The organism is Glycomyces sp. YM15 (assembly GCF_016918015.1).
In the GTDB taxonomy this organism is placed as follows: Bacteria; Actinomycetota; Actinomycetes; order Mycobacteriales; family Micromonosporaceae; genus Glycomyces.
The window spans coordinates 91,957-148,778 of sequence record NZ_JAERMK010000014.1; the positions used below are offsets into that span (position 1 = coordinate 91,957).

At 69.8% G+C, this 56,822-nt stretch carries 49 protein-coding genes and 2 tRNA genes (1 of these 51 running past the window's edge); 23 read left to right on the forward strand and 28 right to left on the reverse strand.

The genetic code is table 11. From position 1 onward, the window contains the following. Nucleotides 1-349: 349 nt before the first annotated feature. Nucleotides 350-1,069, forward strand: a complete 720-nt coding sequence (locus tag JHY01_RS16415) for a DUF6338 family protein (RefSeq protein ID WP_205326737.1) — start codon at nucleotides 350-352, stop codon at nucleotides 1,067-1,069. A 130-nt stretch (nucleotides 1,070-1,199) separates the two neighbouring features. Here the strand turns inward: JHY01_RS16415 and JHY01_RS16420 are convergent, their stop codons facing one another. The 4 genes from JHY01_RS16420 to JHY01_RS16435 all read right to left on the reverse strand — a co-directional run bounded on the left by JHY01_RS16420 (nucleotide 1,200) and on the right by JHY01_RS16435 (nucleotide 5,316). Next, the gene (locus JHY01_RS16420; RefSeq protein WP_205326738.1) at nucleotides 1,200-1,367 is read right to left on the reverse strand and encodes a hypothetical protein; all 168 of its coding nucleotides are present in this window, start codon (nucleotides 1,365-1,367) and stop codon (nucleotides 1,200-1,202) included. A 57-nt stretch (nucleotides 1,368-1,424) separates the two neighbouring features. Further along, nucleotides 1,425-2,072, reverse strand: a complete 648-nt coding sequence (locus JHY01_RS16425) for a hypothetical protein (protein ID WP_205326739.1) — start codon at nucleotides 2,070-2,072, stop codon at nucleotides 1,425-1,427. After that, the gene (locus JHY01_RS16430; RefSeq protein ID WP_205326740.1) at nucleotides 2,069-3,520 is read right to left on the reverse strand and encodes a tyrosine-type recombinase/integrase; all 1,452 of its coding nucleotides are present in this window, start codon (nucleotides 3,518-3,520) and stop codon (nucleotides 2,069-2,071) included. The genes JHY01_RS16425 and JHY01_RS16430 overlap by 4 nt, the downstream gene beginning before the upstream one ends. A gap of 524 nt (nucleotides 3,521-4,044) precedes the next feature. After that, nucleotides 4,045-5,316, reverse strand: a complete 1,272-nt coding sequence (locus JHY01_RS16435; RefSeq protein ID WP_205326741.1) for an MFS transporter — start codon at nucleotides 5,314-5,316, stop codon at nucleotides 4,045-4,047. Nucleotides 5,317-5,453: 137 nt separating this feature from the next. Here JHY01_RS16435 and JHY01_RS16440 point away from each other — a divergent pair, with 137 nt between their 5' ends. Both JHY01_RS16440 and JHY01_RS16445 read left to right on the forward strand, forming a co-directional pair. Further along, entirely contained in the window at nucleotides 5,454-5,822 is a 369-nt protein-coding gene (locus JHY01_RS16440; protein ID WP_205326742.1) for a YciI family protein, read from the forward strand. Continuing rightward, nucleotides 5,819-7,009 (forward strand): RNA polymerase sigma factor, encoded by a 1,191-nt coding sequence (locus JHY01_RS16445; protein WP_205326743.1) that lies wholly within the window; start codon nucleotides 5,819-5,821, stop codon nucleotides 7,007-7,009. The genes JHY01_RS16440 and JHY01_RS16445 overlap by 4 nt, the downstream gene beginning before the upstream one ends. Nucleotides 7,010-7,094: 85 nt before the next feature. Here JHY01_RS16445 and JHY01_RS16450 read toward each other — a convergent pair whose 3' ends face one another. Together JHY01_RS16450 and JHY01_RS16455 are read right to left on the reverse strand one after the other, a co-directional pair. Beyond that, entirely contained in the window at nucleotides 7,095-7,319 is a 225-nt protein-coding gene (locus JHY01_RS16450; RefSeq protein ID WP_205326744.1) for a sigma factor-like helix-turn-helix DNA-binding protein, read from the reverse strand. A 65-nt stretch (nucleotides 7,320-7,384) separates the two neighbouring features. Next, on the reverse strand, nucleotides 7,385-8,782 hold the full coding sequence (locus JHY01_RS16455) for an FAD-binding oxidoreductase (protein WP_205326745.1): 1,398 nt from the start codon (nucleotides 8,780-8,782) through the stop codon (nucleotides 7,385-7,387). A 437-nt stretch (nucleotides 8,783-9,219) separates the two neighbouring features. On the opposite strand from JHY01_RS16455, the gene JHY01_RS16460 reads away from it, so the two are divergent. The 7 genes from JHY01_RS16460 to JHY01_RS16490 all read left to right on the forward strand — a co-directional run bounded on the left by JHY01_RS16460 (nucleotide 9,220) and on the right by JHY01_RS16490 (nucleotide 15,560). Continuing rightward, nucleotides 9,220-10,548, forward strand: a complete 1,329-nt coding sequence (locus tag JHY01_RS16460; RefSeq protein WP_374199541.1) for a lectin — start codon at nucleotides 9,220-9,222, stop codon at nucleotides 10,546-10,548. Between the two features lie 197 nt (nucleotides 10,549-10,745). Beyond that, entirely contained in the window at nucleotides 10,746-11,351 is a 606-nt protein-coding gene (locus JHY01_RS16465; protein ID WP_307814472.1) for an excalibur calcium-binding domain-containing protein, read from the forward strand. Nucleotides 11,352-11,430: 79 nt separating this feature from the next. Further along, complete coding sequence (locus JHY01_RS16470; protein WP_205326747.1) at nucleotides 11,431-12,690, forward strand: sensor histidine kinase; 1,260 nt, start codon at nucleotides 11,431-11,433, stop codon at nucleotides 12,688-12,690. Beyond that, nucleotides 12,678-13,337, forward strand: coding sequence for a response regulator transcription factor (locus tag JHY01_RS16475; RefSeq protein ID WP_205326748.1), 660 nt, complete (start codon nucleotides 12,678-12,680; stop codon nucleotides 13,335-13,337). Before JHY01_RS16470 ends, JHY01_RS16475 begins: the two co-directional genes overlap by 13 nt. After that, nucleotides 13,334-14,128 (forward strand): DUF4097 family beta strand repeat-containing protein, encoded by a 795-nt coding sequence (locus JHY01_RS16480; protein WP_205326749.1) that lies wholly within the window; start codon nucleotides 13,334-13,336, stop codon nucleotides 14,126-14,128. Before JHY01_RS16475 ends, JHY01_RS16480 begins: the two co-directional genes overlap by 4 nt. 596 nt (nucleotides 14,129-14,724) lie before the next feature. Beyond that, on the forward strand, nucleotides 14,725-15,078 hold the full coding sequence (locus JHY01_RS16485; RefSeq protein WP_205326750.1) for a hypothetical protein: 354 nt from the start codon (nucleotides 14,725-14,727) through the stop codon (nucleotides 15,076-15,078). A gap of 155 nt (nucleotides 15,079-15,233) precedes the next feature. Continuing rightward, entirely contained in the window at nucleotides 15,234-15,560 is a 327-nt protein-coding gene (locus JHY01_RS16490; protein WP_205326751.1) for a hypothetical protein, read from the forward strand. Between the two features lie 153 nt (nucleotides 15,561-15,713). Here the strand turns inward: JHY01_RS16490 and JHY01_RS16495 are convergent, their stop codons facing one another. Together JHY01_RS16495 and JHY01_RS16500 are read right to left on the reverse strand one after the other, a co-directional pair. Continuing rightward, on the reverse strand, nucleotides 15,714-16,355 hold the full coding sequence (locus JHY01_RS16495) for a pentapeptide repeat-containing protein (RefSeq protein WP_205326752.1): 642 nt from the start codon (nucleotides 16,353-16,355) through the stop codon (nucleotides 15,714-15,716). A 188-nt stretch (nucleotides 16,356-16,543) separates the two neighbouring features. Continuing rightward, entirely contained in the window at nucleotides 16,544-17,431 is an 888-nt protein-coding gene (locus tag JHY01_RS16500) for a transglycosylase SLT domain-containing protein (protein ID WP_205326753.1), read from the reverse strand. A gap of 181 nt (nucleotides 17,432-17,612) precedes the next feature. On the opposite strand from JHY01_RS16500, the gene JHY01_RS16505 reads away from it, so the two are divergent. After that, a complete protein-coding gene (locus JHY01_RS16505; RefSeq protein WP_205326754.1) occupies nucleotides 17,613-18,614 on the forward strand; it encodes a TIGR01777 family oxidoreductase in 1,002 nt (333 codons plus the stop codon). 220 nt (nucleotides 18,615-18,834) lie between these two features. Here JHY01_RS16505 and JHY01_RS16510 read toward each other — a convergent pair whose 3' ends face one another. The 5 genes from JHY01_RS16510 to pheA form a co-directional block, all read right to left on the reverse strand. Beyond that, a complete protein-coding gene (locus JHY01_RS16510) occupies nucleotides 18,835-19,500 on the reverse strand; it encodes a DUF1275 family protein (RefSeq protein WP_205326755.1) in 666 nt (221 codons plus the stop codon). Between the two features lie 797 nt (nucleotides 19,501-20,297). Then, entirely contained in the window at nucleotides 20,298-21,563 is a 1,266-nt protein-coding gene (locus JHY01_RS16515; RefSeq protein WP_205326756.1) for an MFS transporter, read from the reverse strand. Between the two features lie 104 nt (nucleotides 21,564-21,667). Beyond that, on the reverse strand, nucleotides 21,668-22,372 hold the full coding sequence (locus JHY01_RS16520) for a metalloregulator ArsR/SmtB family transcription factor (RefSeq protein ID WP_205326757.1): 705 nt from the start codon (nucleotides 22,370-22,372) through the stop codon (nucleotides 21,668-21,670). 51 nt (nucleotides 22,373-22,423) lie between these two features. Continuing rightward, on the reverse strand, nucleotides 22,424-23,047 hold the full coding sequence (locus JHY01_RS16525; protein ID WP_205326758.1) for a GPP34 family phosphoprotein: 624 nt from the start codon (nucleotides 23,045-23,047) through the stop codon (nucleotides 22,424-22,426). A gap of 36 nt (nucleotides 23,048-23,083) precedes the next feature. After that, nucleotides 23,084-24,001, reverse strand: a complete 918-nt coding sequence (gene pheA / locus JHY01_RS16530; RefSeq protein WP_205326759.1) for a prephenate dehydratase — start codon at nucleotides 23,999-24,001, stop codon at nucleotides 23,084-23,086. A 218-nt stretch (nucleotides 24,002-24,219) separates the two neighbouring features. Between pheA and JHY01_RS16535 the strand changes: the two genes are divergently transcribed. Together JHY01_RS16535 and JHY01_RS16540 are read left to right on the forward strand one after the other, a co-directional pair. Then, nucleotides 24,220-24,292: transfer RNA gene (locus tag JHY01_RS16535), tRNA-Glu, on the forward strand. Nucleotides 24,293-24,382: 90 nt separating this feature from the next. Continuing rightward, nucleotides 24,383-24,457 (forward strand) — tRNA-Asp (locus tag JHY01_RS16540). 63 nt (nucleotides 24,458-24,520) lie between these two features. Here the strand turns inward: JHY01_RS16540 and JHY01_RS16545 are convergent. Then, a complete protein-coding gene (locus JHY01_RS16545; protein ID WP_205326760.1) occupies nucleotides 24,521-24,853 on the reverse strand; it encodes a hypothetical protein in 333 nt (110 codons plus the stop codon). A gap of 313 nt (nucleotides 24,854-25,166) precedes the next feature. On the opposite strand from JHY01_RS16545, the gene JHY01_RS16550 reads away from it, so the two are divergent. From JHY01_RS16550 to JHY01_RS16565, 4 genes are all read left to right on the forward strand, one after another. Beyond that, the gene (locus JHY01_RS16550; protein WP_205326761.1) at nucleotides 25,167-27,215 is read left to right on the forward strand and encodes an RNA degradosome polyphosphate kinase; all 2,049 of its coding nucleotides are present in this window, start codon (nucleotides 25,167-25,169) and stop codon (nucleotides 27,213-27,215) included. Beyond that, the gene (locus JHY01_RS16555; protein ID WP_205326762.1) at nucleotides 27,212-28,093 is read left to right on the forward strand and encodes an NUDIX hydrolase; all 882 of its coding nucleotides are present in this window, start codon (nucleotides 27,212-27,214) and stop codon (nucleotides 28,091-28,093) included. Before JHY01_RS16550 ends, JHY01_RS16555 begins: the two co-directional genes overlap by 4 nt. A gap of 377 nt (nucleotides 28,094-28,470) precedes the next feature. Further along, nucleotides 28,471-28,830, forward strand: coding sequence for a hypothetical protein (locus JHY01_RS16560; RefSeq protein WP_205326763.1), 360 nt, complete (start codon nucleotides 28,471-28,473; stop codon nucleotides 28,828-28,830). 4 nt (nucleotides 28,831-28,834) lie between these two features. Continuing rightward, nucleotides 28,835-29,044: a hypothetical protein gene (locus JHY01_RS16565; protein ID WP_205326764.1), complete on the forward strand. Its 210-nt coding sequence runs from the start codon at nucleotides 28,835-28,837 to the stop codon at nucleotides 29,042-29,044. A 164-nt stretch (nucleotides 29,045-29,208) separates the two neighbouring features. Here JHY01_RS16565 and JHY01_RS16570 read toward each other — a convergent pair whose 3' ends face one another. Continuing rightward, nucleotides 29,209-32,286, reverse strand: a complete 3,078-nt coding sequence (locus tag JHY01_RS16570) for a glycoside hydrolase family 3 protein (RefSeq protein ID WP_205326765.1) — start codon at nucleotides 32,284-32,286, stop codon at nucleotides 29,209-29,211. A gap of 131 nt (nucleotides 32,287-32,417) precedes the next feature. Here JHY01_RS16570 and JHY01_RS16575 point away from each other — a divergent pair, with 131 nt between their 5' ends. Together JHY01_RS16575 and JHY01_RS16580 are read left to right on the forward strand one after the other, a co-directional pair. Then, nucleotides 32,418-34,973, forward strand: a complete 2,556-nt coding sequence (locus tag JHY01_RS16575) for an Hsp70 family protein (RefSeq protein ID WP_205326766.1) — start codon at nucleotides 32,418-32,420, stop codon at nucleotides 34,971-34,973. Continuing rightward, nucleotides 34,970-35,479, forward strand: a complete 510-nt coding sequence (locus tag JHY01_RS16580) for an SRPBCC domain-containing protein (protein ID WP_205326767.1) — start codon at nucleotides 34,970-34,972, stop codon at nucleotides 35,477-35,479. The genes JHY01_RS16575 and JHY01_RS16580 overlap by 4 nt, the downstream gene beginning before the upstream one ends. 93 nt (nucleotides 35,480-35,572) lie before the next feature. On the opposite strand, the gene JHY01_RS16585 is transcribed toward JHY01_RS16580, so the two are convergent. The 3 genes from JHY01_RS16585 to JHY01_RS16595 all read right to left on the reverse strand — a co-directional run bounded on the left by JHY01_RS16585 (nucleotide 35,573) and on the right by JHY01_RS16595 (nucleotide 38,685). After that, nucleotides 35,573-36,547: a chaplin family protein gene (locus JHY01_RS16585; protein WP_205326768.1), complete on the reverse strand. Its 975-nt coding sequence runs from the start codon at nucleotides 36,545-36,547 to the stop codon at nucleotides 35,573-35,575. A 348-nt stretch (nucleotides 36,548-36,895) separates the two neighbouring features. Next, a complete protein-coding gene (locus JHY01_RS16590; RefSeq protein WP_205326769.1) occupies nucleotides 36,896-37,285 on the reverse strand; it encodes a hypothetical protein in 390 nt (129 codons plus the stop codon). 428 nt (nucleotides 37,286-37,713) lie between these two features. Next, a complete protein-coding gene (locus JHY01_RS16595; protein ID WP_205326770.1) occupies nucleotides 37,714-38,685 on the reverse strand; it encodes a DUF368 domain-containing protein in 972 nt (323 codons plus the stop codon). Nucleotides 38,686-38,901: 216 nt separating this feature from the next. Here JHY01_RS16595 and JHY01_RS16600 point away from each other — a divergent pair, with 216 nt between their 5' ends. Further along, complete coding sequence (locus JHY01_RS16600; RefSeq protein ID WP_205326771.1) at nucleotides 38,902-40,089, forward strand: hypothetical protein; 1,188 nt, start codon at nucleotides 38,902-38,904, stop codon at nucleotides 40,087-40,089. A 4-nt stretch (nucleotides 40,090-40,093) separates the two neighbouring features. On the opposite strand, the gene JHY01_RS16605 is transcribed toward JHY01_RS16600, so the two are convergent. From JHY01_RS16605 to JHY01_RS16620, 4 genes are all read right to left on the reverse strand, one after another. Then, nucleotides 40,094-40,936 carry a hypothetical protein gene (locus JHY01_RS16605; RefSeq protein ID WP_205326772.1) on the reverse strand — a complete coding sequence of 281 codons (843 nt, stop codon included), beginning with the start codon at nucleotides 40,934-40,936 and terminating at the stop codon, nucleotides 40,094-40,096. Nucleotides 40,937-41,153: 217 nt separating this feature from the next. After that, on the reverse strand, nucleotides 41,154-41,513 hold the full coding sequence (locus JHY01_RS16610) for a helix-turn-helix transcriptional regulator (RefSeq protein WP_205326773.1): 360 nt from the start codon (nucleotides 41,511-41,513) through the stop codon (nucleotides 41,154-41,156). A gap of 530 nt (nucleotides 41,514-42,043) precedes the next feature. Next, nucleotides 42,044-43,063: a LacI family DNA-binding transcriptional regulator gene (locus tag JHY01_RS16615; RefSeq protein ID WP_205326774.1), complete on the reverse strand. Its 1,020-nt coding sequence runs from the start codon at nucleotides 43,061-43,063 to the stop codon at nucleotides 42,044-42,046. Between the two features lie 34 nt (nucleotides 43,064-43,097). Then, nucleotides 43,098-43,964: an HAD family phosphatase gene (locus JHY01_RS16620; RefSeq protein ID WP_205326775.1), complete on the reverse strand. Its 867-nt coding sequence runs from the start codon at nucleotides 43,962-43,964 to the stop codon at nucleotides 43,098-43,100. 280 nt (nucleotides 43,965-44,244) lie between these two features. On the opposite strand from JHY01_RS16620, the gene radA reads away from it, so the two are divergent. Then, nucleotides 44,245-45,651 carry a DNA repair protein RadA gene (radA, locus tag JHY01_RS16625; protein WP_205326776.1) on the forward strand — a complete coding sequence of 469 codons (1,407 nt, stop codon included), beginning with the start codon at nucleotides 44,245-44,247 and terminating at the stop codon, nucleotides 45,649-45,651. Between the two features lie 130 nt (nucleotides 45,652-45,781). Here the strand turns inward: radA and JHY01_RS16630 are convergent, their stop codons facing one another. Together JHY01_RS16630 and JHY01_RS16635 are read right to left on the reverse strand one after the other, a co-directional pair. Next, nucleotides 45,782-48,511, reverse strand: a complete 2,730-nt coding sequence (locus tag JHY01_RS16630; protein ID WP_205326777.1) for a LuxR family transcriptional regulator — start codon at nucleotides 48,509-48,511, stop codon at nucleotides 45,782-45,784. A gap of 86 nt (nucleotides 48,512-48,597) precedes the next feature. Then, complete coding sequence (locus tag JHY01_RS16635; RefSeq protein ID WP_205326778.1) at nucleotides 48,598-49,200, reverse strand: NADPH-dependent FMN reductase; 603 nt, start codon at nucleotides 49,198-49,200, stop codon at nucleotides 48,598-48,600. A 210-nt stretch (nucleotides 49,201-49,410) separates the two neighbouring features. Between JHY01_RS16635 and JHY01_RS16640 the strand changes: the two genes are divergently transcribed. Then, nucleotides 49,411-50,793 carry an MFS transporter gene (locus JHY01_RS16640; RefSeq protein ID WP_205326779.1) on the forward strand — a complete coding sequence of 461 codons (1,383 nt, stop codon included), beginning with the start codon at nucleotides 49,411-49,413 and terminating at the stop codon, nucleotides 50,791-50,793. 188 nt (nucleotides 50,794-50,981) lie between these two features. On the opposite strand, the gene JHY01_RS16645 is transcribed toward JHY01_RS16640, so the two are convergent. Further along, entirely contained in the window at nucleotides 50,982-53,783 is a 2,802-nt protein-coding gene (locus tag JHY01_RS16645) for an AAA family ATPase (RefSeq protein WP_205326780.1), read from the reverse strand. 201 nt (nucleotides 53,784-53,984) lie between these two features. Here JHY01_RS16645 and JHY01_RS16650 point away from each other — a divergent pair, with 201 nt between their 5' ends. Continuing rightward, complete coding sequence (locus JHY01_RS16650) at nucleotides 53,985-54,620, forward strand: hypothetical protein (protein ID WP_205326781.1); 636 nt, start codon at nucleotides 53,985-53,987, stop codon at nucleotides 54,618-54,620. Between the two features lie 319 nt (nucleotides 54,621-54,939). Here JHY01_RS16650 and JHY01_RS16655 read toward each other — a convergent pair whose 3' ends face one another. From JHY01_RS16655 to JHY01_RS16665, 3 genes are all read right to left on the reverse strand, one after another. After that, a complete protein-coding gene (locus tag JHY01_RS16655) occupies nucleotides 54,940-55,848 on the reverse strand; it encodes a hydroxymethylglutaryl-CoA lyase (protein WP_205326782.1) in 909 nt (302 codons plus the stop codon). A gap of 183 nt (nucleotides 55,849-56,031) precedes the next feature. Beyond that, nucleotides 56,032-56,628, reverse strand: coding sequence for a TetR/AcrR family transcriptional regulator (locus JHY01_RS16660; protein ID WP_205326783.1), 597 nt, complete (start codon nucleotides 56,626-56,628; stop codon nucleotides 56,032-56,034). 102 nt (nucleotides 56,629-56,730) lie between these two features. After that, nucleotides 56,731-56,822 carry the final stretch of a mechanosensitive ion channel family protein gene (locus tag JHY01_RS16665; RefSeq protein WP_205326784.1) on the reverse strand. Its footprint extends 1,084 nt past the window's final position, so 92 of the gene's 1,176 nt are visible here — the last part of the coding sequence; its start codon lies off the right edge, out of view; its stop codon occupies nucleotides 56,731-56,733.

Sequence of the window (56,822 nt, forward strand, 5' to 3'; positions counted from 1 at the left end):
TTTTCGTCGCGGGGGGGCGCCCCGGCGGGGGGGGGGGCCCCCCGCGGGGCCCCCCCCCCCCGCGGGGGGGGGCGCCGCGGCCGCAAGGCCGCCTTGAAGATGTATCTCTCACAAGCCTCAAGCGCCCAACGGCGGTGGCGTTGGGGCTCAGGTACTGAGAACTCGCGCCTCGTCCCGAACTATCGGCACGGGGGCCGTTGGGAGCCAACCAAGGCGCATCGAGGCTGGTCAGGGCCACCACTTCGCTGCTGTACGGGCTAGACGACCAGTACATACTGGAGTTGCCTGGACCTGCTGTTACGTCCTGAGGCACGATGATCTAGGCGAGGACGTCTGGGAGGGAGATCCGGTGCCGACAACGATTACCAGCCTCATCTTGTTCATGACACTAGTAATACCCGGCGTTCTATACGTGAGTCGGAGAGAGCGCGGACTGCCAGAACGACAGCGATCAGTATTTCGTGAAACCATTGGCGTGGGCGTTGCCGGTATCACCTTCAACCTGTTGGCACTGATCCCAATTCTGATCCTTGCAATGCTATTCCCCTCGGTCATAGTGGATGTTAGCAAGCTGATCATCGACACTCGAAAATACCTTGGCGATAATTGGTACAAGGCAGGGTTGTGGGCGTGCGTAACTCTGGTGCTAGCGACGGGACTTGCCTGGCTGTCGTCGAGAAAACCCAAGGAGCCGACCGACGACTATACATCTTCGTGGGCAATTCTATTCAAGAAATGGCGTCATGATCGGGAGGTGCATATCGGATGCACCCTTGACGACGGTTCTTGGTTTGGTGGCATGTTGGCAAGCTACAACACGTCAACTGTTGAAAGCGGCGACCGCGATATTATACTTTCGCAACCACTTGAATACAGAGACTCGACGGCAACCGAGGCAGAACCTTACCCACAGGTTTCGGCCGTTTGCCTGTCGGCGCGGCATATTCGTTCAATGTCCATAACCTGGTTGCCAGTTGTCTCAGTAAGTCGCCCCGAGAAGGGCTCGGCTCAGAAGCAGGGCGCGGAGGCGGCTTCGGCGGACTCTCTCGCGGAGGAGAGGGTTCTCTGATCGTCTCCTGACCTCGTTTTTCCGGGTCATCACGCTTCTTATCCTGCCAGTTTGTCATGGCGACCTCCTTTTCAAGCGCCGGGCATTTTAAGCTGTCAGCAATATAGACGACTGACCATTTCTCCCTCAATCATAGTTGGAGGCCCGGTTCATTGGCCGGGGGCGGGCGCGCGATACGCTCGCTGCCGCTGCCCCAGATCTGCACGATCTCGGCTGAGATCGCGCAGATCACCTTCGGTGTCAGCCCGGTGATGCTCTGGTTGCCAACGGTCGCCTCACGCACACCGGTCCCCACCATGCACCCATGATCCACCCCGAAGTCCCTGCGCGCCAACCACAACCATGCACGAGGTCGTTAGTTCTTGAAGAAGGAGTTCCCCAGCCGCCGACGCTCTGCCGCCGAGATCAACAGGCCTGGGCACTCGTTGATCCGGATCGCTCCAGTCAAGAGCGAGAGGTCGAGGTCCCAATCGAATCCGCTTCTCCAGGCGAACCGCTCAGTCGCGTTCTCGAGCGACAGGTTGATCTCGTCTTCGTGCCAGGAATTGACCGCCTTCAGCTGCATCTTTACTAGGTGAAGTTCGCCGCGGAGGTTCGCTAGGCCGATGTGTTGCACCCGATGGCAATCCGGGCAGAGGGCAATGAGCCGCGCGAGTCGCTGGACCGCCGAGGCGGAAGTGACCTCGAAATGCCAGAGCTCATGGCAGTCCGGACGACGGGGGCGACCGGTCTGCGGGTCGTAGCCGGGCTGGCCGCAGACCTCGCAGCGCATTCCTGCCGCCTCGCACACCGGGATGCGGAGCCGGTCCCAATCGGCGCGCGGGAGAGTGCCGCGGAGGTTCGAACCCCAGACGTTCTCGGGGAGCACGTCGGGGTAAATCAGACCCGGGCCGATCGGCAATGAGTCGACCATCGGCTTCGCAGCAGGGACCTCGCAGTCGGTGGGCTTCGCCCGACCGGGGCGAGTGACCCAGTGCTGCAATGACTTGAAGAAGCGCCTCATGCAGTCACACCAACCTTCATCTCGTTCTGAATCAGGCGCCTGTTCATCTCGGCCTGGAAGGTCCCCAGGTAGCTGAACAGCAGCTGGGAGTCGATCTTCTCGAGCTCGTCCTGGTTCAGCGGCTCCTGCGACACCAGCCCAGTGAGGATGACCGAACCAAGGACCTCTACCTCCGGGTGGCCGCCCTGGCGGACCCGCTCTAGCGCGTTGAGTGCCGCCATGCCGGAGTCGTCGACGGTGTGGAGGTAGCGCTCGGTGGTGAGGATGCTGGCGTGCCCCAAACGGTCCTTGACATCCATCAGGGTCGCACCGCCGTTGAGGAGCCATGAGGCGTGGGCATGGCGCAGCAGGTGCATCCGAATGTCCACCGGCAGATCCGCAGCGGCGAGCGCGGGCCGGATGACCCTCTCGCGGAACCATCGACTCGGGATATGCCCATCGGTGTCCCAGCTACGCTGCCTGCGCGGCTGGTCCTTTCCCGATGCTCGGCGCTTGCGGCGGTAGTCCGTCATTGCGCCTTTGCAGTGCTCGCAGCGGCACCCGCCGGCGGTGTACGCGCTCATGGTGCCGTGCTGGTAGGTCCGGCCTTTCTCGTTGGGCTCGGTCCGACCCAGATCTGTCGGCGCGGGCTCGATGACTCCGGGTTCGATGGCCTCGGGGATGTACCAGAAGAGGAGGTCTTCCTTCTTCAGGTTGTGGGTGGCGATGTGGTCCTTGATGCGCTTCGTCAGGCCCTCGCGGATGCGGAGCACGCGCTGCTCGTGGTCCTTAGGGGGCTTGACGAGGAAGCGCCTGCCCTCCGGGTGGAACTTGCGGTTGACCTGGACGACGGCCCGGGACACGTGGATGCGGTGCTGCTTGGGTTCGAAGTCCTTGACACGCAGCTCGGTGATCTCGCCCCAGCGCATGCCGGTCTCGATGGCGACTTCGACCAGGAGCTTCCAGATGTCGTGGACAAGCGCGGCGTAGAACTTGTCGTACTGCTCCGGGGTGATGATCCGGAGCGACTTCTTCGCCACCTTCGCGGTCTTGACCTTGAGACAGGGATTGGCCGGGACGATGTCGTCGTCGACCGCGTTCGAGAAGATCGTGGACAGGAGGGTCTTGAGGTACTTCCTCGTCGCGGCCGAGACGCCGCTCTGCCTCAACTGGGTAAGCCAGCGCCGGACATCCGCGGCGCGGATATCGATCATGCGTGGTTCGGCGAAGTAGCCGAGGATGTGAGCGTGGAGCTCGTACGAGTAGGTCTCGAGCGTCTTGACCTCGACGGTGAGGTTCGGCATCAAGTGCTCGTTTACATAGCTCTCGAAGCTCATCCGTCCGCGGACCAGGTACCCGCCCTGGCCCTCGTGAGCCTTCGACTCCGCCTTCTGCCAAGCCTTCTTGGCGTCCTTCTTCAGGTCAAAGGTGCCTGCTGATCGGTACTTATTGTCGATATCCAGGTACATGGCGGTGTACCGGGGCTGTCCTGCTTTGGTGATTCTCTTTTCGCAATACCCCATGGGGCTGGCTCTCCTTGCTGGTCTCCTGCTGGGCGAACCAGGTGGGACTGGCGGGGACCCGCAGGTACGCTCAGGGTCCGATTCTGAGCGCGTTTCCGCAGGTCGGAGAGCAAATATGACCGCTTCTCAGCAGGTCGACAAGGGTCCCTGTAGTTTCGACAGGGCTAGTTCGGGACGAGGGGGTCGCAGGTTCAAATCCTGTCAACCCGACAGATGAAATAGCAGTTCAGGGCCGGTCTCCCATCTACGGGATTCCGGCCCTGACTGCGTCTACAGCAGCGATTTACAGCAGTTCCCGGTGTTTTCGTATTCGCATGCAGAAGTAGTGGCGCTCTCGGATGGCATGGCGAGGCCACCCAGTGGTTGGGCTTCCCGGTTCTGGGACCGGTTAGCGGGGAGGCTCGCCTGGTACAGCAGCATTCAAAGCTTTGCGGCGCAATGTGCTTGACGACGGCTTTTTGTACGCGCTCCTAGTCGCGGGGCAGGCGCCAGGTCATGGCTGCGACGAGGAGGCACAGTCCCGCCGCGATCACCGCTGCGACGTGCAGCCCGTGGGTGAAGGCCTCGTGAGCGACGCGCAACATCGCGCCGCCTTCCGGCAGTGCTTCGTTCGCCCCGGCGATCGTCTCGCGGACCGCGTCGTCGGTTCCGGGCGGCAGTCCGCTGCGGTACACCACGGCCGCGACCGTCCCTAGTAGTGCGATGCCGAGGTTGCCGCCGGTGTGGTTACTGGATTCCGCCAATGACGCGGCGGCTCCGGCGTGCTCGGGCGGGACCGATCCGATCACGAGGTCCGTTCCGAGCGCGAACAGCGGTCCGAACCCGAAAGCCAGCACCGTGATGCCGACGAGCACCCCGGGCAGCCCGGCGTCCACGGCCAGCACGGCGGCGCCGACGGCGGAGAGCAGCATGCCCCCAGAGATCAGTTGCGCGCGCCCCACTCTGCGCGCCAGTCGCGGTGCGAGCAGCGTGCCCATCGCCATCGCCAGTCCCATGGGCGTGAACAGCCACGCCGCTGTGGCGGCGGAGAACCCGAGGACGCTCTGCAGATACTGGGTGACGAGCAGTCCGACCCCCGCTAGAAGTATCCCGCCCAAGAGCAGGCCCGCGAGGGTGATGGCGAGCGGGGCTCGCCGCAGCAGCGCCAGGTCCATCAGCGGATCGTCCAATCGCGATTGGCGCCGGACGAAGCACGCCCCGAGGGTCCCGCCAACGACGAGTGCCACGGTCGGCACCGTCAGCGCCTCGCCCACCGCGAGGTTCTTGATGCCGTACACCAGCGGCAGGATCGTTCCGAGCGACAGCGCCACGCTGGCCAGGTCCATCGGGTGCGGCGTTCGGGAGCGGAACTCCGGCAGGACGAACGGCCCGAACACCAGCAGCACCAGCATGAGCGGCACTGCCAGGAGGAACACCGAGCCCCACCAGAAATGGTCCAGCAGCAGGCCGCCGAAGACCGGGCCGAGGGCCGCGCCCGCGAACTGGCAGGTCGCCCACAACGAGATGGCCCTGCCCCGCTGCCCGGCGTCGGTGAACATCGTGGAGATCAACGCCAGCGTCGAGGGCATGAGCGTGGCGCCGGCGACGCCTAGCAGCGCCCGCGAGGCGATCAGCATGGCGGGATTGACTGCGAACGCCGCGAGCAGCGACGCGAACAGGAATCCCGCGGCGCCCGCGAACAGCCGGCGCCGGCCCCACCGGTCGCCGAGCGTACCCGCGGTGATGGTCAGCCCGGCGACCATGAAGCCGTAGATGTCGAGGGCTCCGTTCTGAGGTCTACGCGCCGCAGTCGGAGCCGAAGCCGGAATCTTGCGGTCGCCGGATGTCAAAATCGCGAATACGGCTCCGACTTGGGGATGCGACCAACAAGGAGGGCATCATGAAATTCCTGCTCATCATGAACATCAACCCGAAGGTGCTCGAATCACTCACCGAGGAGGAGCAGACTGCGATCGGAGCCGGGCACGGCGACCTCATCAAAGAGATCAGGGCATCCGGGGAGATGATCAGCACGCAGGCGCTCGCCGATCCGTCCGCGAGCGTCACGGTCAAGGCCGTCGACGGGGTGCCGACCGCGACCGACGGCCCGTTCGTGGAGGCCAAGGAGTTCATCGGCGGGTACTACCTCATCGACGTGGACGGCAAGGAACGCGCCGTCGAGCTGGCGAAGAAGATCCCGGACGCGGGGATTCCCGGGCTTGGGATCGAGGTGCGCCAGGTGATGTTCGAGGCCGGGTCGGAGATGTGAGCGACGTGGAGGACGCGCTGCGGGCGGCCGTGCCGCGCGTCCTCGGCGCGCTGACCCGCCGGTACGGCGACTTCGCGGCCTGCGAGGACGCGGTGCAGGATGCTGTGTTGGAGGCGAGCAGGGAATGGCCGGAGGAAGGGCTGCCGGACAATCCGAATGGCTGGCTCTACCGGGTGGCCTCCCGCCGCATGGTCGACCGCATTCGCGGCGACGAGGCGCGGCGGAGCCGGGAAGCGCTCGCCGCGGCGCGGGAGCTGCCCGTCGAGGCGTCCGAGCACGACGACACGCTGGCATTGCTGTTCCTGTGCTGCCATCCGGCGCTGACGCCGGCCTCGCAGGTGGCACTGACGCTGCGGGCGATCGGCGGCCTGACGACCGGGGAGATAGCGCGAGCCTTCTTGGTGCCCGAAGCGACGATGGGTCCGCGCATCAGTCGCGCGAAGGGCAAGCTCGTCGGAGCGCGCTTCACCCCGCCGCCCGAAGAGGAGCGGCCGCAGCGGATGCGCACAGTGCTGCGCGTGCTGTATCTGATCTTCAACGAGGGCTATTCCGCCAGCGCCGGGGAGCGGTTGCAGCGTCGCGACTTGGCCGCCGAGGCGATCCGGCTGGCCCGGATGCTGCGCGAGGGAGTGCCCGGGGACGGCGAGGCGGCCGGTCTGCTGGCGCTGATGCTGCTGACCGAGGCCCGAACGGCCGCGCGGGAATCCCCGGACGGGGCGCTGGTTCCGTTGTCGGAGCAGGACCGCTCGCTCTGGGACCGCGACTTGATCGCCGAGGGAACCCGGCTGGTGGAGGACGCGATGCTGTCTTCTGAGCTCGGCCCGTACCAGCTCCAGGCGGCGATCGCAGCCGTGCATGTGGAGGCGGACGACGCCGCCGACACCGACTGGGCACAGATCGCGGTGCTGTACCGGATTCTGAACCGATTCGATCCCGCGCCCATCGTCACATTGAACCGCGCGGTCGCGGTCGGCATGAGCGAAGGGCCGCAGGCGGGCCTGGACCTGTTGCGGCAGTTGGAGCCGGTACTGGACCGGCATCACCGTTTCCACGCGGTGCGCGCCTTCCTGCTCGACCGGGCGGGCGACCGCGAGGCTGCGAGGGACGCCTTCCTCCTCGCGGCGCGGATGACCGCGAGCCTTCCCGAACAGCGCTTCCTGCGCCGGCGCGCCGAAGCCGGCGGCTAAGGGTTTTCCTGGGGCCCATCCACATCCGCCCTCCGCGTGTTCACGCCTGCGCTTGGCCTCACCTGAGCGTTTGGGCGTGACCCCTTCAGTGGGACTCACACTCAGGTTCGTGTCTGCGCCTGGTGCTTCTGTCGGGTTCAGCTCCGGAGGTTCGGGCCCGTTGGAGGAGGCGTTTGACGCTTCGGATGCTGGTGCCGTATTCGCGGGCGAGGTCCTTCTGCTTGACGTCGGAGGCGAAGGCTTCGGCGAGCGCGGCGCGGGTCTCGGGGGAGAAGCGCTTGTCGAGGGCGCGAGGTGGCTGCAAAGACAAGGGGGCCGCAAGGCCCCCTTTCTTCGTGCTCCCGCGCGGGTGGCGGCGCAGCTTCCTGTGATGTCTCAGCCGGCCGCTGGCGGGATGTTCTGGTTGGCGTGGAAGAAGTTCTCGGGATCGTAGGCGTGCTTGATCGAGGCGAGACGGTCGTAGTTGCCCCGGTAGGCCGATCGGACGCGTTCCGGTTTCTCTTTGGCTCCGAGGAAGTTCACGTAGGAACCGCCCATGGAGTGCGGATGCAGGTCCGTCGAGTAGTCGACGCACCATTGGCGGATCAGGCCGGCGTTGGCGGGGTCGGGGTCGATCCCGCCGATCACCGCGGACCAGACAGCGTCCCGGTACGCCCAGGCGGTCTCGTCCGCGCCGACTCGGTGGGCGGCCCCGTCAACGGGGTAGAGGTGCATGGTCGAGTCCGCGGTGGCCAGGCCCTGGCCGTACCGCTCGTGCACCTCGATCGCCGCATCGGAGATCGAATCGAAGAAAGCGCCGCGCCAATACCACTGCAGCCCTTTCGGGATCTGTTCGTCGAACAAGCCCTGCAGCGCGGGGTACGGCATCGGCGTGGTGAAGTGGAAGGCCGGCGGCGCCGGATCGTTCGCCACCGCGAGGACTTCCTCAAGGCGTCCCTCCTCCAGGTCACCTGTGTAGCACCAGACCACCGCGCACATCTTCTGCCCGTGGATCGGCTCGGGAAACGGCGGTCCGGGCGGCACCGTCAAGATGGCGAAGAACCCGCTGAGGTCTTCCGGCGCGGCGGGGAGGAACTCCCGATACCACCGGAGGATCTCCGCCGTGCGGTCGATGGGCCAGACGGTCAGCCCGACCCCGACGTCGCGGACCTCGTTCATCCGGAAGGTGAACGACGTGACGACGCCGAAGTTCCCGCCGCCGCCCCGCAGCGCCCAGAAAAGGTCCGGATGCTCCTGCTCCGAGGCTGTCACGAAACTGCCGTCGGCGAGGACGACGTCAGCGGAGAGCAGGCTGTCGATCGTCAGGCCGTACTTGCGGGTCAGGTGGCCGTGCCCGCCGCCCAGGGTGAGACCGCCGACGCCCGTTGTGGACATGATCCCAGAGGGTATGCCCAGGCCGAACGTGTGCGCCGCGTGGTCGAGAGCGCCCAGCTGAGCGCCGCCGCCCACTTGCGCGATGCCCGCACCGGGGTCCACCCGCACCCAGTTCATCGGGGACAGGTCCAGCGTGAGTCCGTCGTCCACCAGGCACAGGCCCGGTCCGCTATGACCACCCCCGCGCACCGCGAGTTCGACCCCGACGTCCTGCGCGAAGGCGATCGTGGCCCGCACGTCGGCGACGTCGACGCATTTCGCGAAGGCGGCCGGGCGTCGGTCGATCATCGCGTTGTAGATGCTGCGGGCATCGTCGTAACCCGGATCCCCCGACGCGACAACGGGTCCACGCAGCGCTTCACGCAGCCTGTCGAGTTTCGTTCCGTTGATGCTGCCCATGGTCGAATGCCTCCATCGGGAATCCGGAAGACGAATGGCGGTCCGAGTGGGCCGCGCACGCCTCTGCTCAGGGCACGGAGCACAACCGTTCAGGCTTCGAATGGCCGACTTGAACAGGTCTTAGTCTCCGGCCCAGCGATCTTGACGCTACTTCACGTTCGTGGATCCGGTCCGGATTTCGGCATAACGCGCCCGCCTCGCGGGCGGACGCCGGTGAGGTGATCCGCCGCTCGAAAGATCGGATGAACTTGCTTGCTTTTGATGCTGGGATTGACTCTGCGCGTCTTGTTCGTTATTGCGCTGGTGTCTTGACGTGATACGTCATATGTAAGTACGATCATCTGGTCATGTATTGATGAACTTCGATTGAAGGCCCTGGCCTTCATGGCATGCAAGGAGAAACGGCTGTGAGACTGCTCTTGAGGCGGGATGCGCGGATGCGCGGGCGCGTCCCCCGTCCGCTGCTGGCGTTGATCGGCGCCGTGGCCGTCGCCGTCGGAACGTTCGGCGCTTCGGCCCATGCGGAGCCGCTTGCCGCTGATCCGGCCTCGGACATCACTACCCTCGCGTCAAGCGCGGGTTGTGGGAGCGCTCCGACTATTTCGAGTGGTACGCACTCGATCCAGGTCGGTGGCACGAACCGCTCGTTCATCCTGCGGGTTCCCGACGGCTACGACAGCAGCCGCGCCTACCCGTTGATCTTCGGGTTCCACTGGAACGGCGGCACGGCCGGCGACGTCTCCGGCGGTGGCACGGACGGCGCGAACTGGTCCTACTACGGGCTGCAGCGCCTGTCGAACAACAGCGCCATCTTCGTAGCGCCGCAGGGCGTCAACAACGGCTGGGCCAATTCCGGAGGCCAGGACGTCGCCTTCGTGGACGCCATGATCGCGCGGCTGGAATCCGGTCTCTGCGTCGACACCGCGCAGCGCTTCGCCCTCGGCTTCAGCTACGGGGGCGGCATGAGCTACTCCCTCGCCTGCTCGCGGCCGACGGTCTTCCGAGCGGTCGCGGTCTACGCCGGGGGCCAGCTCAGCGGATGCAGCGGCGGCACGCAGCCCGTCGCCTACCTCGGCATCCACGGCATCTCCGACAACGTCCTCAACATCTCCGCGGGGCGTTCGCTGCGCGACAGGTTCGTCGCCAACAACGGCTGCACCCCGCAGAACGCCCCGGAACCGGCCTCTGGCAGCCGGACGCACATCGTCACCAGCTACTCCGGTTGCCGGGCAGGGTATCCGGTCCAGTGGGCGGCGTTCGACGGCGGCCACACGCCCGGCCCGATCGACGGGACCTACGAGGACGGCTGGCAGACCTGGACCTCGGGAGTGACCTGGAACTTCTTCTCCCAGTTCGGATCCGGCGACCCGGGCGGCGGCGGTGACGGCGAGATCGTCGGTGCCCAGTCGTCCCGGTGCCTGGACGTCTCCGGCCAGTCCCAGACCAATGGCGCCGATGTGCAGCTGTGGGACTGCAACGGAGCCTCCAACCAGGAGTGGACCCGCACCTCCGCGGGCGAGCTGCGCGTCTACGGCGGCAAGTGCCTTGACGCCGAAGGCGCCGCGACCGCTCCCGGCACCAGGGCGATCATCTGGGACTGCCACGGCGGTGCGAACCAGAAATGGAACGTGAACGCCGACGGCACCATCACCAACGCCCAATCAGGACTGTGTCTCGACGCCACGGAGAACCGGACCGCCAACGGCACCAAGGTCGTCCTATGGACCTGCAACGGAGGTGCCAACCAGCGCTGGACACTCGGCTGAGATCGAGAGCCGGATAGCCGGGTACGGCGAACAGTGCCGAGGGGGCCGCGAGGCCCCCTCTTTTCCGTGTGCGGTCCGCTCCAGGAGACCTAACGGTTGGTAGTCGGTCGGCTGCAAAGAGGATGTACTGAGGCTCCGAATCGGAATAACCTGCTTGCCTGCCCCTGGCACGCTCCTCTCAACCCTCGGGAGTCGCCGTGTCCGCCAATAACTCTGCCCAGGGCCCGAACCGGTCCCGCCCCGCCTCCTGGTCCGAACTGCCGAAGGTGCAGCAGATCGCCATGATCTCGACTCTGGCGATCGTCGCGCTCTGCTGCGGCATCCTGCTCCTCCCCGACGCCGATGACGACGACTCGCCCGGCGAGGTCGGCACCGTCATCGAGACGACGGCGTCGGCATCGCCGACCGAGCCGGACCCGACCACGCGGGCGTCGCCGACCGAGGCCGCCACCTCGGCGTCCCCCGAGCCGCCGCCCGAAACCACCGAGGCCGAAGAGGAGGAGGTCTACTACGAGAACTGCGACGCGGTGCGCGACGCGGGCGCGGCCCCGATCTACGACGGCGAACCGGGCTACCGCGCCGGGCTCGACGGCGATGGGGACGGGGAAGGCTGCGAGGACTCGTCGGGCTCCGATTCCGGCAGCGGAGGCGGCGGCAACGATGACGATGACGATGACGGCGAGAGCGTCTACTACAAGAACTGCGACGCGGTTCGAGCGGCGGGCGCGGCGCCGATCCATTCCGGCGAACCCGGGTACGGCTCGCACCTCGACCGCGACGGCGACGGCACGGGCTGCGAGTAGCAGGGTGGAGAAAACTTCACCGTGAAGTCGGGTACCAGCGGCAATGTGGGGGACGGCGAGCGAACCTACTGTTGCGGACATGGATACTTCAGCGGCGCCCCCGTTCCCCTGGCGCAGGGTCCCGGTCTTCGCGGTGCAGGCTCTCTTCGCCGGCGTGACCTGGCGTTCCCTCGTCAGCCTGGTGACCGGCGCGATCATCGGTCCTCTCGGGGGGATCCTCATTCTCGTCTTGGTGTCCGCCGGAATCTCCGGGCTCGTCACCATTGTGATCCCGCTGGCCGCGGGGGCTGCGCTCCTCGTCGTCATCGCGGCGCTCACCAGCATCCAGCGCGGCAGGCTCACCGCCTACCTCGGCGTCCAGTGGACGCCCCTCGCCCCTTCTCCGCCGGCCACGTCCGCCCTGGGCACGCTGTGGCATCTGCTGCGCAGCGCGGCGACCTGGCGTCAGTTCGCGTACCACCTGATCGCCGGCGTCTATAACGCTGTAGCCGCGGCCGTCGCCATCGCGTTGTGGAGCTGTGGCATCGCCATGCTCGCATCGCCCCTGTTGGGCATCGGGATGGAAGACGGCGTGCGGCTGTGGAGGCTCTTCGGTGTCGGCATCGCTGTGGTCCTGGCCGCTCCTTGGGTGACCCGCGGCCTCGCCACACTCGACGCCGCCATGGCGAGGCCGCTCCTGGGGCTCACCAAGTCGGAGGCGCTCGCTCGAAGGGTCACTGATCTCGCCGCCAGCCGGAGTTCTACTGTGGATGCGGCTGATGCGGAGCGCCGCCGGATCGAGCGGGACCTCCACGACGGTGCGCAGCAGCGGCTCACCTCGCTCGCCATGAATCTCGGGATTGCCCGCGCCACCCTCACCGACCTGCCAGAAGAGGGCTCACGCGCCATCGCCGAGGCCCACGAGGAGGCCAAACAGGTCCTCACCGACCTGCGCGACCTGGTGCGCGGCCTCCATCCGGCCGTGCTCGAGGACCGCGGGCTGGACGCGGCGCTCTCAGCGGTCGCCGCCCGTTCGCCGATCCCGGTGCGGCTGCGGGTCGACATGGATCGACGCGTCGCCCGTGACGTGGAGGCCGTGGCCTATTTCGTCGTCTCCGAGGCACTGACCAATGTGGCCCGACACGCCGAAGCCGAGCACGCCGCCGTCGAAGTCTCCCTAGAGGACGGACAATTGCGGTTGCGTGTAGCCGACGACGGCCGTGGCGGCGCCGATCCTCAGGGCGGCACCGGTCTCCAGGGCCTGTCCGACCGGGTCCGCTCGGTCGACGGGACGTTCCGGATCACCAGCCCGCTCGGCGGGCCCACTGCCATCGAAGCGGAGCTGCCATGCGCGTCGTGATCGCCGAAGACTCGGTCCTGCTGCGAGAGGGACTCGCCCGGCTCATGGAGGTCGGCGGCATCGAAGTCATCGACACCGTGGGCGACGCCGAAGCGCTGCTGCGCTCGGTCGAGCGCGACCGCCCCGACCTCGTCGTGGCCGATGTGCGCATGCCGCCCGACCAGAGCGACGAGGGCGTTCGCGCCGCCCTGGTGCTGCGCCGCCAGTACCCGGAACTCGCGGTCCTCATGCTCTCCCAGTACGTCGAGGAACGCTACGCCGTCGAACTGCTCACCGGGGAGATGCGCGGCATCGGCTACCTCCTCAAAGACCGCGTGGCCGACGTGGCCGAGTTCCTCGACTCACTGCGCCGCGTCGCCGAAGGCGGGACCGCACTCGACCCCGAAGTCGTCTCCCAGCTCCTGGTGCGCCGCAACGGCAGCGAACTCGACCGCCTCACTCCGCGCGAGCGGGAAGTGCTGTCGCACATGGCCGAAGGCCGCTCGAACGCGGGGATCGCCGCGGTCCTGGTCCTCAGCGAAGGCGCGGTCAGCAAGCACATCAACTCGATCTTCACCAAGCTCGGGCTCCCGCCCACCGACAGCGGCAACCGCCGCGTACTCGCCATTCTCAAGTTCCTGCAAGGCAACACGAAGGACCGGTCATGATCGACACCCCCGAGAAGCAGACCACCGCCCCTGAGACCGAGACCCAGCGCACGGCCCGCACCGTCTGGTGGATCGTCGGCGCCGTCTGCACCGGCCTCGTGCTCCTGGTAGCCGTGACCGCCACCGGCACGTGGCTCTGGTGGAACGCCTCGCCCGAGAAGTCCGAGACCCGCAGCGAGACCTACACGCAAGCGACGACGGGCGTGGACGTCACGGTCGAGGTCGGCCGCATCGAACTGAACGCCGCCGCCGACTCGCTCGTCGTGGGCAGCGAGATCCGCTGGCGCGGTGAGGAACCCGAACCGATCGAATCCTGGACCGGCGACACGTTCACCGCCGTGGGTGAATGCGACGACCGCTTCGTCCTCTTCTGGGGCGGCGACGACTGCGAAGTGAACTACACGCTCGCGCTGCCCGGCGGCGTCGCCGTGGAGGCCGAGAGCTCGCTCGGCGACATCGCCATGGACGGCCTCGACGGCGGGATCGACGTCGAGACCAGCGTCGGCGACATCGAGGGAGAGAGCCTCCGCGCCACCGAGACCAGGGCCGAGGTGGGCGTGGGCTCGATCCGGTTGACGTACGCGGAGGTGCGCGGCGACATCTACCTCACCACCGGCACCGGAGACGTCGAGATCGTCCTGCCCGATGACGGCACGACCTACGACGTGGTGTTCGAGACCGGCGTCGGTACCGAGCACATCGACATCGCCACCGACCCGTCCAACAGCGCCGACTACGTCATCCATGTGAGCACCGGCGTCGGTGACCTCACCGTCCGCCACGCCGACTGAGCACGATCCCCATCCGCCGTCCGCGACCGGTCTCCGGTCGCGGATGCGCAGTGCGCCCCGGGAGGGGAGCGGCCGCGGCGATGGGGGCGGCGAGGCGGGTGCCGCGGGCTTGGTCCCGGCGGCGTTCGCGTCCATATAGGTGCTGTCCGGCCTGCAGTGATCGTGCTCACAGGCGGGTGCGCGGCGGGCCGAAAATGTCGTACCCCGCTTCTACGGTTACGGAGGCAACTGAATAGCGCGCGCAACGCCCGAAGGGCGGGCGCGAGAATCGATCGGACGGTGCGATGGCCATGCGACCATCAGGCAGTTCACGGAACCAGGCGGGCCTCGAGACGATCACCCGGGTACTGCCTTTCGAAACCATTCCCGACGAGCCTCTTCGAGCGCATTTCGCACAATGGCTCCTCAACTCGCTGGCGACCGCGGATCGGCTCGGACCGTTCCCGAGCCTCCATCCCGAATCACCGCCGCCGTCGAGACCTTCCGCGGCCATCACCGATGCCGCGCCGGAACCGGCGCCACCTGACGATCCGCCCCGATACGAGCCGCTGCCCCCGCAACGGCAGGGCTCGCCCGCACCGCCGAGACCGCAGTTCGTGCGGCAGCGCGACGGCACGGTCTGGGTGACCAGACCGATCCTCCGCTCGCGAGGTTGGACCGACGCCGCGGTCCGCGACTTCCTGCCCGAACCCGAAGGGTTCAAACCGAACCCGCGCTTCGCCTCAACAGGGGCGCCCATGCCGGTCTGGCGGCCCGCGACGGTGGCATCGGCCGAGGCCACGCCGGAGTGGCAGGTCTGGCTCGAACGGTCCCTGCGGCGCCGGCGGACCACTCTCGAGGCGCTGGCCGAGACCGACGACGCGGATTTCCGCGTCCGATTGGAGACGGCGACGGCGGCCATCGAGGAAGAGGGAGGCCGGGTTTGCGGAGGCCGATCGCGGCGGGGCTGACGAGCCGGTCGTCGATGGCCTCGCCTTGACCGCTTTCGACCATGCCGGGCTCGGCGAATCGCCAGTGCCCGAGTCGCTGATCTCCTAGGTTGGAAGGCGGCCAACGCGGTCCGTGCCGACGCGGGCCATGGGCGCGGTCGACGAAGGAGACGGGTATGAGCGATTTCGAGTTCGCAGGCAAGGGCTTCGACATCCGCTTGGACAACGGGGTGATGTTCCACAACACCTATGCGGTCGAAGGCAACAGGATGGTCTACGAGGAGATCGACGGCGTTGTGGAAAGAGCCTCGGAGGAGGTGGAGCTGTTCGTCGCCGAGGTCGCGCCGCGGATGTATCTGGTGGGCTGGAACGAACTCTCGGGAGCGGCCGTAGCGCACGTGATGGATTTCAGGACCAAGAGGATCACCGCGTTCCGATCGATGGACGCCGACGGCGGTCGGGTCGGCGAAGTGCACTCCGGGACGTTCGAGGAGGTGAAGTAGAGAGGATCGATATCGGTCGCGGTGTCGGAACGGACGGGAAGATGTCAGTCGTAGATGGTGGCGCGCGATGGTCAGAATCGGCCGCCGCAACGCCGCAACGCCGCAACGCCGCAACGCCGCAACGCCGCAACGATCGCGCTGCCGCGCCACGGCTCAGGCCAGCTTGAATCCGGCGGCGGTCGCCAGCTCCCCGGCGATCTCGACCGCCTGGTCGGCAGTGATGAGCGCACCGCGCAGACTCAGGAGCCCGGTGATGCCCGACAGCTCCGCCCGGCGCAGGTCGCATCCCTTCGCATTCGCGACCCGCGAGAAGTCCGCCCCCGGGAACGCGCAGTCGATGAACACGGTCTTCGAGAGGTCACCGAGGAACGTCGCGTTCATGAACCGGCAGCGCTCGAACACCACCGGGCCCTTGGCCGTCCCGATCGAGATGCCCGCGAAATCGGCCCGGCAGTCGGCGACGTAGACGTCCTGGGCCAGCGCGAACTGCGCCTGCCACCCCACGAGCTGGCTGTCGGTGATCTCCAGGCGCCGCGCGGTCGCCCGCTCCCAGCGTCCGTTCGCCAGCACCGAGCGCTCGACCGTGACGTCCACGATCTCCAAGGGGGACAACACCGTCCCCGAGAGGTCGACGCTGCGCAGCAGCGATTGGTCCAGGCTGCCGTCGCCCTGCGCGCCGGTCCACTGCAGGCCGTCGATGAGGCGCTCGCTCAGCTCGAAGTCCGGTTCGGGTTCGCCTTCGGTGTCCTGGTCGAAGGGCCGCAGCCGCTCGGCTTCCCACAACGGTCGGCGCATGGACCGTTTGTCGTCGATCTTCCTGAACTTCACCGAGCCTCCAAGGTCAACGTGAACTTCGGCAGGCTACGCGACCCCGCCGACAATGCCGTGCCCGCGATCGAGCAAGAAGTGGCCGTCGTCGCCGCAACCGCCGTCTTCCCGGATCGTTTCCGCCCTTCGCGTCCGCATCCGCGCCGCTGGCGCCCTCAGGCCCAGGGCCGCAGTTCGAGCAGCGCCCTGACGGTCTCGATGTACTGCGGGTTCGTGTAGTCGGGGTCGCCGCCGGCGTCGAGCGCGGCCTCGACCGTGCCGAAGCCCGCCTGGTAAGCCGAGATCACGGCGTTGAGCAGGCATCGCTCGAGGTGGTCGGGCACGTCCGAGTCCCGTCCGCAGTCGTCTGCGAGCGAATAGCCGCCCGGGTCGTCGCCGTCGAAGTAGTTGACCGAGAAGTACTTCGCGAGCCACTGCAGTTGGGCGCTGCCGAGCAGCGCGTTCGCTTCCACCTCGGTGCGGTCGAGGTCGAGTTCGAAGCGATCGTTGATGAACTGCTCGGTCTCGGGCTGGATCTGCATGAGGCCGGTCCCGCCGTCGCACGCGACGATGTCGGACTGCCAACCGCTCTCCATCCAGGCCACCGCCTTGATGAGGTCGTCGGGGACGTCGACGCTCGAGTTGGTCCAGAACTGGGTGTCGGCCGCGTCTTCAAGCGCCGTTTCGACTTCAGAGAAGGAGGCGGCCCCGCCGTCGAGGTACGTGGTGCACGGCGGGTGCTCCGAGGGCGGCACGATCGGCAGCTCCGGGGCCGTCGTCTCCGCCGCGCTGGTCGTCTCGAAGGCGCTCGGCGCGGGCTCACTGAGCGGTTCGGGGCTCGGCGAGGCGCTCGGGGACGCCGAGGCGGCCTCAGTCTCGACCGCGGCTGCGGTCGTGGCCGACGCTGCGGCGCCGCCGTCGCCGCTCGAGGGGAGGATCAGATACGCGACGATCGCGACGGTGGCGAACAGCAGCACGAACAGCACGATCCAAGTGACGGGAGCGCGTTCGGAGTCGTCGTCGGGTTCGAGGTCAGGGTCGAATTCGAGAGGGGCGTCGGTCATCGAGGCGTCCTTCGCTGAACGTCGAGTTCACTGTGGGCAGCGTACCGATTGCGGATCCGGCGTGGGGGTCAACGGGTCGCCGAGTTCGAACCCGCGTGCGGCGCGTCTCCCGTCCGGTCCGAGCGAGGTATTTGAACGTGTTCAATAACTAAGGTAGGCTAGGCGGCGAAGGAGGAACCCCATGAAGATCGTCATTCCCGGCGGCACCGGCAGTGTCGGCGCCGTCCTCGAACGCGGCCTCCTCGCCGCAGGCCACCGCCTCATCGTGCTCACCCGCAGCCCCTCCCGCCCCCACCACATCCACTGGGACGGCCGCACCCTCGGCCCCTGGACCGAGGCGATCGACGGCGCCGACGTCGTGATCAACCTCGCCGGACGCAGCGTCAGCTGCCGCTACACCCGCGAGAACCTCGCCGCGATGATGGACTCCCGCGTCGATTCCACCTACGTCATCGGCGAGGCCATCGCCGCCGCCGAGCAGCCTCCGGCCGTGTGGCTCCAGATGAGCACCGCCACGATCTACGCCCATACCTTCGACCGCCCGAACGACGAGGCGACCGGCGTCATCGGCGGCAATGAGCCCGAGGTGCCCGCTTACTGGGCCAAGAGCATCGACATCGCGCGAGCCTGGGAACGCGCGCTCGACGAGGCCGAGACGCCGCACACCCGCAAGGTCGCGCTCCGCTCGGCGATGGTGATGAGCACCGATCGCGGCGCGGTCTTCGACGTCCTCTCCCGCATGACCCTGCTCGGCCTCGGCGGGCCCGTCGCCGGCGGACGCCAGTTCGTGTCGTGGATCCACGAAGCGGACTTCACCCGCGCCGTGCAGTTCCTCATCGACCATGACGAGATCGCCGGCCCGGTCAACCTCGCCGCCCCGCATCCGTTGCGGCAGAGGGACCTCATGCGAACGCTCAGGCGCGCCTGGGGCGGCCATTTCGGACTGCCGGCCGCGAAGTGGATGGCTGAGATCGGCGCGTTCGCGCTCCGCAGCGACACCGAGCTGCTGCTGAAGAGCCGCCGCGTCATCCCCGGACGGCTTGAGGACGCCGGATTCGAGTTCTCCTACCCCGCATGGGAAGCCGCGGCCGACGATCTCGCTCGGCGCACCGCCGCCGATCGGAAGTGGCCGCTCCTGAAGCGCCCCGGGCTCAAGGCCGTCCGGGCGCTGACCGGCAGCTGAGCCGCCGGCCCGGGCGCCGGCTCGCAGCCGGCCCGCCGGTCCTGCAGAGGCATGGGAATTGGGCGGCGGCGGTATAGGGCATGCCCCTTCCCACCCGCATCCACCTCCGACCAACCGAAGAAATGAGACGACTCTCCCACACGGGTCTGACATCGGTTGTTGCAGCTGTTCAGCGGCGTGACCCGGCTGATCCGCACTGGAAGGTCGCGTCTTGGGCCCGTCAGAGTGAGGGGTGCCGATGCGCTTCGGCGAACGCCGCCACCGACATCGCGGCGGCCACCGCCGCGGCGGTCCAGCACACTGCGCTGAACGACACCGCATGCGCCAGAGCCGAACCGAGTCCGGCCGCGACCAGGTACACCGCCCACACTCCGGCCTGCAGCCGCCCCGACCGCAGCCCGCGGCGCCCGCCGGAGAGGTTGACGAACAATGCGATGAGCGTGCCGGTCAGCACGGTGGTCGACACGCCCGACAGACCGATCCGCGCCGCATGGATGCTCTGCACGCCCATCGCGAACGCCGCCAGAGCGATCGCCAGCTCGAAGCCCTGCGCGAGCCCCGCCAGGCCGAGCATCACCACCTCGACCAGCAGGAGCAGCGGCACGCCGAAGCTCGTGAGTACGTGACGGCGCGTCGCCAGCGAGGCCAGCACCGCGCCGAGCGAGAACCCGAGCAGCGACCACAGGGGGCCGACGGGGGAGAGGCCGTCCTCGCGCCCGGTCATCTCGCCCGACACGGCGACCGCGAGCAGCACGGCGTTGCCGGTCTGGTTCGCGACGAACTGCTGGCTCAGGCTGAGGAACCCGGCGCCGTCGACCGCACCGGCGATCGCGGTGAGCACGAGCGCGGTCCAGGCGTGCGCGTAGGTCGGAACGGGTGGCCTCATCGGGAGCCGCCGTCTCGCTGCAGCCGCACGCGGGAGAACGGATCGAGGCGGTACCACATGCGGCCCAGGCTAACGCCGGTGCGGACGGTTGCGGTTCCGACCCGCCGCTCGCTCAGGCCCGGAGGGGCGCCGAGCGCTCGCCGCCCCGGCGACCCCCCGATCCAGAGACCGCCCGACCCCCTACTCCGGCCCGCTCGCTCGCCTGCCGCGCGAGGCGATCAGCGCCACCGCGCCACCCGCCACCAGCACAGCCGCGACCGCTCCGAACGCCACGATCTGGCCGCCGGTGGTGGCCAGGCCGCCGTCGGCGCTCGAGCCGCCGTCCGAGCCCGAGCCGCTGTACGAGCCTGATCCATCCGGCCCGTCCGATCCCTCGGCGCCGGTGGTGCCGTCCTCGCCGGTCGGGCTGTCGCCGTCGTTGTCCGAAGGCGACTCGGTCGGGGCCCCATCGATCTCACAGGTGAACGCTGCCGCGAACGGGAACTGGTGGATCTCGCCGCCGTTCTCTCGGGCACGGGTTCGGAGGCGCCGCAGGCGGCGAGGGCCGCGAGCAGCAGGGAGGCGGTCGCGACGGCGGTGGTCGCTCGCAGGCCGACATTCATCGTTGCGTTCCTTCGGGTGCGGTGAATGCGGCCTTTCGAACCGCCTAGCGCGCGCTAGCTTAGGTTAGGCTCTGCTAACTTTCGAGGAACGTTCGCAAAGTTGCGGCTTGCGCCACACGCGACGGCTGCGGCGACGCCGTCCGGCATCACCGCAGTTCGAGCCCCGATTGCTCACCGCCGCAAGGCGATCGACGCCTATGCGGCCGCACTGGCGAGTTCGGGCTTCACCGTCGGCACCGCGAGTGCGGCTTCGTCGTCGCGGGCCGCGCGGCGGATGGCCGGCAGGCAGGCGAGCACGATCGCGACCGAGATCAGGCCGACCGCCATGAACGCGACCTGCACGTCCATCACCGCGGACATCGCGCCGCCGAGCAGGAACCCGATGAGCTGGGCGGCGCTCAGACGACCGCTGACCGCCGCGTTCGCGCGGCCCCGGAACGCCTCCGGGACCCGACGGGCCACCGCGATGCCGAGCGCCGCGTTCTCCCCGGCGTTGAACATCCCGCCGATCAGGTTGAGCGGCACCAAGAGCAGCACCGTGAACAGCGGCACGCCCTGCCCGAAGCACGCCAGACCGACCCCGGCCAGGCAGGCCATGACCATCCACGCGAGCTGCACGTCGCGGTCCAGGCGTCGGATGATCGCGGCCGCGATCCACGCGCCGACGACCATGCCCGCGGTCCAGCAGGCCTTGACGAGCCCGTACACGCTCTCGGTCGCGTCGTAGACCTCCCGCACCAGGAACACGCTCAGGACGTTCACCGCGCACAGCGCCCCGATCACCGCGCAGAACGCCATGACCACGACCGCGAGGAGCCGGTCGCCGCGCAGTCGCCAAGGGGCGGCGGCCTTCTCGCCCGCCGCGGCGAGCTCCCGGCGGACCCCGCCGCGGCGGGTGCGGATGTCGCAGCACAGCAGCACCCGCGCCAGCGCGCACGCGGCGGCGAGCATGAGCGCCGCGCCGGCGCCGTGCGCGCCGATGAGGAATCCGGCGACGGCGGGCCCGGCCGCGAGGCCCGTGAGCGTGCCGGTCTGCACCAGGGCGATCGCGCGCGGCAGGTCCTCGCGGCGGGCCATGGCCGGGACGAGCGCGCTCACGACCGGTTGCAGGACCGCCGTCCCGGCGGCGTTCACGATGACGAGTCCGTAGAGGCCGTACAGGCTGTCGGTGAACGCCATCGCGACGATCGCGGCGGTCTGGACGAGGCCGGAGAGGGCCATGAGCGCGCGGCTGTCGAAGCGGTCGGCCATGCGCCCGGTGATCGGCGCGAGGAGGACCAGGGGCAGGGTCGCGCAGATGATGAGCGCGGCGATGGCGAAGCCGCCGTAGCCCGCCGACTGGAGTTCGAGGGTGAGGGCGAAGTCGGCCGTGAACATGGCGGTTCCGGCGAGGAACGCGCAGGTCGCGGCGGTGTAGACGTCGGACCAGCGGGTCCCGTCGAGGAAGGATGTGAAAGACATGCTTCGAAATTACTCTTTCACATCGAGATGCGAAAGAGGTTTTTCAGAAATTTCGAAGTTTTTCTTTCAGGACCGGCCGCGAGCCTCGCGGCGACCCCATCGACTCAGACCCGCGGGTAGAACCGGAACAGCGAGTTGAACAGGACCGTGCCGTCCTCGGGATCGCTTCCCTCGCGCTTGCGCTGGTCGGTCAGCTCCGCATACTCCTGCTCCAACTCCTGGAAACGCCGGACGAACTCCGCCGCCTCCTCGAGCGTGAGACGCAAGTGCCCCTGCTGCATGAGCGCCACCTCCCGCAGGCCCTGATCGACCTCGGACCTGCGGTCGAGCCAGCGTGAGAAATTCCGGTCCTGCTGCTCCCTGAACGCGTCACCCATCGTGCGCTCGATGACCTTGTGGCTCTCCGGGGCGTCCTTCTCCGCCGAGATCGAGAAGCTGCCGAGGATGAGCCGCCACACCCGCTCGCGCGCATCGCCGCGGCTCGGCGCCTCCTCGATGAACCCGGCCTTGGCAAGTGTCCGCAAGTGGTAGCTCATCGCGCTCGGCGTCATGCCCGCGACCTCGGCGATCTCGGTGGCCGTCGCGCCGCCCAAGCCCTGCGCGCTCCTTGCCGCGAGGAAATCGAAGACCGCCATCCGTGCCGGATGCGCCAGCGCCTTCATCCGCTCCGGGTCGGTGATCTTCTCGTGGTCCTTGCCCCTGAACCGCGACAGGGCCGGCGGCTCGGGCGGTGCGGGCGGTGCCGGTGGGGTCGGCACGTCAGGCCCCGAGAGGACTGCGTCGGGACCCGAAGCAGGTGTTTCAGACATGGGTCAAGCTAACCACGGTCTCGTGCGGGCCGCGGCGACGACTGCTCGGAACTAGCTTCCGGAGGTGGCTGCGGCGTTGGCGCCGTCGCGGTTGGCGATCGCCTTGCGCGTCGCCGCGCCGACCCAGTGGGCCTCCGCGAACGCCTTGATCTCCCTGCGGGACGGCCGGGTCTGGCGGTCGGGGAAGAGCGACTTCTCGAGGCGGACGGCGGCGACGAGCGACAGCAGCGCCTGCGTGCGCTCATCGAAGGCGCGGCCGTTCCGGGCGGCGGAGGCGAGGCGGGCGCGGGCGTCGGCCGTCGCGTTTCGATCGCTCGACCGGTATCGGTTGACGGTGAAGATCCGCAGCGCCTTCGTGCGTTCGTGGCGCAGTGCGCCGGAGGCGACGAGCGCCTCGCGCACGGCCGGCAGGAGGCCCTTCGCGGTCCGGTCGACGAGGGCGTGCGGCGACCGGGGCTTGTCCGCGGCGATGGCGGCGAGGCGGGCGTCGACGACCGCATCGCCCGTGGGGGTCGGGTCGAGGACGCGGACCTTCTTGCCGTCCAGGCCGATGCGCCCGGCGAGCGCGAGCTCGTAGAGGACCGCGCCACCGAGCCCCAGGTCGAGGTACGTGCCGGCGCGGCCGTTCGCGCTCTCGTGCGAGAGCAGCGCCAGCTCTTCGAGCAGTGTGGACATGGCTTCAGCGTAAGCGGGATCCGCTCGCGGTGCGACTCACGCGGTCCCGCTGCCGCGCAGGCTGCCGAGCCACGCGGCCGCGTCCGAGAAATCGGCGTCGCTCAATCCATGCGGGGGCGGGACGGGCCGGTCGGCATTGTCGCGCGGGTAGGAGCCGAGGTAGCGGACGTCGGCGCAGATGCGGCGCAGTCCCATGAGCGCCTCGCCCATGCGGGCGTCGGCGAGGTGCCCGGTGCAGTCGAGGAAGAACGCGTACCGGCCCAGCGCCTCGCCGGTCGGGCGGGATTCGATCCGGGTGAGGTTGATGCCCCGGATCGCCAGCTCGGTGAGCACGTTGAGCAGCGCGCCGACCTGGTCGTGCTCGATGTAGACGACGAGCGAGGTGATGTCGTTCCCGGTCGGCTCGGGCGGGGCGACGGGGCGCACGACGTGCACGAAGCGGGTCACCGCGTTCGGGTTGTCGCCGATGTTGAAGGCCTGCACGGGAAGCCCGACGGCCTCGGCGGTGAACGGGGCGCATACGGCCGCGTCGAACTCGCCGTCCGCGACCCGCTGCGCGGCCTGGGCGGTCGAGAGCGCCTGGTGGACGACGGCGTCCGGCAGCTCGCGGCGCAGGTAGCCGCGGGTCTGGGCGAGGGCGTGCGGGTGGGAGGCGACGGTGGCGATCGCGTCGGGGGCCTTGTGGGAGGCGAGCACCATGGTGACCGGGAGGACGATCTCCCCGGCGATGACGAGCGGGTCGCCGCCGACGAGCTCGTCGACGGTGACGGTGACGGTGCCCTCCTGGGAGTTCTCGATCGGGACGAAGCCCGCGTCGGCCTCGCCGCGGCGCACGGCGTCGAGGACCTCGGGGATCGAGGACATCGGTGCGGCGGTGGCGGTCTTGGCGGCGGGCAGCCGGCGGAGGGCGGCCTCGGTGAAGGTCCCGCGCGGTCCCAGATAGGCGAACTCCATGGGGCCAACGCTAGCAAGTCCGGCCGCGCAGGGGCCGCGAGCAGCACTTCCGCACTGGCGCGGTTCGATTCGGATGAGACGACGGTCTCATCGGCGACCCGCCGTGGACGGACTTCGCTCTGTCCCGTATGCTTGTCGAGCCCGAGCGGAATTCCGCGGTGGTAAGCCCAGAGAAATCGGAATGCGACGCTCGCCGTCGTGTGCCAGGATCACTGAGCGCCCCCATCGTCTAGGGGCCTAGGACGCCGCCCTTTCAAGGCGGTAACACGGGTTCGAATCCCGTTGGGGGTACAGCCCAGACGCGGCGCCGGTCACACGGCGAGCGGCTGGTATAAATAAAGAGGTCTTGCGACCTTGTAGGACACGAAAGTGTTCGACCAAGGTCCCGTAGAGCAGCTAGGAGTGCTCGCCACCCTGTCAAGGTGGAGGTCGCGGGTTCAAATCCCGTCGGGACCGCATAGAGAGAAGCCCGCCGATCCGTCGGCGGGCTTTCTCGTTGATCCGGTAAGGCCGTCCCCGTCACGGCCGGGGCGGGGCGGGTTCGTCCGGAGGCGGTTCCTCGCCGTTCGGGCCCTCCGGTTCGGCGGGCTCGTCCGGGACCGGATCGCCGGGGCCCGGGCCCTCGCCCTCGCCCTCGCCGGCCCAGACTTCGGCCTCCTCGGCCGAGAGCTCCAGGTCCAGCGGCGCGCCGCGGCCCTCCTCCTGCGGTGTCATGCCGAACCGGTCCGCCTCCGCGTAGTCCTCGGCGTCGAGGATCTCCTCCTCCAACTCCTCGCCCTCCTCCTCATCGTCGTCGATGAAGCCGAACGGCATGTCATCGCCCTGCGCGTACGACTGGTTCTCATCGGACATGGCGACCTCCTCTCGGGCCATGATCGCGGTTTACCCGCCCCGGCGCCGGGTAATCGGCGGTACCGCGGCAGCGGCGGCCCCGATCGCGCAACCTGGAGGACACCTTCGCGCTCGGATCTCGCGGGCAGCCGCGCCTCGCCCGCCGGAGCGCCGCCGTGTCCGATTCACACCTGATTCGGACCCGCCGAACGCCCTTGGACCGCTCCCGCCGAGCCGCCGATCCACTTTGATCACGCATGGTGATTCCGTGATCGTGAGCGAATTTCAAGACGCGTTCACCGTGGGTTCACTTTCTTCGTTAACCTTGTGATGTATGACGAATAGTGACCCTGTTCCCCTCGTTGACACCGGTTTGCCGACCGACCGGTTCCTCGACCGCGAGGAGAGCTGGCTGCGGTTCAACGGCCGGGTGCTGCGCCTGGCCCAGTCCCCTGAACTGCCCCTCCTCGAACGGGTCAGGTTCCTCTCGATCTTCTCCAACAACCTCGACGAGTTCTTCATGGTCCGCGTCGCCGGGCTCATCCGCCGCCTCGCCACCGGCCTGCCCGTGCGCACCTCCTCCGGCCGCTCCCCCCATGCCGTCCTCACCCGCATCGCCGGCCTCGCGCACCAGCTGAGCATCGAGCACGCCGAGTACTTCCGCGACGAGATCGCCCCACTCCTCGCCAAGGAGGACATCGCGATCGTCCGCTGGGCCGACCTCGAGGACGCCGAGCAGGCCCGCATGCACGAGCTGTTCCGCACCCGCATCTACCCCGTGCTCACCCCGCTCGTCGTCGATCCCGCCCACCCCTTCCCCTACATCTCCGGCAAGTCCCTCAACCTCGCCGTCCAGGTCCACGACCCCCGCAACGGCACCACGCGCTTCGCCCGCGTCAAGGTCCCGGCCCTGCTCTCGCGCTTCATGGCCGTCGCGCCCGGCCGGTTCACACCGCTCGAGGACGTCATCGCCGCGCACCTCGCGCAGCTGTTCCCCGGCATGGACGTCCTCGGGCACCACACGTTCCGCGTCACCCGCAACCAGGACCTCGAGATCGACGAGGACATCACCGAGAACCTCCTCCAGACCCTCGAGCGCGAACTCCTGCGCCGCCGCTTCGGGCCCGTCGTGCGCCTCGAAGTGGAGGACACGATCGACCCGAAGGTCCTCGACCGGCTCATCGCCGAGCTCGGCGTCGACGAGCAGGTCGTCTACAAGTTGCCCGGCCCGCTCGACCTCGCCGGGCTCGACGCCATCGCCAACCTCGACCGCAGCGAGTTGAAATACCCCCGGTTCCGGCCCTCCGAGAAGGTGCTGCCGCCCGACGCCGACCTGTTCGCCGTCATGCGCGACCGCGACGTCCTCGTGCACCACCCCTACGACTCGTTCACCGCCTCGGTCGAGCGGCTCATCGAGGAGGCCGCCGCGGACCCGAAGGTCCTCGCCATCAAGCAGACCCTGTACCGCACCAGCGGCAAGTCCCCCATCGTGGACGCCCTCATCAGCGCCGCCGACGCCGGCAAGCAGGTCGTCGTCGTCGTGGAGCTCAAGGCCCGCTTCGACGAGCAGGCCAACATCGACTGGGCGCAGAAGCTCGAGCAGGCCGGCTGCCACGTCATGTACGGCATCGTCGGCCTCAAGACCCACTGCAAGCTCGCGCTGGTCGTGCGCCAGGAGACCGACGGGACGCTCCTGCGCTACAGCCACGTGGGCACCGGCAACTACCATCCGACCACCGCGCGGCTCTACGAGGACGTCGGCCTCCTCACCACCGACCCGAAGGTCGGCGAGGACGTCAACGCCGTGTTCAACCACCTCACCGGCTTCTCCCGCGACGAGGACTTCCACCGGCTGCTCGTCGCCCCGCACTCGCTGCGGCCCGGCCTGATCGAGCGGATCGAGCGCGAGATCGAGAACCACCGCAAGGGCCTGCCCGCGCGGATCCGGTTCAAGTGCAACTCGCTCACCGACGAGGGCATCATCGACGCCCTGTACCGGGCCTCCCGGGCCGGCGTGCCCATCGACCTGTTCCTCCGCGGCATCTGCGCCCTGCGTCCCGGCGTCCCCGGCCTGTCGGAGACCATCCGGGTCAGGAGCGTCCTGGGGCGCTTCCTGGAACACTCACGGGTGTACGTGTTCGAGAACGGCGGCGACCCGGAAGTATGGTTGGGCAGCGCGGACCTCATGCACCGCAATCTCGACCGCCGGGTCGAGGTGCTCGTGCGAGTCGAGGGTGACGCCCACCGCGCGCAGCTGACCTCGCTGCTCGACCGCGGTATGGACGACGACATCCGGACCTGGAGGCTCGGCCCGCTGGGACTGTGGTCCCGGCAGCGGAGCGGGGGCGACCTCCAGGAACAACTCATGCAGGAGCACCGTTGACGCAACCCGAGATCTTCGCCGCCGGCGCCGTCCTCTGGCGCGAGGGCGAGGAGGGGCCCGAGCTGGCCCTCATCCACCGGCCCAAGTACGGCGACTGGACCTTTCCGAAAGGCAAGCTGAAGCGCGGCGAGCACCTGCTCGCGGCCGCGCAGCGCGAGGTCTTCGAGGAGACCGGCATCCGGCCGGTGCTCGGCCGCCCGCTCGCGCCCTCCTTCTACGACAAGGAGGGCAAGCTCAAGCGCGTCGACTACTGGTGCGCCACACCGGCCTCCGGCGACACCGTCGACGAGGCCGTGGACCCGCGCGAGGTCGACGACCTCGAATGGGTCCCGCTCGCCGACGTCGCCGACCGGCTCACCCACGAACGCGACCAGCCGGTGCTGGAGGACTTCTCCCGGCAGCTCGCCCGCGAGACCGTGCCGCTGATCTTCGTCCGGCACGCCATCGCGATGTCCAAAGCGGACTGGTTCGACCAGGACGAGCTGCGGCCCTTGAACCAGCGCGGCCGCGAACGCGCCCAGCAGCTCGAGGTCCTGCTCGCCGCCTATCCGGCGGGCGCGGCCTACAGCGCCTCGAGCGCCCGCTGCATGGAGACGCTGCTGCCGTACTGCGCCGCCGAGGGCGTCGCGGTGAGCGGCCTGCCCGAGTTCACCTTGGGCACCAGCAAACCCGCCGAGGTCGCCGCCCGCCTGGACGAGATCGTCGCCTCGGGGAAGCCCGCGGTCATCTGCGGCCACGGCGAGCACATCGACGAGATGATCACCTACGTGAGCAACCGCCTCGGCACACCGGTCTCGCTGGCCCCCTTGGAGAAGGGTGCTTTCCTGGTCTTCCACACCGCGGACGGCGCGGTCGTGGCGACCGAGCATCACGCCTGAGACGCTCGAACGAACTGTCGGTTTTCCGACAAACGCGCGTCATCCGGGGTCACCACTCGTTTCTCAGGGGAACCACGAAACGAAGGGAATCCCCCCGATGCCGGGCGAGGCACACGAACTCATCGTGCAGGCGATCCAGGACGAGCCGCTGACGGCGGCTTGGCTGATGGACCTCGCGGACAAGGACCGACGGGTATCGGTATGCACCGGTGCCCAGACGCGTTCGACCTCGGTCGGCTCCATGGGAAGGACCGAGCGGCGGGCCGATGTCGTCGTGATCCTGTCGTTCCCGAATGAGGACGACAGGATCGTGATCATCGAGGTCCAGAACGAATGGAAGGACGAGAAGCACTTCCGGTTGCCGGGCTCTATGACCCGTGCTTTCGAGGACCACCACCATCGAACCAGGGCGAGCGGCCGATTACATCAAGCATCTGCTCACGATCCTGGAAGACGAGCTCGCCCGAATGCTGGAGGAACTCATGCGCACGCAGACCCGCCCGTACCACTCCGAATACAGCGACAGCCTGCGACTCGAAGGCCGCGAAGCAGGCCGCGAAGAAGGCGCCGTCCTGCAGTCGCGGCGAATCCTCATCACCATGCTCGAGGCCACACAGACCGGTATCACGGCCGAGCAGCGTGAGCGAATCGAAGCCTCGATCGACCTCCAGGAACTCGAAGCCTGGATCACCAAGTTCATCGCGTCCGGCTCGGCAACAGGTCTTTTCGATGAGTAGCGGGTTGATCCGCTATGACGGAAGCACCGAGGAGACGAGGGCGCAGGGTCTCATGGACCTCACCCGCGCGCTCGTGTTGAAGTTCTGGGCCGAAGGATTCCTCGACGACATCTCACCCGAGCGCGTCAAGGCCTGCACCGACCAGAGTCAGCTCGATACCTGGCTCAGATCGGCGGAGAGCAGGTTCTTCAAACCCGAGGCCTCGGAAGACTGACAATCGGCCGCGGGGGGGGGGGCCCCCGGGGGGGGGGGGGCCCCGCCCCCCGCCCGGGGGGGGGGGGGGGGGGGGGGGCGCGTCCCCACCCCACCGCGCGGCGCGCGGGGCGCCCCCGGGGGGCGGCCCCCCCCCCCCGCGGCCGCTCAGTGCGGTCGTCTCGTCTAGCGGGCCAGGCGGATCGTGTCGATGTAGATGCCTCCGGTGCGGAAGACCAGGTAGAGGTCCTGCGTGCCTTCGGCGTTCTGGAGCGGGGCGCTCACTTCGGTGAAGGACTGGAAGCCCGCCGTCTTCGGGACCTCGACCTCGGCGAGGAGGGGCCCGTCAGGGGCTGCGGCCCGGACCTCGATCACGGGGTCGGCGAGGTCGGCCCAGTCGGCCGTCGTGGTGGCGGTGCGGAGCTCAATGCTCTGGGCGCCGTCCAGGACCGCCTTGGTGAAGCCCACATGGCTGCCCGCGCGGCGCGAGCCGGTCGAATGGTAGCCGCCCTCGCGCTTGAGGGTGTTGCGCTTCGCGACCTCCCAGTAAGTGAGGCCTTCGGCGATCGTCGCCTTCTCCCAGACGTTGGCGGTCTCGGAGAGGTCGAGCTCGGCGATGGTCTCGCCCTCGATGCGGACCTCGGCCTCCGGGCCCCCGCTGTCGGTGCCGACACCGAACGTGTAGACGCCGGTCTCCACGATGCGCTCGCCGCGCACCACGTCCCAGACGAACAGGGACTGCGGGTCGACCTCGATCTCGACGCGGCGGGTCTCACCGGGCTCGATGCCCCGGGCGCGGGCGAAGCCCGCGAGCTGGGTCCCGGGGACGCGGTCGCCGTAAGCGGATTCGGCGATGCTCGCGAAGAGCAGTACGACCTCGTCCGAGGTCCGCTCGCCCGCGTTCGTGATGTCCACCGTGGCGGTGAACCGCTCCGTGGCGTCCGCAGTCGACGGCATCTGCAGGTCGCCGTACTCGAAGTCGGTGTAGCTCAGGCCGTGCCCGAAGCCGTAGATCGCCTCGGCCTTCGAGTAGCGGTAGGTCAGTCCGGCGCTGATGACGTCGTATTCGAGCATGTCGACGTCGCTGACCCGGAAGGCCTCCGAGCGCGGGCCCGCCTTCGGGAGCGAGGACGTGTCCGGCAGCCAGGTCGAGGTGAGGCGCCCGGCCGGCGAGTAGTCGCCCGCGAGGGCCTCGGCCAGGGCGGCGCCGACGGCCTGCCCGGCGTGGGAGGTGTAGAGGATCGCGGCCACGTTGGGGTCGGCGTCGATGTCGCCGATCGCCAAGGGGTAGGCCGAGACCACGACCACGATGGTGCGCCCGGGCTTGGCGGCGGCGACTTCGCGGACGAGGTCGGCCTGGCGCGGGGCGAGGTCGAGGCCGGGCCGGTCGAAGCATTCGCGGGCGTTGACCATCGGGTGGTTGCCGACGAACACGAGGGCCCAGTCCGCTTCGGCCGCAAGGGCGGCGGCGGCTTCGGGGCCGTTCTCGATGAGCGTCTCGGTGAGGATCGGGTCGGACGGGCCCTTGGCGAGCGGCAGTGAGCCGTCCTCGGCGAGGCGCACGTGGTACGGGCCGTCGGCTTCGGCGGAGACGTGGTTGACGCCGAAGAGCTCGACCTTGTCGCCCGCGGGACGGTAATGGAGGTTCTGGTGGGTGAACCAGGCGTCGCCGTCCTCCATCTCGGTCTCGGTGGCGACGAGGATCGGCCCGCCGCCGCCGGAGGCGCCGGCCTGGTTCTCGAACGTGGCCGGGCCGTCGTTCCGCTGCAGCAAGTTCGCCTGGACGAACTTGCCGGTGGCGTTGTGGCGGAACATGTGCTGCTCGTGCGCCCAGTCCCAGACCTCGAAGGTCTCGGTGTCGCCCAGGGTGTCCGCGCTCGCGACGAGCACCCCGTTGTCGGCGACGTTGACGTAGCGGCCGCCGACCTGCCAGGCGACGGTGTCGTTGCCGCTGTGGTGGGTCACGGAGCCGAAGCGCTCGCGAAGGGCCTGGAGCGGGCTGGGGCGGCGCTCGGCGGGGACGGTGGGGCTGTAGAAGTCGCGGAGGTTGAGGTCGGCGAGCGGGCCGACGACGGCGATGCTCGCGGTCTCGGGCAGCGGCAGTGCGGCATCGGTGTTCTTGAGCAGCACGAGCTGCTCTTGAGCGGCGCGATGCGCGAGCGCGATGGCCTCGGGCCGGTCCTGCGGGTGCGGGTCGGCCGGGATCAGGTTGTACTCGCAGGCGTCGCCGTCGAGTTTGCCGGTGCGGACGAGGAAGTGGAGCCAGTCCCGCACCGATCGCTCCACATGCGACATGTTCACGCCGAGCACCCCGCGCCGCACGGCCTCGCCCGCGTTCGGGACGAACGGCAGCTCGGAGCCGTCGTGGAAGTGGCTGACGCCGGCGAGGAGCATCAGGGCCGAGGCGTACACGCCGTTCTCTTCAGTGTCGATCGCGCGGCCCTCTTCGGCCGCGAGGGCCGTCGGGTAGGGCACGTCGCCGCGCGGGTCGACCTGCCAGGTGTCCCAGGGCTCGCCCTTGGTGGTGTGCAGGTTGACGCCGTCCCAGCCGTCGGGCAGGAAGAAGAACACGCCGTCCCGGGTCCATTCGGAGCGCAGCGTCTCCATGATCGGCGAGATGATCGAGGGCACGCCGTTGACGTTGTTGTAGGCGGTCATCGCGCCCATCACGGCGCCCGCTTCCACGGGCATCCGGTACGGCACGACCTGGTACTCGTGGAAGGCGCGCACGCCCATGGACGCGGAGCTCTGCGAGCGGTGCCACTCGTGGTTGTAGCCGAGGAAGTGCTTCATCTGCGTGAAGGTCTTGACGTACTCGGGGTGGCGCCCGCGCAGGCCCCAGGCGTACGCGGTGGTCATGGCGCCAACGTGGAGGGGGTCCTCGCCGAAGCCCTCCTCGAAGCGCCCGGCGAGGGGGTTGGAGCGGATGTCGGCCACCGGGCCGAACGAGGCGTACACGTCGGTGTCGCGGGCGCGCACCTCGTGGGCGACGGCGGCGCCGATGGCCTCCATGAGTTCCGTGTCCCAGGTCGCGCCCAGACCGATGGCCTGCGGGAAGAACGTGGCGTCGGGCTTCTTGCCGGAGCTGTGCAGGACCTCGTTGAACTCGTTGGTGAGCCCGGGGAGGGTGTTGCCGTCGGCGAGGACGGTCTCGGGCACGCCGTTGAGGCACGCGAGCTTCTGCTCGTCCGTCATGAGGGCGAGGATCGCCTCCACGCGTTCGGTGACTGGCCTGGTCGGGTCGAGGTACACGGGAGCGGTCATGCTCGTCCTATCGGTCGGAGTCTGTACCCACGACATTACGACGGACGACCAGACAAATTCAAGTCGGTATCCCGGTCGTCCGCACCTGCGCTGGCCGACCGCTTCCCCGCCGGTTCGTTACGATTCCTCTCATGAGCCCCGGCCCCCAAGGAACATCGCTCGGCGTCGATTTCGGCACCTCGCACACCATCGCGGTCGTCCGCCGCGCCGACGGGAGCCTGCGCCCGCTCCTGTTCGACGGGGCGCCGCTGATGCCCTCGGCGGTGTGCGCCGACGCCGACGGCGGCCTGCTCGTGGGCCGCGACGCCGTCCACGCGGGCCGACGCCACCCCGAGCGCTTCGAACCGAACCCCAAGCGCCTCATCGACCGGCCCTCGACGCTGCTGGGCGCGCGCGAGTACCCGATCGCGGACCTCATCGCGGCGGTCCTGGACGCGGTCGCCGCGGAATGCCGCCGCGTCGTCGGCCAGCCCTCGCAGGTCACGCTCACCGTGCCCGCCGAGTGGGGGCCAGCGCGCCGCCAGGTGATCGAGGACGCCGCCGCCCGCTCCGGCCTCGGCCAGGTGCGGCTCGTGCCCGAACCGGTCGCCGCCGCCACGTACTACGCGGAGGCGCTCAAGCACCGCATGGCCGTCGGATCCTCCATTGTGGTCTACGACCTCGGCGCGGGCACCTTCGACGCGAGCGTGGTGCGCCGCACCGAGCACGGCTTCACCACCGTGGCCCTCGACGGCCGGAGCGACCTGGGCGGCTTGGACATCGACGCCGCCCTCATCGAGCACCTCGGCACGACCTACGGCGACCGCGAGGGCTGGAAGCGTCTCGTCATTCCCTCCACTGTGGAAGAGCGACGGTACTTCCGCGAGTTCCAGGAGGAGGTGCGCGGCGCCAAGGAACGGCTCTCGCGCCACCAGCAATCGGACATCTCGATCCCGCTCCTCGACGTCGAAGCCCACCTGACGCGCACCGAGCTCGAGCAGATCGCCCACCCGCACCTCGAACAGACCATCCGCGTCACCCAGGCCGTCATCCGCGCCGCCGGGCTCGACATGGCCGCCAGCGCGGGCGTGTTCCTCGTGGGCGGCGCGAGCCGGATGCCACTGGTGGGCACCATGCTCCACCGCGCGCTCGGCTCGGCGCCCACCGTGCTCGACCAGCCCGAGGTCGTCGTCGCCGAAGGCAGCGTCCTGTGGACGCAGGCCGGGGGGCACCACACCACGTTCCCGATCCAGCGGACGCCGCAGCGGGGATACAGCCCCGTCGCGCCGGTCACGCCGGCGATCGCGAACCTCGCACCGCCCTCGCCGCAGACCGCCCCCGCGCTGCAGGCCCCGCCGCAGACCGCGCCGACCCCGGTCTACCTGCCGGCGCCGCCGTACGCACCGTCCCCTCAGGATGAACGGACCGCACCCGCCGCGCCGCGACCGGAACCGAGCCCGACCCGGCACGACCTGCCGCCGCAGACGCGCCCCGCGCAGTTCACCCCGCCCGTGTCCGTCGAGGCCGACGACCCTGAACCGCCGCGCACCGAGGAGGAACGCCAGCGCGCCAAGAGGATCGGCCGCCGCGGGGTCATCGCGTTCGTCCTCGTCGACATCCTCATCATCGCGGGCCTGGTCTGGTACTTCAACCCGAACCGCGCCGAGGACGGGGAACCGTTCGGGGACGGCTTCGACAACCGCGAGCCCACCGTCAGCGCGTTCGAGCCGAGCTGGTCCACGGTCGAGGCGGGCACGCTCCTGGCGAGCATCGACGGCACCCACGACGGCACCGTCGAATCCGTGGCGTTCCTCGACGGTTCCAGCGGCCCGCAACTGTTCTCCAGCGGCGCTGACGGCTCCATCGAGCAGTGGGACCTGTTGTCGGGAACGCTGATCGACGAGCACTGGCCCGAGACGGACATCGGGGACCTGTGGCCCGCCTTCGATTCCTCCGGCGAAGCGATCATGGTCGCGGTCACCGTGGATCACGAGCCGTGGGTGTGGCGGCCGGACACCGGGGAGTTCCTGCCCGCCGGGACACCCGAGATGGTCGGCGAGGGTGCGCAGGTGGACTTCATCCGCATCGGCTACAACGAAGGCGCCCCCGCGCTCGGCCTGCTGAACAAGGACGAGTTCGAGCTCTTCGACCTGGAGACCGAGTCCACGATCGCCCACTTCCCCGTCCCCGACGGGTACGGCTACCCGCGGTTCTTCACCTACTCCGGCGGTCGGGACTCCGAACTCGTGGCCTTTGACGGGAACCGGGAGCTCGACATCGTCAACCCGTTCGGCGGGGAGGTCAACGGCGCGCCCTTCACCTCCGCGGACTGGGCGGGCGGCTCCATCGGGGCGTTCACCGTCGTCTACTACATCGGCACGCCGTATGCGATGGTCTACGGCGACGACGGCAGGCTGCACTTCTGGGACCTCAATGCCCAGGAGTCGTCCTGGCTGGTCCCGTACCACGACGCAGCGGCGGAGTTCCATTTCGAGATGGCGGAGACCCCGCAGGGGGCGACGCTGCTGTCGATCGACTCCGACGGCGTCGGTCAGGCCTTGAGCGCCGACGCATCGGATACCGTTTACTTCGAGGCGCCTGACGACGGGGTCCCGACAGAGTTGGCGCTGGTCACGATCGACGGGCTCGACTACGCGGTGACCGGCGACGACCAAGGCAACATCCGATTCTGGAGTCTGGGGAATTGATCTTCTTCATCATCGCGGCCGCGATCATCGCCGCCGCCACCGCGTACGGCCTGTGGGCGATCGGCCAGGAGCACCGGATCGAGACCACGGTGCACCTCGACGCGCGCGCCAACCGGGTGTGGGCGGTCCTCACCGACTTCCCGGCCTACGGCGAGTGGAACCCGTTCATCACCGAGATCTCCGGGCTCCTCGCCGAGGACGAACGCCTCGAAGCGGCCTTCCTGCAGCCGAACGGCAAGACCAACCGGTTCAAGCCCCGCGTGCTGCGCGTCTCCCCGGCCCGGCAGATCCGCTGGCTCGGCAAGCTCGGCCCGGGCGGTCTCTTCGACGGCGAGCACTACTTCGTGCTCGAACCGCAGCCGGACGGCACCACGGTCCTCACCCACGGCGAGCGGTTCACCGGCGTCCTGGTGCCGCTCATGAAGTCGCCCCTGGCCGACGCCGAGCAGGGCTTCGCGTCGATGAACTCGGCCCTCGAGGCTCGCCTCAAGACCTTGGAGGACTGAACGGCGGCCCGCTCGAAGCAGGCCGCCGTTCAGGAATCCCTTGATGTGGAAAGAGCGGCCCGCGCTGCGACGGCGCGGACCGTTCGGAGTGGCTTAGAGCACGCCCGCGCCCGCGAGCTCGCTGACGCCCGCGACCGAGTCCGCAACACCTTCGGAGGTGGTGTTGCCGACGAGACCGCCGACGAGCGGCAGGCCACCGGTCGCGCCGCTCACGGCGTCGATACCGGGAACGGCCGGGAGGGCCTCTTCATTGAGGTCCACGTTGGAGGACTCAGTGGTCGAGAGCTCCTTGTGACTGTTGTGGTGGTCGTGCCCGCCGGGGATCTCGGCGTCGGACCCGCCGTCGCACGAGGCGCTGGCGTGGCCGAGGATCGCGATGGCGTTGCCGCACACGTTGACCGGAGCCTGGATCGGGGCGAACACCTGGTTGCCGTTGCCGAGACCCACGTTGTCCTGGGTGGTCAGGTCGCCCGCGCCGGAGTAGTCGGCGTCGGCGCCGCCCTCGCACCCGGCGTCGGACGAACCGCCGACGGCGATGGCGTTGCCGCAGGCGTTGACGGGGGCCTGGATCGGCGCGAGCAGCTGGTTGCCCGACAGCGCACCGTAGTTGCGCTGGGTGAGCGTGTCGGATTGGGACTTGCCGGACTCGGCCTTGCCTGACTCCACGTCGGCGTGCGAGCCGCCGGTGGACCAGCCGTCGGCCGCGCCGCCGACGGCGGCGGCGATGCCGCTGATGTCGGTGGGAGCCTGCACCGGGGCGAACGCCTGGTTGCCGTTGCCGAGACCGGTGTTGTTCTGGGTGGTCAGGTCGCCCGCGCCGTCGTAGTCGGCGCTGGCGCCGCCTTCACAGCCGGCGGAGGCGGTCCCGAGGACGGCCGCGGCCACACCGCAGATGTTGATGGGCGCCTGAATCGGCGCGACCACCTGGTTGCCCGACACGGCGCCGACCTGGTCCTGCGTGGTGACGTCAGGGCCCCAGGCCTGGGCGGTGCCGGCACCGGCGACGAGGACGATCCCCGTCGCGGCCAGGCTGGTCTGCGCGGTCTTGCGTGCCCATGAGTTGTTCACGAAGTTTCACCTTTCAGGGAAATGGTTCTTGCTGTTCCATCACGTATCCCCCGTGAAGCTCCGTGGTTCCGAAAGCTTGTTCGCGTCCGGGCAGGCTGGGTCCTGCGGTCGGACGAGGTGCTTTGAAACCGGGAGAGTTGTGTCCTGCCGTTTTCCTTGCTCGGTCGGTGGGGCCGTCCGGGCCGGTCGGCGCCCGGTTGGGACGCCGCGCGTACCGCTCGTGAGCCGCGGCTGTGCACCGCCGCGGAATCGGCGAGTCGTTCACGTTCGGACCCTGACGGACCCCGTGGTTCGACCGTGGTCCGCGGCGCGCCTGGCGGAAGCGCGCGCCGCGGGGATGTCGCGGTCTTAGAAGGGCAGCGGCACCGGAAGGCCGCCGCCGAGGCCCGAGAGCAGCTCGTTGACCGGGTCGCCCGCGGGCGCCTCCAGGTCCTTGACCTGGTCGGCGACGTTGTCGCCCTTGGCCTCCGCGTAGGGACCGGACGGCGCCAGGGCGTCGACGCCGGAGATCGAGTCCACGGCGCTCAGTCCGGTGACCTTGTCCGTGACGCCGCCGCTCAGACCGGTCACGGCGTCGGGCGAGACCGGGAGCCCCCCGAGGGCTTCCGGAGTCGCCATCACGAGGTCGCCGGTCGATTCCGGAACCTCGGTGTCGGCGGCCTGAGCCGCCGTTCCGGCGAGCAGCAGAGCCCCCGTAGCGAGTCCTCCGACGAGGCCCGCCGTACGCACAGTGCGCATTTTCATCTGCTTCGTTGCCTTTCTCCGTACCGCACGGACGTTGGTCGACGGCTGGGGAAGCAGCGCGAATCGACCGCCGAGCGGTGCAAGATCGCTGAGTTGTCAGTGGTCGACCAGCGGCTCGAGGCAGCGCGGTCGCCGCGGGGGCGTTCGCTCCTGCCGAATGCGGACCTCAGCCGCGACCTTGCCGGCTGGATCGCCGGCGGGTCGAGGACCGCGCTCGCTGTCCATCGGGCCGGTGACACTGCGGCCCGGCCGCTGTGAGGCGGCCACACTGACTAACTGGAGAGGCCTCGGAGCGGTTACGCCCAGACGCGAAGAAATTCGAAAACATTGCGTTGTTGCATCCCGCAAATGCGTAGATGACTCATATGCCCGCCCTCGGACGTCCGAGGCACGCGCCGCCGCTCCGCGGCGGACGCGGCCCGTTACTGAGCGTTCTTCTTGTGCTGCTTCGCTTCCCAGATCATCGCGGTGAGCACCAGACCGGCACCGACCAGCATCAGCAGCAACGGCCCCACAATCGACCCCGAAGGGGCCTGCAGCTCGTTCGCCTCCGTCTGCCACGGCCACAGCGACCGCAGCGAACCGATCATGAGACCGGCGAGCACCGCCATCGTCACCTGGCGGCGGTGGTGCAGCAGCCACTGCAGCAGCTTCACGAACGAACCGAGTCCGATCGCCGCGCCCAACCCGAACACCCCGATGAACACCAGGTTCCGCTCGTCGATCGCGTGCTGGACCGGCACGTACAGGCCCATCGCCAAGAGCACGAACGAACCCGACACACCCGGCAGCACCAAGGCGTTGATCGCGATCGCCGCACCGATGAACACCAGCCACAGCGGGGGCCGGTCGATCTCCGCCGCCGGCAGACCCGTGAGCACGAACGCGGCCACCGCGCCGACCGCCAGCAGCATGCCGTCGAGCGGCCTGAAACGGCCCGGCATCATCCGCAGCGGCACCGCGATCGAGACCAGGATCATGCCGAAGAACAACGCCCGCATCGGCACCGGATGCGACTCCAGCAGCGGCGCGATCGTCTTGAGCGACAGCACGAGCACCACGGCCATGCCCACCATCACCGGCAGCAGCAGCGGCCAGTCGACCGCCTTCAGCGCCTTGAGGCCCTCCCCCGCGCCGCGGCGGCGCGCCACCCCGGACACCATGGTCCGCGAAGCGTGCACCATCGCACTGGCCGCATCGATCAGCTGGTCGTACAGGCCCACCACCAGGGCGATCGTCCCGCCCGAGATGCCCGGCACGGACTCGGCGGCACCCACCATCCCGCCCCTGAGCGCATTGAAGGGTGCGAAGCGCCACGGGGTCTTCGGGCGCGACGCCTCACCCACGGGATCGAGGGGGACAGGGCCTTCACCGGTGCTGCGGTAGATCGTCACGCCGCCAGCGTAACCGGCTCGCGTTCACGGCCGCCTCGGTCGTCTGACCGAAATCGAACGGCACCGAGCGACCGTTCGCCGGACTGCCCGCGGCCAGGTGTCGCGGGGCGTGCGGAGCCGGGCCATACTTAGTGGTAATTCCGCGCTCCTTACGGCTCGCACATCCCGTGACGGCCCGATCAGCGCAACGCGGATCCGCAGCTTGAGGGGGCTTCGATGAGTCGCACGGTCGGGCCGTACACCGATGTCACGACCGCGCGCGTCGAAGGCGCCTACGAACTCTGCGAAGGCCTCGACGAGAACGCCCGGCCCGTGCAGATCCTCACCCTCGGCGCCACCTCCTCCAAGGACCCCGCCCGCCGCGGCCTCCTCTCCGACACCGTCGCCTGGGCCTACGCCACCGCCGGACCCGACGACGCCCCCATCCTCGTCGCCGACCTCGAAGCCGAGCAGCCCTACGTCGTCGTCCTGCGCGACGCCCGCCTGCGCGGCGCCGACCGCATCATGGACCGGCTCCTCGCCCTCGGCCCCGCCACCGGCCCGCTCCCCGTCGGACCCGCCGCCGCGGCCCAGCGCGCCGCCCACCAGATGGCCGCCGCACAGCGCTCCGCCGCCCCCGCCTCGCCCGCGGGCGTCTCCGGTCCGCCCTCGTCGCCGGCCTCGGCAAACGCTCGCGGAGCCGAAAACGCAGCATGGTCCCCGCCGGTGGTCATGATCGCCGCGCCCAAGAAACCCTCCCAACTGAAGCCGATCCTCATCGGGATCGGCTCAGTCGTGGTCATCCTCGCGCTCGTCGTCGGCGTCTGGGCCGTCCTCTCCGGCCCCGGCGACGACGACGGCGGCTCGGCCGAACCGCCCACCGACGCGGCCGTCGACGGCGTCTCCCAGGCCCCCGCCGCCGAGCCCACCGAAGGCGACGCCGGCAACGAAGTGCCCCGATGGGACGAGGAGGCCCCCGCCGAACGCATCGGCGGCAGCGCCTTCCCCGAAGGCACCGCCACTGAGACGTTCGCGGCCGCCAACTGGCCCTTCGCCTTCCAAGTCCCCAGCGAATTCGACTGCGCCGAGGACGGCGCGACCGCCGTCTGCACCGCCGACGACGGCGAATCGGAGATCACCGTCGGCTGGCTCACCTGCCAAGGCGACTGCCCGAACGCCGCACGCAAGATCATGCGCGAAGCCCTCCCCTACCAACCGCTCGAGGAGATGGACGGCGACATCGCCTTCGCCGAACGCACCCAGGTCTATGGGCGCTGGCGCGGCTCGCTCAGCGTGTTCGTGACCGACGCCCACGGCACCTTCCAGGCCTGGGCCACCGCCGACATCGCCTCCGAACGCGAGGACGAGGGCTGGCACGTCTTCAACGACGTGCTCAGCCAGGCCCTGTCGAAGGCCGCCGAATAGCGGGTCAGGCGTCCTCGCGGTCGTCCCAGCTCTGGAGCGCCCCCGCGATGACCTCCGTGGACGTCGGCGTGGACTGCGAGATCGCCGAGCCGAGCGCGTGCGCGGCCAGCACCTCGCCGTAGGACGCGCTCTTGTAGGAACGCAGCAGGTTCTGCGCGGCCTCGCGCTCGTCCTCGCCGAGGTCGGCGCGCGACAGCATCGGATACTCGAACTGCGCGACCTGCGACGCGCCCATGGGCGCCTGCAGGTCCGGGTTCCCGGCGGCCAGGACCTCGGGCGCGGACATCACGGCCGTGCCGTCCCCGCCTTCGACGGTGTGCTCGTCGACCCCGAACATGATGATCCACATCAGACTCGGGGCGTGCTGCCGCGGATCCTGGAGCGCGACGTCGGCCTCATCGGGGAGCACCTGGTCGGTGCTCTCGCCCGCGGGCAGGGCCAGACCGACCGCGGCGCTGGCGGTCGACTCCTGGAGGACCTCCCACTGCTCGGCGAGGCCGGCGTCAGGGAGGTTGCGCCAGAGCGCGGTCTCGGGGACCCATATGTCGGCGTCGGTCTCGGCGACGGCGTTGCCGCTGACGGCTTCGACGGTGATGTCGGCGCACACGTCCGAGCCGCGGGAGGGCGCCCCGCCGCCGGCGGCGACGAAGTCCTCGAGCGCCGCGGCCATCTCGGGGGCGGCCGCGACGTGCAGCTCCACCTCCGTCCCGCAGGACTGGACGTGGGCGATGGCGGCGTTGAGGGTGTAGGCGGTGACCGGGGTGAAGACGGCGAGCAGCGCGAGCCCGCCGAAGAGGCGGCGGCCCTCTTTCGAGAGGCGCCCTCGTCTGCGATGCACACCGGTCATGTGACGAGTGTATGACGTGAGGCAAACGCAGTCGAGATCGCATTTTTCAGTTATCCCATAAGGACTGGGAGTTACGGCAGGTCAGTGGCGCACGCGCGCACCGCATCCCGGCCGGGACGCTCGCGGCCGACCCGGTCCGCCGGCGGTCGGATCCGCCGGCGGCGGGCCGACCGCGCGCGTCTGCGCCACTTCCAGGGCCTCTCGGCCCAGCGCCCCTTCAGCGGCGCCGCGGGCGGCGCTTCGGCGGGGTCAGCAGGTCGGCGACGATCCGCATCGTCTCGGGGACGAGGCGGAAGTACGCCCACACACCGCGCTTGTCGCGCTCCACGACCCCGGCCTCGGCCAGGATGCGCAGGTGGTGGCTGACAGTCGGCTGGGAGAGCCCGAGGGGCTCGGTCAGCTCGGCCACGCAGGCCTCTTGCTCGGGAGCGGCCTGGATAAGGCTGATGAGCTGGAGACGGTTCGGATCGGCGAGTGCTTTGAGGACACCCGCGATGCGCTCGGCATCGCCCTTGGAAAGCGATTCGCCGCTCACCGGCGAGACTGGCGTCTCGGCTTCGACCGTGACTCGCACCATGATCGTGTTCCTTCCGGATTGGTTCCAGTCGGGACGGGATTCGGCCGCACTGCCATCAATCCAGTTCCAACCCTGAATATGCCCTCGCGGTGTGGCCGGACGGTAACGACGACGCTTCCGGCTCGCAAAGGGTTTCGGTTCCTACGGATCTCGCTCGGGCCGCACCAAGTCCCTGACCGGATCCACCGCCGAGATTACGCCTGCCTTGCCAGCGGATCTACCGTTGACACAAGATCAGTTTGCAGGCCACAGCGACGGTTATTCAGTTAATGTCGCACTACCTGGAGTTATATCTAAATCTACCGATATTTAAGCGGTTGCCGTCCCGCGATTGAGATCGGGTTCACCCTGATTCTTTCGGATCGACGTCCCAATATATAGACCATCCTGATTCCGAGCGTAGCGCGAAACCGCCACTTGTGCAGGCCGCTTGTGTTTCAAGACCGTTACATGGGTTTGAGAAAGCACACATCTAAGGGCAAAGCGAAGGGCGGGGCCGATCGGCCCCGCCCCGCATTCGCTCCGGCGGCTCAGGGACGCGGACGGGCCGTCGAGGAGCGCTCGATGAGCTCGGCGTCGATCATGAGCTCGTCGGGGTAGTCGGCGTCCTCGATCAGGGCCGCTTCCAGGGCCTTCGCGCCCATGTCGTGCAGTGGGAGCGCCACCGTGGTGAGCGAGGGCGTGAGGTCGCGCACGATCGGGATGTCGTCGAATCCGGCCACCGAGACCTGCTCGGGGATGCTCACGCCGCCTTCGCGCAGTGCCGTGCACAGGCCCGTGGCCTGCACGTCGCTCGTCACGAACACGGCGGTCGGCAGCTGCGAGCCGTCGAGGAGCGCCCGCCCCGCCTGGTAGCCGCCGTCGCGGCTGAACTCGGCCGACACGTGCGCGACCTCGGCGTCCTCGGGGAGCGCCGAGAGGAAGCCCTCACGCCGCTCGCGCACCACCTGCAGCTGCTCGGGCCCGGCGACCACGGCGAAGCGGCGGTGGCCCAGTTGCGTGAGGAACCGCGCCAGGGCGGCCGCGCCCTCGCGGTTCGCCGGGCGCACCACGCGACCGGGCAGGCCCGGCTGGCCCACGCTGACCACGGTGGCGCCCAGTTCCAACAGGTCCGAGAGGTGCTCGGAGAGGCGCTGCTCGGCGGCCTTGTCGGTGGTCCGCGAACCGGCGACGATCACCGCGCGCGGGCGGTAGCCGCGCAGCGAGTCCAAGTGCTGCACTTCCGAATCGGGGTCGATGCCGGTATCGGCGATGAGCACGCGCACGTTGCGCCGGGCGGCCTCGGCGAGGACGCCGCCGGCGATCTGCCCGAAGTAGGGGTCGGTCACGTCGTGCAGGAGCAGGGCCACGGTCTGGGAGGTCGCGCGGGCGAGGACCTGCGCGCCGACGTTGGGGGCGTATCGCAACCGGCGTGCCGCCTCGCGCACCCGCTCGCTCAGCTGATCGCTCACCCGGTGGGGGGAGCCGTTGAGCACGCGAGAGGCGGTGGCCACCGAGACGCCGGCGGCTCGGGCGACATCGGCCAGTCGGGCCGGTTGTTTGCGTTCCATCTCGCTGAGGCTACCCATCTGCGGAAAGCGCTGCTCAAGCGGTCCTGAAACGGCGATCCCTCCACACTCGCCAGACCACATACGCAACAGCCGCAACGCCGACGCCGACGGCCGCGGCCTTGAGCGGATTCGGCCCCGAAAGCGGCTGGCGCAGGGCCACGGGGCGCCGGAACGTCAGCTGCGGCCAGCCCTCCTCCAGGGCGAGGCGGCGCAGGCCGCGGTCGGGGTTGACCGCGCGCGGGTAGCCGACGGTGCGGAGCATCGGCTCGTCGGTGATCGAGTCGGAGTACGCGAAGGACGCCGCGAGATCGATGCCGCGCGCGGAGGCGAACCCCTTGACGGCCTCGGCCTTCGCGGGCCCGGCCGCGTAGAAGTCGATCTCGCCGGTGTACCGGCCGTCCTCGCCGATCTTCATGCGGGAGGCGATGACGTCGGTGGCGCCGAGCATCCGTCCGATGGGGGCGACCATCTCCTCGCCGGAGGCGCTCACGAGAACGACCGCTCTGCCCGCGGAACGATGCGCTTCGATGAGCGCGGCCGCCTCGGCGTACACGGACGGGGCGATGAGCTCTTCGAGGGTCTCGTTGACGATCGACCGGACCTCCTCGGCGGGCCAGCCGCGCGAGAGCGCCGCGATCTGGTCGCGGGTGCGCGCCATCTGCGCCTCGTCGGCCGAGCCGCCGAGGCGGAAGAGGAGGTGCGAGTAGGCGACCTTGAGGACGTCGCGGCGGGCGAGGAGCCCGCCCTGGTAGAGCGGCCGGGAGAAGGCGAGGCTGCTGGCCTTGGCGATGACCGTCTTGTCGAGGTCGAAGAAGGCCGCGCCGGGGCGCGAGCGGCCCGGTGCCGCGACCGGTTCGAGCGAGAGTGCCGGTGAGCCGTTGATCGGCTCCGCTGCGTTCATGCCGCAAGTCTAAACAGCCGGACAACCCCGTTTCGACCACTTGTCCCACGCCGCAGAAGGTGTCACCGAGGCCACTCGGCGGGGCCGGGCGGGGCGGTGTGACCGGGGCGGAGGGGTGCGTTGCGGCGGCCCGCCGTCGTACCGGGTGCCCCGGGATACCCGCCCGTTCCCACCTTCACCACTACCGGCGAAATGAGCACACCCTCCCACACGGGTACGACGATCCGGGCCGGGCATGTTCGAACACGGCGGTGTCGGGGCCGGAACGTAGGCTGGCGCCATGTCGAAGAGCCAGCGAATCGCCTACGCGTGCGGCGCATGCGGTGCCCGGGTCCCCAAGTGGGTCGGGCAGTGCCCCGACTGCGGCGAATGGGGGTCGATGGAGGAGACCGCGGCCCCGCCCCGCCAGATCGGAAGCGCCGGCTCTTCGGCCCTGCGGCCCGCGCGGCGGCCCGCCAAGCCCGCGCAGCAGATCGGCAAGGTCTCCGCCGCCATGGCCGCGAGCCTGCCCACCGGCATCGGCGAATTCGACCGCGTCATGGGCGGCGGCCTCGTCCCCGGCGGCGTCACCCTCATCTCCGGCGAGCCCGGCGTCGGCAAGTCCACACTGCTGCTCGAAGTCGCCCACCGCTTCGGCGAAGCCGGATACGGCAAGGCGCTCGTCGCCACCGGCGAGGAGTCGGCCGCGCAGGTGCGCCGCCGCGCCGACCGCACCGGCTGCCTCTCCGAGGAGCTCTACCTCGCCGCCGAGACCGACCTGGGCGCCGTCCTCGGGCACGTCGAGGACGTCAAGCCCTCGCTGCTCATCCTCGACTCGGTGCAGACCGTCATCGCCCCCGACACCGACGGCGTCCCCGGCGGCGTCACCCAGGTCAAGGCCGTCGCGAGCGCCATCACCGCGGAGGCCAAGTCGCGCAACATGGCCGTGATCCTCGTCGGGCACGTGACGAAGGACGGCGGCATCGCCGGGCCGCGCGCCCTCGAGCACCTCGTCGACACGGTCGTCCACTTCGAAGGCGACAAGCATTCGATGCTGCGGCTGCTGCGCGGCGTGAAGAACCGCTTCGGCCCGGCCGACGAGGTCGGGTGCTTCGAGATGACCGAGGACGGCATCGTCTCCCTCGCCGACCCCTCGGGGCTGTTCCTCGACGACGCGCCGACCGAGCCCACGCCGGGCACGTGCGTGACCGTGACGATGGAGGGCCGCCGGGCAGTTCCGGTCGAAGTGCAGGCGCTGCTGGGGAAGTCGGTGAAAGACGGGGCGATCCCGCGGCACACCGTCTCCGGCCTCGACCAGGCCCGGCTGAACATGGTGCTCGCGGTGCTCACCCGCCGCAGCGGGATGCGGCTGCTCGACCGCGAGGTGTACGCGACGACGATCGGCGGCATCCGGGTGCGCGAGCCCGCCTCGGACCTCGCGCTCGCGCTGGCGCTGGTGAGCGCCGAGCAGGAGATCGCGGTGAGCGCGGACCTGGTGGCGATCGGCGAGGTGAGCCTGACCGGGCAGGTGCGGCGCACGGTGAACGCGGACAGACGCATCGGCGAAGCGGCCCGGCTCGGGTTCAAGACGGCGATCGTCCCGAAGGGATCGGTCGCCGAACGCCACCGCGGCATCGAGGTCGTGGAGGTCGAGACGATCAACGACGCGAAGCAGGCGGCGGCGCGCACCTGGGCGCGACGCGGCTGACCGGGCGGGGGCTGGGCGGGACCCGGGCCATGAGGGCGCGAACACCAAGGCCGACAACGCCGACCAGGGCACAACCAGACGGCATTGCGGCCGGCACCGGGCGCCGGTCCGACCCCGGGCGGGTCGGCGTTCAGAGACCCAGTTTCGCCAGATCGTTCCGTGAGGCCACGCCGAGCTTCGGGTAGGCCTTGTACAAGTGGTATCCGGCCGTTCGCGGGCTCAGGTACAGCTGCTCGCCGATCTCGCGGTTGCTCAGGCCGGCCGCGGCGAGCCGGACCACCTGCAGCTCTTGCGGAGTGAGCTTCCCGGCAAGGTCGGGGGCGGCCTCGATCGGGCCCGCGTCCCCGGCGGCGCGCAGCTCCCGGCGCACGCGTTCGCTCCAGGGCTCGGCGCCGAGGCGCTCGAACACCGCCGCGGCGATGCGCAACCGCGTCTTCGCCTCGTTCACGCGCCGGGCCCGGCGCAGCCACTCGCCGAGGATCAGGTCGGTGCGGGCGGACTCGAACGGGAAGAGCGCCTCAGCCTCCTTGTGCAGTGCCGCGGCGCGCTCATAGTGCGCGCCGGCCTCCCGCTCGTCCGCGAGCAGGCCCCGGCAGCGTTCGACCTGCGCCATCAGGTGCGGCTGCCCGCTCGCCTCGGCCCACTGCGCGAACCAGTCGAACGCGCCCGCCACCCGCTCCGGCTCCCCCACGCGCACCGCCGCCTCGACGGCGAACGGCACCCAGGCGAGCGCCTCACCGGGCGCGCTGGACTCCAGCTGCAGCATGAACCGATCGAGGGCCTCCTCGTTGCGTCCCAACGCGAAATCGAGGAGGGCGAGCGCGTTGTCGATGGCGACGACCGTGTCGCCCGGCGAACCGGCGTGCGCGTCCTCCACGAGTGCACGCACCCGCTCCTCCTCGCCGCGCAGGGCCGCGATCGGGGCGAGCACGTGGGCGCGGGCCTTCACGGGTCCGATCCGCTGCCCGAGTTCGACGGAGAGCTCGACGGCGTTCCAGGCGAGTGCCTCGGCGTCTTTCCAACGGCCCCTGGCGAACTCGGTGAGCGCGTTGAGCGTCAGCGCCCTCGGGAGGGCACCGGCCGCTCCGGAGGCACGGGCGACGCGCACGGTGTCGACGGCGGTCTGCTCTGCGGCGTCGATGTCGCCGATGAGCGTCTGCCACCAGGCGACCATCGCCCGGTTCTCGGGAGAGACGGACTCGCCGAACCCGAGGTGGATGTCGATGAGGGTCCGCAGCGAGGCGACCGCTTCCGCGACGGTGACGGCGCAGGACCGGTTGAACCCGGCCGTGGCCTTCGCGAGGTCGCGCACCCACGGCGCGTGGTCGATGCCGATGCGCTCGGCGTGCTCGGCCGCGACTTCCGCACGTGAGAAGTCCCCTGCCTGCCAGGCGAGTTCGACCGCGCGGAACAGCGGATAGCCGGTGGAGGTGATGTCGGCGGCGACGTAGTGGTCGGCGGCCTCCATGTAGAGCCGGTAGGACTCGCGGATGTCGTTGTCCCACGCGGCGACCATCGCCGCCATGAGCGTGGCGCGGGCGAGGATCGCACGGTCCTCGGTGAACCGTTCTATCTGTGCCGACAATGCGCGGGCCTTGGGGCCGTTGCCCGCCGCGACGGCGGCTTCGGCGGCGCGCAAGAGCCTGCGGCCGCGTTCGCGCGGGTCCGGGGTGAACGCGGCGGCCCGTTCGAACACCGTGTACTCGTAGCCGTGCCCGCCGCACGAGGCGCCGCAGTCGGCGGAGGATTCGAGGGCGGCAGCCACCGTCTCGTCGGGGCCGGTGGCCGCGGCGGCGAGGTGGAAGACCCGGCCGTAGTCGTCCGCGCCCATGATCTCGGCGTAGACGCGGTGGGCCTCGATGCGGCGGAAGATCGGCGCGCCCTGGTACGCGGCCGTGCGGATGAGGGGGTGGCCGAAGGTGAAGCGGTCGCCGTGGAAGCGCACGAGGTCGTCGGCTTCGGCTGGGGCGAGGTCGGTGAGCTGGGCGCCGAGTTTCGCGGCGACGTCGAGGACGAGGCCGGTGTCGGCGGTGTCGTCGGCGGCGATGACGAGGAGGAGGGTGCGGGTGGATTCGGGGAGGCGGTCGATGCGGTCGCCGAAGACCTGCTTGAGGCGGCTGGTGGTGGAGCGCTGGCCGGTCCAGTCGGCGGCGAGGCGCGCGTCGGACTCGACGAGGGGCAGTTCGAGGATCGCGAGGGGGTTGCCTTCGGCGGAGTGGAGGATCTGGGCGCGGTCGGCGCGGGGGCGGGCGCCGAGGCGTTCGGCGAGCAGCGACGCGGCGGCGTCGTCGTCGAGGGGGCCGAGGCGGAGTTCGTCGAGCCCGGGGGTGGGGAAGTCGGGGGCGTAGCCTTCGCGCACGGTGAAGATCATCAGGGCCGCTTCGGCCGCAAGGCGTTTGGCGATGAAGAGCAGGACGTCGGCGGAGTCCGGGTCGAGCCAGTGGGCGTCTTCGACGATGCAGAGGACGGGCCGGTGCCCGGCGGCTTCGGTGAGGAGGCTGAGGGCGGCGAGGCCGACGGTGAACCGCAGGTCGCCCGGGGGCGACTCCTTCTCGGGGGCGGCGGCGAGGCCGAGGGTGCGGGAGAGGACGCACGCGTGGTGTTCGGGGATGGCCTCGAGGTGCCCGGAGAGGGGCAGGAGGAGCGCTTGGAGTCCGGCGAACGACCAGGCGTGCTCGGATTCGACGCCGGTGCAGCGCAGCACCGTGAGGTCGGTGGCGTGCTCGGCGGCGGCGGCGACCAGGCTCGATTTGCCGATGCCGGCTTCGCCGCGGACGACGAGGGCCGAGCCGCGGCCCTCCCGGGCGGCGGCGAGGCGGTCGTCGAGAGCGGCGGTCTCGGTATCGCGTCCGTACAGCACGGTTCAACGGTACCGGCGCTTTCGCGAGGCGCCAGGGCCCCGGACCGGGTCCCAGGACCGATGTCCTAGACCCGGCCCGGCGGGGCCTAGAAGGGGCTGGGGAGCGGGGTCGCTTTGCGGGCGTTGGCGAGCGCGAGGGCCCACCAGTGGAGCTCGTCGAGGAGGGTCTTGGCGGCCGGTTCGGTCGCCCCGAACTCGGTGAACTCGCCGCGGTCGTCGAAGTGCTGGTAGAAGCGGGGGAACGCGATCGAGTTGCGGATGGTCATGGTGCGCAGTTCGGGGAAGATCTGGCGCAGGTGCTGGGCGGCGTTCTGGCCTCCGGTGATCTTGCCGCCGTAGGTGACCATGGCGACGGGCTTGGCGGCCCATTCGTTCATGTAGTAGTCGATCGCGTGCTTGAGGGACGCGGGGATCGACATGTTGTACTCGCCGGAGACGACGATGAACGCGTCGGCGCGGTGGAGGCGTTCGGAGAGGGCCGCGACGGGTGCGGACGGGTCGGCCTCGGTGGACCACATGTCGTCCTCGACCAGATGCTGGGGCAGGTCGGCGTCGAGGAGGTCGATCAGGTCGACGTCGAAGCCGCCGTGCCGCTCGGCGACGCCGGCGATCCATCCGGCCGGGGCGGGGGCCCAGCGGCCTTCGCGGGTCGAGCCGATGATGACGCCGAGGTTGAGTCTGTCGCTCATGGTGTTTCCGTTCCTTCGCTCGTAGCTTGCGGTGACGAAGCTACGGACGGTTCGACCGGCGGGACATCTGTCGGCCGACTGGGGTGCGACTGGACCGGTCGGCCACGCCGCCTCTGTCGGCCTGCGGCGGCCCGCCCCGCAGTGACCGGTCGGGTGTGCCCGTCGAGCGACGGATGCGGCACCAGTCGGCCCCCGCTTAGCGTGGCCGCCATGACTTCCACGGAGACTCAGGCGGCCCCGGAGGCCGCGACCACCACCCGATGGGGGGCGATTCTCGCCGTCGGCTTCGCGCAGCTCGTCGTCGCCGGCGGCATGTCGACCCTCGCCGTCGCCCTCCCGGCGATCCGCACCGGCTTCCACGTGACCGAGGCCGCGACAGCCTGGGTGCTGCTCGCCTACGCGCTGCCGATGGGGGCGGTGGCGATCGCCGCGGGACGGCTCGCCGACCGCGCCGACCTGCGCGCGGTCGCCGTCTTCTCCATGGGGGCGCTGACCGTGGGTTCGGTCGCCGCGGCGTTCGCGCCGACGTTCGGGCTGCTGCTGGCGGCCCGTGCGGCCGGCGGGCTGCTCGGCGGGCTGCTGTTCGGCATGACCGGGCGGATCATCGTCACCTCGGCCGCGCCGGAGCGGCGGGGCCGGGCGATGTCCGTGATCGCCCTGCTCATGACCGTGGGCGGCATGGGCATGATCGGCGCTGGCGGGTTCATCATGGCCGCGTTCGACTGGCGGGGCCTGTTCTGGGTGCTGGCGGCCATGTCCGCGGCGGCGCTCGCGGCGGTGGCGGTGGCGGTGCCGAGCAACGGGACGGGTCTGCCGCGGCTGGACCGGGCGCTGCTGGTGGACACGGCGACCTCGGGCGGCGCGATCGCGGCGTTCCTGCTGGCGTTCGAGTACGTCGATACGGCGCCTTGGACCTCGTTGGGGGCCTTGGTGTCGAGCGTGGTCCTGGTGACGGTGTGGGTGCGGCAGAAGACGTCGGCGCCGACGGTGGCGCTCCTGCGGTCGCCGCAGGTGAGCGGTGCGCTGCTGAGCCTGACGCTGCTCTCGGCGGTGACCGGCCTGCTGAACTTCAGTCTGCCGTTCCTGCTCACGGACGTGCAGGGGCTGCGCCCGGAACTGGTGTCGACGGTGCTGCTCACGTTCATCGGCGGGGTCGCGGTGATGACACCGGTCGCCGGGTGGTTGGCGGACCGGTTCGGGCCCGGGCGGGTCTCGCTCGCGGGCGCGGGCCTGGTGTTCGGGGCGGTGGTGCCGCTGCTGTTCGTGGACGCCTCGACCGGCCTGTTCGGGCTGGGGGCACGGATCGGGTTGCTGGGCTTGGCATTCGGGCTGTTCAACAGTCCGATGAACGCCTACCTGCTGAACGCGGCGCCGCCGGAGCAGTCGGGCACGGCGGGCGCGTTCATGGCGACGACGCGCACGATCGGGACCTCGCTGGGCCCGGTGGTCGCGGCCCTGGCCTGGGGTCTGGGTGCGACTGCGGTCGACGGGTACCGGCTGTCGGCGTGGACGATCGCGGCGATCCTGCTCCTGGGTGCGGCGCTGCAGGCGACGACGAAGCCTTGGCGGCGTCCGGTCCCGGCGGCTGCGTGAACGAACCCGCAGGTGCACGACCTCGACGAGGAGGTCGTGGCCGAGCTCGAAGCGCCGGCGGCCCGCACGGCAATCACGTTCCGCGTGCGCCGCCCGGATCCTGACCGAGTCGGTCGCCCGACCGACGGCAGGTCCGGACCGTGGAGTTCAAGCGGTACCGCTGAACCGTCGTCGGAGGGGTGCGCCGTCTACAGGTCGAGCTTGGCCAGTTCCGTTCTCGAGGAGACGCCGAGCTTCGGGTAGGCGTTGTACAGGTGGTAGCCCACGGTGCGCGGGCTGACGAACAGCTGCTCGCCGATCTGGCGGTTGGTGAGACCGTCCGCGGCGAGGCGCACCACCTGGAGTTCCTGCGGCGTCAGGAGTTCGGCCAGGTCGGGCTTCGACTCGACGGCCGTCGAGTCGCCCGCGGCGCGCAGTTCCCCTTGGGCCCGTTGCGTCCACGGCACCGTGCCAAGCCGCTCGAAGACCTCGGTGGCCTCACGCAGGTGCGCCCGCGCCTCGTTGATGCGCCGCACCCGCCGCAGCCACTCGCCGTAGAGCAGCTCGGTGCGGGCCCGCTCGAACGGGTCGATGTCGTCGGCGCGGTGCAGCTCCACGGCCCGCGCGAAGTGCGTCCCGGCCTCGGCCTCGGTCGCGAACAGCGCGCGGCACCGCTCCACGAGCGCCTCCCAGTAGGACCGCCCGGTGGCGTCGGCCCAGTCGGCGAACCAGTCGAACGCCTCCTTGACCTCGGGGAGCCGACCGGACCGGAACGCGGCCTCCACGAGCGTCGGCACCTGCATCAGGACCTCCATGGGCGTGACGCCCTCGGCGATCCGCAGCAGCCGCTCGAACGCGGCCTCATAGCGGCCGAGCCCGAGTTCCAGGAGCCCCAGCGCGGTGTCGGCCGGGATCACCGAGTCCTCGGGCGCGTCCTGGATCGCGGCGGCCACGAGCTCGCGGCAGCGCCGCTCCTCGCCGCGGATGGCGGCGATCGGCAGCAGCACCCAGATGCGGCCCTGCATGAGCGCCCGGCGGTCGTTCTGCTCGTGCGCCAGCTCGATCGCGCTGGACGCGGACGCCTGCGCGTCCGCATACCGTCCATAGTGGAACTGAGTTTGCGCTTGGACCAGCAGCGCCTGCACGAGCGGGCTCAGCGCCCCGCGCTCACGGCAGGCCCGCACCTGCTCGGCCGCCGCCTGGTAGGCGGCCGGCACGTCACCGGCGAGGAACCGCCAGCGCGCGGCGAGGACCTGGTCGAACGCCTGGAAGTCCTGGTGGAGCGGCTGGTAGTAGTCGTAGAGGGAGCGCAGCGCGTCGACGGCCTCCCCGGCGGTGTCGTCGGGCTGGCGGTTGAGCCCGGCGGCGGCGCGGGCGAGGCGGCGCACCCAGGCGTTGTTGGAACCGCCGTACTTGGAGGCGAGCCCGGACGCGTACTTCACCTTCGTGAAATCGCCGGTCTCCCAGGCGTTCCAGACGCCGCGCAGCAGCGGGTAGCCGGTGTTCTCGTGGCCGGTGGCGGCGTAGTGCTCGGCCGAGTCCATCCACACGTCGAAGCCCTTGGAGTTCCCGGCCCAGGAGAGGATCGTGGCGCGGATGAGCGCGGTGCGGGCGAGGAGGACGTGGTCGTCGGTGAGGCGTTCGGCGGCCTCGGCGAGTTCCACGGCCTTGCCGGTCATACCTGCGACATAAGCGCATTGGGCGGCTTCGGTGAGGCGGCGGGCCCGGCGGCAGGGGTCGGGGGTGAAGCTCGCGGCGCGTTCGAGGGCGGCCATCTCGGCGACGCAGCCGCCGCGTTCGGCCTCATAGGAGGCGATGGATTCGAGGGCGGCGGCGGCCTTCTCGTCCAGGCCGGTGGTGGCGGCGGCGAGGTGGCGTGCGGCGCGGATGTCGCCGTCGCCGAACGCTTCGGAGAGCGCGCGGTGGGCTTCGATGCGGCGGGCGCGCGGCGCCGAATGGTATGCGGTGGAACGGATCAGGGGGTGGACGAACTCGATGCGGCCGCGGTGGTACCGCAGCAGGTCGTCCACTTCGGCCGGTTCGAGGTCGGCCAGGCTCGCGTCGAGCTTCGCGGCGGCCTCGGCGATCACGGCGGTCTCACCGGTCTCCTCGGCGGCCGCGAGCAGCATGATCGTGCGGGTGCTCTCGGGGAGGGCGATGATGCGTTCCGTGAACGCCTGCTTGATGCGGGAGGTCGTGGAGTAGCGACTGTTGGAGGTGTCGGCGCGCAGCAGCGACTCCTCGTTGTCGGCGGCCGGAAGCTCCAAGAGCGCCAGCGGGTTCCCCTCCGCCATGCGGAGGATCCAGTCGCGGCCGGTGAACGGGATCTCGTCGGCGCGCATGTCGAGGATCGCCTGCGAGGCGTCGAGGTCGAGCGGGCCGAGGGTCATCTCCGGGATGCCGGGGGCCGGGAAGTCGGGGGCGAAGCCGTCGCGCACGACCAGGACCATCGTGATCGACTCGGTCGAGAGCCGCCTGGCGGCGAACAGCAGTGCGTTCGTGGAGTCGCGGTCGAGCCAGTGCGCGTCGTCGATGACCACGTACACGGGCTGCTTCGCCGAAGCGTCCACGAGGAGGTTCAAGAGGGCGAGGCCGACCTGCAGCGAGTGGGCGCGTCCGGTGCCGTCACCCATGCCGAGCGCGGTGCGCAGGGCCTCGGACTGCGCCGCGGGCAGGCGGTCGACGCGGTCGAGCAGCGGGTGGAGCAGCATCTGCAGTCCCGCATAGGACCACGTGTGCTCCGCTTCCACGCCGAGGGTGCGCAGGACGGTGAACCCCTCGGCGCGCGGAATGACGGCGTCGACGATCGCGGACTTGCCGATCCCCGGCTCGCCGCGGACGACGAGCGCGCCGCCGTGGCCGACGCGGGCGCCGTCGAGGAGGGCCTGGATCGAATCGAGCTCGGCGTCGCGGCCGTACAGGACCGGGCGATCGTGATCGGGCTCGTCCAGGAGCGATGGGGCACCGGTGGCGCCCTGGCGCGCGCGCGTGCTGTCGGCAATGGGTTTCACGGCGGCTCCATCCTCAGGACGACCGGGGACCCCTCCAGGGTAGCCACGGGTGCCGACGGCCCGCATCTGTCATTCGACTGGGGTCGACTGGGGCGCTCGCCACCGGGTCGAACGCCCGCACCGACCGGGTTCGGCGGCCAGTCGCCGGGCCCAGTCGTCCGACCGGGGCGCGCGGGCCCGCGCGGTCCTAGCGTCGACGCCATGACCGCACCGACAGAGTTCCAGACGCCAAGGGGCGCAGCGCCGACGCGGGGCACGCTCCGCTGGGCGCCGGCGCTGTGGGCGGCTTACGCGCAGGCCGTGGCCTTCGCGGCCGCCGCGGTGACCGCGTTCCTGGTCACCGATATCGCCGCCGCCTTCCACGCCGCACCGGGGACGCGGCTGTGGCCGCTCGGCGCCCTCGCCATCGGCCTGGTGGTGGCGGCCAACGCCACCCGACGCGCCGGCACGCTCGGACGCGCCCGTTACACGGGTTCGATCGCCCTGGGGGCGTTGACGCTCAGCGCAGTGGCTCTGGCGCTCGCGCCGAGCTTCGGCTTCGCCGTAGGCGCGGCCGGGGCGTTCGGGATCGCCGCCGGGTCCACGATCGCGCTGACGGGCCGGGTGGTGGTGGCCGCGGAGATCGGCGACGGCTCCGGTTCGGTGGCGTTGTCGGCCGCGGCGCTCCTCGCCGGGATCGCGGCGGGCGTGGGCGCGCTGTTCGCGGTGCCGCTGTACGGCTGGCGGGGTGTGTTCGGCCTCGTGGTGGTCGCGGCGGGGCTCGCGGCGTGGAAGTTCGCGGAACGTGTTCCGGATGACAACGCCGCGTTAGCGAAAAGTGACGTGAGATTCGCCTGAGTTCCATGGGCGCACTGGGGTTTGGATGTCACGATGAGTCGTCCGGGTATTCGGAGGTTTTACCCGGCGCGCGGGCACCGGCCGTCCTGTGGCGGTGTCCGAGAGAAGGCCCCGGGGAGGTTCGAGACCCCGGGGCCTTCGCCATGTTCGACCCGATCGCCGCACTGCCGGTGGAGCGATGCCGCCACGAAGCTCGATCGCCTCGCCGGCCGGCGCGCGGTCGCGGGCCATGCCGCCCGGATCCGGCGGCGGTCCTTGCGCCGGTCGCTGAGGGCGGCTTCAGCCTGGCTTCAGGTTTCGGCGACAGACCGGACTGGACTCATCTACGGCTCGCATGCTTCGCCAAGCGCGGCCCGGCGCGAAGCACGCCGGACTCGAGCGGACGACCCACGATCTCCTGGGCGAGTTCGGCAGTGCGGATGAGGGCTTCGAGGTCCACACCGGTCTCCACGCCCATGTCGTGGAGCATGTGGACCACTTCCTCGGTCGCCACATTGCCGGAAGCGCCTGGAGCGAACGGGCAGCCGCCGATGCCACCGACACTGGCGTCGAACTCCACGACGCCGCGATCGAGCGCAGTGAGGAGGTTGGCGAGGGCGGTCCCCCGGGTGTCATGAAAGTGCATGAGCATCGGCAGCGCGGTGTCGACGGCATCGAGCAGGTCCGTGACACGGCGAGGGGTGCCCATACCGGTGGTGTCGCCGAACGCGACCCGACCGGCCCCGGCGGCCTCGGCCGCCTCCACGATGCGGGCGACCTGCGCGGGAGCGATGTCGCCTTCGAAGGGGCAGCCGAAGCTCGTGGCGATGATGACCTCGATCGAGGCCAGGTGCTCGCGCGCCAGGCCGCAGATGTCGGGCAGCTCGGCGAGCGACTGGTCGACGCCGCGCCCGAGGTTCGCGCGGTTGTGGGTCTCCGACGCCGAGACGACCACTTCGACGGCGGTGAACCCGGCGTCGAGGGCCCGCCGCACGCCGCGGAGGTTCGGCGCGAGGGCGCTGTAGCGGATGCCGGAGTGCTTCTCGACGGCCGCCCACACCTCGGCGGCGTCGGCCATCTGCGGCACGGCCTTGGGGCTCACGAAGCTCACGGCCTCGATCCGCTCCAGACCGGTGCGCGAGAGCGCATCGATCAGCCGGATCTTGTCCGCGGTCGGCACAGGGGGTTCGTTCTGCAGGCCGTCGCGCGGGGCGACCTCGCGCAAAGAGACCCGATCCGGCTGGTGCATCGCTCCGCCTCCCCGGGCCGCGAACCGTTGCGACCCATCAGCCCATGCTAACTCCGATCCCGAAATACGGGACAGGTGCCAACAGGAATGCGGGTGGCGCGACAGCGCGACCGTGCCCGACTCGTCGATACCGTCGGGCTGACCGACGACCAGGCGAGCCGCCGACCTGCGACGAGGCGCGCGCTAGCCCGGGTCGAGGGCCCGCAGCGCCGCCGCTCGCAGCAGGGCTGCCGTCTCGCCCGCGCTGACCTCTTCGCCCAAGGAGAGGTACGGGGTCGAGTTCATGAGACCGAAGGCGCCGTGGGCGAGCACGCGGGCCTGCTCGGGCAGGAGGCCGGGCCGAAGGCGGCACAGGACGCCCACCCACTCCTCCACGTACACGCGCTGGAGCTTGCGCACCTGCCGCCGAGGCTCCTCCGGAAGCCGGTCGAGCTCATGCAGATGGAGGATGACGATCTCGGGCGAGTCGATCACGACCTCGAGATGGAAGTCGACGAGCGCTTCGAGCGCCGCCTGCGGGTCCTCCGAATGCAGGGACGCCCAGTGCCGCCCGCCCGCGAGGAGTCGCTCCGAAACGGGGATGAGCGCGTCCGCGAGCATCTGCTCCTTGCCGCCCTTGAAATGGTGGTACAGCGCCGGGCCGGTGATGGAGGCGGCGGCGCCGATGTCGTCCATCGACACGCCGTGATAGCCGTGCTTGGCGAGCAGCTTCACGGCGACGTCGAGGATCTCGCGGCGGCGCTTCGAGCCGCCTCCGTTTTCAGCGACGTTGATTCCCATCAGCAAGAGGCTACTCTGCGGTACGCCTTTGGGCAGGGAGGAAAAACCCCCTATCGGTACGGAGACCGCCGTCGAACCACATATCGTATAGGATTCCCGAGGTCAGGTCAGGTCCTCGGCACGGCGCTGCTGGATCGGGACCTCGTTCAGCAGCGCCTGGATCTCCGAACCGTCGAACAGGTCCGAGACGCCCT

Coding starts and splice junctions, on each gene's coding strand:
- JHY01_RS16420 (WP_205326738.1), bottom strand. CDS start 1,367: ATGGTGGGGACCGGTGTGCGTGAGGCGACCGTTGGCAACCAGAGCATC.
- JHY01_RS16425 (WP_205326739.1), bottom strand. CDS start 2,072: ATGAGGCGCTTCTTCAAGTCATTGCAGCACTGGGTCACTCGCCCCGGT.
- JHY01_RS16430 (WP_205326740.1), bottom strand. CDS start 3,520: ATGTACCTGGATATCGACAATAAGTACCGATCAGCAGGCACCTTTGAC.
- JHY01_RS16435 (WP_205326741.1), bottom strand. CDS start 5,316: ATGGTCGCCGGGCTGACCATCACCGCGGGTACGCTCGGCGACCGGTGG.
- JHY01_RS16440 (WP_205326742.1), top strand. CDS start 5,454: ATGAAATTCCTGCTCATCATGAACATCAACCCGAAGGTGCTCGAATCA.
- JHY01_RS16455 (WP_205326745.1), bottom strand. CDS start 8,782: ATGGGCAGCATCAACGGAACGAAACTCGACAGGCTGCGTGAAGCGCTG.
- JHY01_RS16460 (WP_374199541.1), top strand. CDS start 9,220: ATGCGCGGGCGCGTCCCCCGTCCGCTGCTGGCGTTGATCGGCGCCGTG.
- JHY01_RS16470 (WP_205326747.1), top strand. CDS start 11,431: ATGGATACTTCAGCGGCGCCCCCGTTCCCCTGGCGCAGGGTCCCGGTC.
- JHY01_RS16475 (WP_205326748.1), top strand. CDS start 12,678: ATGCGCGTCGTGATCGCCGAAGACTCGGTCCTGCTGCGAGAGGGACTC.
- JHY01_RS16480 (WP_205326749.1), top strand. CDS start 13,334: ATGATCGACACCCCCGAGAAGCAGACCACCGCCCCTGAGACCGAGACC.
- JHY01_RS16490 (WP_205326751.1), top strand. CDS start 15,234: ATGAGCGATTTCGAGTTCGCAGGCAAGGGCTTCGACATCCGCTTGGAC.
- JHY01_RS16495 (WP_205326752.1), bottom strand. CDS start 16,355: ATGCGCCGACCGTTGTGGGAAGCCGAGCGGCTGCGGCCCTTCGACCAG.
- JHY01_RS16500 (WP_205326753.1), bottom strand. CDS start 17,431: ATGACCGACGCCCCTCTCGAATTCGACCCTGACCTCGAACCCGACGAC.
- JHY01_RS16505 (WP_205326754.1), top strand. CDS start 17,613: ATGAAGATCGTCATTCCCGGCGGCACCGGCAGTGTCGGCGCCGTCCTC.
- JHY01_RS16510 (WP_205326755.1), bottom strand. CDS start 19,500: ATGAGGCCACCCGTTCCGACCTACGCGCACGCCTGGACCGCGCTCGTG.
- JHY01_RS16515 (WP_205326756.1), bottom strand. CDS start 21,563: ATGTCTTTCACATCCTTCCTCGACGGGACCCGCTGGTCCGACGTCTAC.
- JHY01_RS16520 (WP_205326757.1), bottom strand. CDS start 22,372: ATGTCTGAAACACCTGCTTCGGGTCCCGACGCAGTCCTCTCGGGGCCT.
- JHY01_RS16525 (WP_205326758.1), bottom strand. CDS start 23,047: ATGTCCACACTGCTCGAAGAGCTGGCGCTGCTCTCGCACGAGAGCGCG.
- pheA (WP_205326759.1), bottom strand. CDS start 24,001: ATGGAGTTCGCCTATCTGGGACCGCGCGGGACCTTCACCGAGGCCGCC.
- JHY01_RS16545 (WP_205326760.1), bottom strand. CDS start 24,853: ATGTCCGATGAGAACCAGTCGTACGCGCAGGGCGATGACATGCCGTTC.
- JHY01_RS16550 (WP_205326761.1), top strand. CDS start 25,167: ATGACGAATAGTGACCCTGTTCCCCTCGTTGACACCGGTTTGCCGACC.
- JHY01_RS16570 (WP_205326765.1), bottom strand. CDS start 32,286: ATGACCGCTCCCGTGTACCTCGACCCGACCAGGCCAGTCACCGAACGC.
- JHY01_RS16575 (WP_205326766.1), top strand. CDS start 32,418: ATGAGCCCCGGCCCCCAAGGAACATCGCTCGGCGTCGATTTCGGCACC.
- JHY01_RS16590 (WP_205326769.1), bottom strand. CDS start 37,285: ATGCGCACTGTGCGTACGGCGGGCCTCGTCGGAGGACTCGCTACGGGG.
- JHY01_RS16600 (WP_205326771.1), top strand. CDS start 38,902: ATGAGTCGCACGGTCGGGCCGTACACCGATGTCACGACCGCGCGCGTC.
- JHY01_RS16605 (WP_205326772.1), bottom strand. CDS start 40,936: ATGACCGGTGTGCATCGCAGACGAGGGCGCCTCTCGAAAGAGGGCCGC.
- JHY01_RS16610 (WP_205326773.1), bottom strand. CDS start 41,513: ATGGTGCGAGTCACGGTCGAAGCCGAGACGCCAGTCTCGCCGGTGAGC.
- JHY01_RS16615 (WP_205326774.1), bottom strand. CDS start 43,063: ATGGAACGCAAACAACCGGCCCGACTGGCCGATGTCGCCCGAGCCGCC.
- JHY01_RS16620 (WP_205326775.1), bottom strand. CDS start 43,964: ATGAACGCAGCGGAGCCGATCAACGGCTCACCGGCACTCTCGCTCGAA.
- radA (WP_205326776.1), top strand. CDS start 44,245: ATGTCGAAGAGCCAGCGAATCGCCTACGCGTGCGGCGCATGCGGTGCC.
- JHY01_RS16635 (WP_205326778.1), bottom strand. CDS start 49,200: ATGAGCGACAGACTCAACCTCGGCGTCATCATCGGCTCGACCCGCGAA.
- JHY01_RS16640 (WP_205326779.1), top strand. CDS start 49,411: ATGACTTCCACGGAGACTCAGGCGGCCCCGGAGGCCGCGACCACCACC.
- JHY01_RS16650 (WP_205326781.1), top strand. CDS start 53,985: ATGACCGCACCGACAGAGTTCCAGACGCCAAGGGGCGCAGCGCCGACG.
- JHY01_RS16655 (WP_205326782.1), bottom strand. CDS start 55,848: ATGCACCAGCCGGATCGGGTCTCTTTGCGCGAGGTCGCCCCGCGCGAC.
- JHY01_RS16660 (WP_205326783.1), bottom strand. CDS start 56,628: ATGGGAATCAACGTCGCTGAAAACGGAGGCGGCTCGAAGCGCCGCCGC.